The organism is Microvirga arvi, assembly GCF_016892765.1.
Lineage (GTDB): Bacteria > Pseudomonadota > Alphaproteobacteria > Rhizobiales > Beijerinckiaceae > Microvirga > Microvirga arvi.
In genome coordinates this window covers 1-56,828 of record NZ_JAFEMD010000029.1, presented here as the reverse complement: position 1 = coordinate 56,828, position 56,828 = coordinate 1, and the positions used below count along the sequence as shown (strand labels likewise).

General features: G+C 64.5%; 55 protein-coding genes and 1 tRNA gene (1 of these 56 running past the window's edge). 21 read left to right on the top strand and 35 right to left on the bottom strand.

Annotated features, from left to right (window positions below):
- The 14 genes from nuoF to ILT44_RS18040 all read right to left on the bottom strand — a co-directional run.
- On the bottom strand, positions 1-422 hold the beginning of the coding sequence (gene nuoF / locus ILT44_RS18105) for an NADH-quinone oxidoreductase subunit NuoF (RefSeq protein ID WP_204241010.1). Its footprint begins 880 nt before the window's first position; only the first 422 of its 1,302 coding nucleotides appear in the window; its start codon is at positions 420-422; its stop codon lies off the left edge, out of view.
- 14 nt (positions 423-436) lie between these two features.
- On the bottom strand, positions 437-1,492 hold the full coding sequence (gene nuoE / locus ILT44_RS18100; protein WP_204241009.1) for an NADH-quinone oxidoreductase subunit NuoE: 1,056 nt from the start codon (positions 1,490-1,492) through the stop codon (positions 437-439).
- Between the two features lie 113 nt (positions 1,493-1,605).
- Positions 1,606-2,796, bottom strand: coding sequence for an NADH-quinone oxidoreductase subunit D (locus ILT44_RS18095; protein ID WP_204241008.1), 1,191 nt, complete (start codon positions 2,794-2,796; stop codon positions 1,606-1,608).
- 20 nt (positions 2,797-2,816) lie between these two features.
- Positions 2,817-3,419 (bottom strand): NADH-quinone oxidoreductase subunit C, encoded by a 603-nt coding sequence (locus ILT44_RS18090; protein WP_204241007.1) that lies wholly within the window; start codon positions 3,417-3,419, stop codon positions 2,817-2,819.
- Positions 3,420-3,433: 14 nt separating this feature from the next.
- Positions 3,434-4,018 (bottom strand): NuoB/complex I 20 kDa subunit family protein, encoded by a 585-nt coding sequence (locus tag ILT44_RS18085; RefSeq protein ID WP_204241006.1) that lies wholly within the window; start codon positions 4,016-4,018, stop codon positions 3,434-3,436.
- The gene (locus ILT44_RS18080; RefSeq protein WP_199049922.1) at positions 4,009-4,374 is read right to left on the bottom strand and encodes an NADH-quinone oxidoreductase subunit A; all 366 of its coding nucleotides are present in this window, start codon (positions 4,372-4,374) and stop codon (positions 4,009-4,011) included. The genes ILT44_RS18085 and ILT44_RS18080 overlap by 10 nt, the downstream gene beginning before the upstream one ends.
- 173 nt (positions 4,375-4,547) lie before the next feature.
- Positions 4,548-4,934 (bottom strand): low affinity iron permease family protein, encoded by a 387-nt coding sequence (locus tag ILT44_RS18075; protein WP_372441178.1) that lies wholly within the window; start codon positions 4,932-4,934, stop codon positions 4,548-4,550.
- A gap of 94 nt (positions 4,935-5,028) precedes the next feature.
- Positions 5,029-5,105 (bottom strand) — tRNA-Asp (locus tag ILT44_RS18070).
- Positions 5,106-5,258: 153 nt separating this feature from the next.
- A complete protein-coding gene (locus ILT44_RS18065) occupies positions 5,259-5,762 on the bottom strand; it encodes a MerR family transcriptional regulator (RefSeq protein ID WP_204241025.1) in 504 nt (167 codons plus the stop codon).
- Between the two features lie 22 nt (positions 5,763-5,784).
- Positions 5,785-6,096 (bottom strand): integration host factor subunit alpha, encoded by a 312-nt coding sequence (locus ILT44_RS18060; RefSeq protein ID WP_009491113.1) that lies wholly within the window; start codon positions 6,094-6,096, stop codon positions 5,785-5,787.
- Positions 6,097-6,221: 125 nt separating this feature from the next.
- The gene (locus ILT44_RS18055; RefSeq protein WP_204241004.1) at positions 6,222-7,199 is read right to left on the bottom strand and encodes a beta-ketoacyl-ACP synthase III; all 978 of its coding nucleotides are present in this window, start codon (positions 7,197-7,199) and stop codon (positions 6,222-6,224) included.
- Positions 7,200-7,291: 92 nt separating this feature from the next.
- The gene (gene plsX, locus ILT44_RS18050; RefSeq protein WP_204241003.1) at positions 7,292-8,326 is read right to left on the bottom strand and encodes a phosphate acyltransferase PlsX; all 1,035 of its coding nucleotides are present in this window, start codon (positions 8,324-8,326) and stop codon (positions 7,292-7,294) included.
- Between the two features lie 141 nt (positions 8,327-8,467).
- Positions 8,468-8,983: a YceD family protein gene (locus tag ILT44_RS18045; protein ID WP_204241002.1), complete on the bottom strand. Its 516-nt coding sequence runs from the start codon at positions 8,981-8,983 to the stop codon at positions 8,468-8,470.
- Positions 8,973-9,527 (bottom strand): ubiquinol-cytochrome C chaperone family protein, encoded by a 555-nt coding sequence (locus ILT44_RS18040; RefSeq protein ID WP_307826558.1) that lies wholly within the window; start codon positions 9,525-9,527, stop codon positions 8,973-8,975. The genes ILT44_RS18045 and ILT44_RS18040 overlap by 11 nt, the downstream gene beginning before the upstream one ends.
- 102 nt (positions 9,528-9,629) lie before the next feature.
- On the opposite strand from ILT44_RS18040, the gene ILT44_RS18035 reads away from it, so the two are divergent.
- Positions 9,630-10,082 (top strand): outer membrane protein assembly factor BamE, encoded by a 453-nt coding sequence (locus ILT44_RS18035; protein WP_204241000.1) that lies wholly within the window; start codon positions 9,630-9,632, stop codon positions 10,080-10,082.
- 127 nt (positions 10,083-10,209) lie between these two features.
- Here ILT44_RS18035 and ILT44_RS18030 read toward each other — a convergent pair whose 3' ends face one another.
- The 12 genes from ILT44_RS18030 to ILT44_RS17975 form a co-directional block, all read right to left on the bottom strand.
- Positions 10,210-12,336 (bottom strand): sodium-translocating pyrophosphatase, encoded by a 2,127-nt coding sequence (locus tag ILT44_RS18030; protein ID WP_239468347.1) that lies wholly within the window; start codon positions 12,334-12,336, stop codon positions 10,210-10,212.
- Between the two features lie 157 nt (positions 12,337-12,493).
- Positions 12,494-13,729: an MFS transporter gene (locus ILT44_RS18025; protein ID WP_204240998.1), complete on the bottom strand. Its 1,236-nt coding sequence runs from the start codon at positions 13,727-13,729 to the stop codon at positions 12,494-12,496.
- On the bottom strand, positions 13,704-14,690 hold the full coding sequence (gene thiL, locus ILT44_RS18020) for a thiamine-phosphate kinase (protein WP_204240997.1): 987 nt from the start codon (positions 14,688-14,690) through the stop codon (positions 13,704-13,706). The genes ILT44_RS18025 and thiL overlap by 26 nt, the downstream gene beginning before the upstream one ends.
- 138 nt (positions 14,691-14,828) lie before the next feature.
- Complete coding sequence (nusB, locus tag ILT44_RS18015) at positions 14,829-15,311, bottom strand: transcription antitermination factor NusB (RefSeq protein ID WP_204240996.1); 483 nt, start codon at positions 15,309-15,311, stop codon at positions 14,829-14,831.
- A gap of 2 nt (positions 15,312-15,313) precedes the next feature.
- Positions 15,314-15,802: a 6,7-dimethyl-8-ribityllumazine synthase gene (gene ribH, locus ILT44_RS18010; RefSeq protein WP_204240995.1), complete on the bottom strand. Its 489-nt coding sequence runs from the start codon at positions 15,800-15,802 to the stop codon at positions 15,314-15,316.
- A 172-nt stretch (positions 15,803-15,974) separates the two neighbouring features.
- Positions 15,975-16,610 (bottom strand): riboflavin synthase, encoded by a 636-nt coding sequence (locus ILT44_RS18005; protein ID WP_204240994.1) that lies wholly within the window; start codon positions 16,608-16,610, stop codon positions 15,975-15,977.
- Positions 16,610-17,758, bottom strand: coding sequence for a bifunctional diaminohydroxyphosphoribosylaminopyrimidine deaminase/5-amino-6-(5-phosphoribosylamino)uracil reductase RibD (gene ribD, locus ILT44_RS18000; protein ID WP_204240993.1), 1,149 nt, complete (start codon positions 17,756-17,758; stop codon positions 16,610-16,612). The genes ILT44_RS18005 and ribD overlap by 1 nt, the downstream gene beginning before the upstream one ends.
- Positions 17,755-18,264: a transcriptional regulator NrdR gene (gene nrdR, locus ILT44_RS17995; protein ID WP_204240992.1), complete on the bottom strand. Its 510-nt coding sequence runs from the start codon at positions 18,262-18,264 to the stop codon at positions 17,755-17,757. The genes ribD and nrdR overlap by 4 nt, the downstream gene beginning before the upstream one ends.
- A gap of 489 nt (positions 18,265-18,753) precedes the next feature.
- A complete protein-coding gene (gene glyA, locus ILT44_RS17990; RefSeq protein WP_204240991.1) occupies positions 18,754-20,058 on the bottom strand; it encodes a serine hydroxymethyltransferase in 1,305 nt (434 codons plus the stop codon).
- 441 nt (positions 20,059-20,499) lie between these two features.
- A complete protein-coding gene (locus tag ILT44_RS17985) occupies positions 20,500-21,768 on the bottom strand; it encodes a L,D-transpeptidase family protein (RefSeq protein ID WP_204240990.1) in 1,269 nt (422 codons plus the stop codon).
- 275 nt (positions 21,769-22,043) lie between these two features.
- Positions 22,044-22,505, bottom strand: a complete 462-nt coding sequence (locus tag ILT44_RS17980) for a DUF6163 family protein (RefSeq protein ID WP_204240989.1) — start codon at positions 22,503-22,505, stop codon at positions 22,044-22,046.
- Positions 22,505-23,557: an enoyl-CoA hydratase/isomerase family protein gene (locus ILT44_RS17975; RefSeq protein WP_204240988.1), complete on the bottom strand. Its 1,053-nt coding sequence runs from the start codon at positions 23,555-23,557 to the stop codon at positions 22,505-22,507. Before ILT44_RS17975 ends, ILT44_RS17980 begins: the two co-directional genes overlap by 1 nt.
- A gap of 188 nt (positions 23,558-23,745) precedes the next feature.
- On the opposite strand from ILT44_RS17975, the gene hemB reads away from it, so the two are divergent.
- From hemB to ILT44_RS17950, 5 genes are all read left to right on the top strand, one after another.
- Positions 23,746-24,789, top strand: a complete 1,044-nt coding sequence (gene hemB / locus ILT44_RS17970) for a porphobilinogen synthase (protein ID WP_204240987.1) — start codon at positions 23,746-23,748, stop codon at positions 24,787-24,789.
- Positions 24,790-25,114: 325 nt separating this feature from the next.
- The gene (locus ILT44_RS17965) at positions 25,115-26,473 is read left to right on the top strand and encodes a branched-chain amino acid ABC transporter permease (protein ID WP_204240986.1); all 1,359 of its coding nucleotides are present in this window, start codon (positions 25,115-25,117) and stop codon (positions 26,471-26,473) included.
- Between the two features lie 16 nt (positions 26,474-26,489).
- Positions 26,490-27,746 carry a threonine ammonia-lyase gene (locus ILT44_RS17960; RefSeq protein ID WP_239468344.1) on the top strand — a complete coding sequence of 419 codons (1,257 nt, stop codon included), beginning with the start codon at positions 26,490-26,492 and terminating at the stop codon, positions 27,744-27,746.
- A gap of 10 nt (positions 27,747-27,756) precedes the next feature.
- Complete coding sequence (locus tag ILT44_RS17955; protein WP_204240984.1) at positions 27,757-28,236, top strand: RDD family protein; 480 nt, start codon at positions 27,757-27,759, stop codon at positions 28,234-28,236.
- A gap of 432 nt (positions 28,237-28,668) precedes the next feature.
- Positions 28,669-29,415, top strand: a complete 747-nt coding sequence (locus tag ILT44_RS17950) for an arginyltransferase (RefSeq protein ID WP_204240983.1) — start codon at positions 28,669-28,671, stop codon at positions 29,413-29,415.
- A 177-nt stretch (positions 29,416-29,592) separates the two neighbouring features.
- Here ILT44_RS17950 and parC read toward each other — a convergent pair whose 3' ends face one another.
- Positions 29,593-31,839 (bottom strand): DNA topoisomerase IV subunit A, encoded by a 2,247-nt coding sequence (gene parC / locus ILT44_RS17945; RefSeq protein WP_204240982.1) that lies wholly within the window; start codon positions 31,837-31,839, stop codon positions 29,593-29,595.
- Positions 31,840-31,905: 66 nt separating this feature from the next.
- Positions 31,906-32,637 carry a DNA repair protein RecO gene (gene recO / locus ILT44_RS17940; RefSeq protein ID WP_204240981.1) on the bottom strand — a complete coding sequence of 244 codons (732 nt, stop codon included), beginning with the start codon at positions 32,635-32,637 and terminating at the stop codon, positions 31,906-31,908.
- A gap of 197 nt (positions 32,638-32,834) precedes the next feature.
- Here recO and ILT44_RS17935 point away from each other — a divergent pair, with 197 nt between their 5' ends.
- Positions 32,835-34,721 (top strand): OmpA family protein, encoded by a 1,887-nt coding sequence (locus ILT44_RS17935; RefSeq protein WP_204240980.1) that lies wholly within the window; start codon positions 32,835-32,837, stop codon positions 34,719-34,721.
- A 52-nt stretch (positions 34,722-34,773) separates the two neighbouring features.
- Here the strand turns inward: ILT44_RS17935 and ILT44_RS17930 are convergent, their stop codons facing one another.
- Complete coding sequence (locus ILT44_RS17930; RefSeq protein ID WP_204240979.1) at positions 34,774-36,549, bottom strand: adenylate/guanylate cyclase domain-containing protein; 1,776 nt, start codon at positions 36,547-36,549, stop codon at positions 34,774-34,776.
- Between the two features lie 295 nt (positions 36,550-36,844).
- Here ILT44_RS17930 and ILT44_RS17925 point away from each other — a divergent pair, with 295 nt between their 5' ends.
- A complete protein-coding gene (locus ILT44_RS17925) occupies positions 36,845-38,590 on the top strand; it encodes a methyl-accepting chemotaxis protein (protein WP_204240978.1) in 1,746 nt (581 codons plus the stop codon).
- On the opposite strand, the gene era is transcribed toward ILT44_RS17925, so the two are convergent.
- The 5 genes from era to ILT44_RS17900 form a co-directional block, all read right to left on the bottom strand.
- Entirely contained in the window at positions 38,587-39,501 is a 915-nt protein-coding gene (gene era / locus ILT44_RS17920) for a GTPase Era (protein ID WP_204240977.1), read from the bottom strand. The two genes, ILT44_RS17925 and era, sit on opposite strands and share 4 nt — an antisense overlap.
- Positions 39,488-40,198, bottom strand: coding sequence for a ribonuclease III (gene rnc / locus ILT44_RS17915; RefSeq protein WP_204240976.1), 711 nt, complete (start codon positions 40,196-40,198; stop codon positions 39,488-39,490). The genes era and rnc overlap by 14 nt, the downstream gene beginning before the upstream one ends.
- A 3-nt stretch (positions 40,199-40,201) precedes the next feature.
- Positions 40,202-40,978, bottom strand: a complete 777-nt coding sequence (gene lepB, locus ILT44_RS17910) for a signal peptidase I (protein ID WP_372441176.1) — start codon at positions 40,976-40,978, stop codon at positions 40,202-40,204.
- 198 nt (positions 40,979-41,176) lie between these two features.
- Positions 41,177-41,575, bottom strand: coding sequence for a holo-ACP synthase (gene acpS, locus ILT44_RS17905; protein ID WP_204240974.1), 399 nt, complete (start codon positions 41,573-41,575; stop codon positions 41,177-41,179).
- Complete coding sequence (locus ILT44_RS17900; RefSeq protein WP_204240973.1) at positions 41,572-42,330, bottom strand: pyridoxine 5'-phosphate synthase; 759 nt, start codon at positions 42,328-42,330, stop codon at positions 41,572-41,574. The genes acpS and ILT44_RS17900 overlap by 4 nt, the downstream gene beginning before the upstream one ends.
- Before the next feature lie 548 nt (positions 42,331-42,878).
- Between ILT44_RS17900 and rpsF the strand changes: the two genes are divergently transcribed.
- The 13 genes from rpsF (at position 42,879) to ILT44_RS17835 (ending at position 56,277) form a co-directional block, all read left to right on the top strand.
- The gene (gene rpsF, locus ILT44_RS17895; RefSeq protein ID WP_203271717.1) at positions 42,879-43,283 is read left to right on the top strand and encodes a 30S ribosomal protein S6; all 405 of its coding nucleotides are present in this window, start codon (positions 42,879-42,881) and stop codon (positions 43,281-43,283) included.
- A gap of 2 nt (positions 43,284-43,285) precedes the next feature.
- Complete coding sequence (rpsR, locus tag ILT44_RS17890; RefSeq protein ID WP_036353512.1) at positions 43,286-43,546, top strand: 30S ribosomal protein S18; 261 nt, start codon at positions 43,286-43,288, stop codon at positions 43,544-43,546.
- Between the two features lie 127 nt (positions 43,547-43,673).
- Positions 43,674-44,636, top strand: coding sequence for a DUF2232 domain-containing protein (locus ILT44_RS17885; RefSeq protein WP_204240972.1), 963 nt, complete (start codon positions 43,674-43,676; stop codon positions 44,634-44,636).
- A 23-nt stretch (positions 44,637-44,659) separates the two neighbouring features.
- A complete protein-coding gene (rplI, locus tag ILT44_RS17880) occupies positions 44,660-45,226 on the top strand; it encodes a 50S ribosomal protein L9 (RefSeq protein WP_204240971.1) in 567 nt (188 codons plus the stop codon).
- Between the two features lie 410 nt (positions 45,227-45,636).
- A complete protein-coding gene (locus ILT44_RS17875; RefSeq protein WP_204240970.1) occupies positions 45,637-47,130 on the top strand; it encodes a replicative DNA helicase in 1,494 nt (497 codons plus the stop codon).
- On the top strand, positions 47,127-48,293 hold the full coding sequence (alr, locus tag ILT44_RS17870; protein ID WP_204240969.1) for an alanine racemase: 1,167 nt from the start codon (positions 47,127-47,129) through the stop codon (positions 48,291-48,293). Before ILT44_RS17875 ends, alr begins: the two co-directional genes overlap by 4 nt.
- Positions 48,293-49,705, top strand: a complete 1,413-nt coding sequence (gene radA, locus ILT44_RS17865) for a DNA repair protein RadA (protein WP_204240968.1) — start codon at positions 48,293-48,295, stop codon at positions 49,703-49,705. The genes alr and radA overlap by 1 nt, the downstream gene beginning before the upstream one ends.
- A gap of 142 nt (positions 49,706-49,847) precedes the next feature.
- A complete protein-coding gene (locus tag ILT44_RS17860; protein WP_204240967.1) occupies positions 49,848-51,077 on the top strand; it encodes a cadherin domain-containing protein in 1,230 nt (409 codons plus the stop codon).
- A gap of 180 nt (positions 51,078-51,257) precedes the next feature.
- On the top strand, positions 51,258-52,274 hold the full coding sequence (gene curA / locus ILT44_RS17855; RefSeq protein ID WP_204240966.1) for an NADPH-dependent curcumin/dihydrocurcumin reductase: 1,017 nt from the start codon (positions 51,258-51,260) through the stop codon (positions 52,272-52,274).
- A gap of 255 nt (positions 52,275-52,529) precedes the next feature.
- On the top strand, positions 52,530-53,135 hold the full coding sequence (locus ILT44_RS17850) for a CvpA family protein (RefSeq protein WP_204240965.1): 606 nt from the start codon (positions 52,530-52,532) through the stop codon (positions 53,133-53,135).
- A gap of 113 nt (positions 53,136-53,248) precedes the next feature.
- Positions 53,249-54,736, top strand: coding sequence for an amidophosphoribosyltransferase (purF, locus tag ILT44_RS17845; protein ID WP_204240964.1), 1,488 nt, complete (start codon positions 53,249-53,251; stop codon positions 54,734-54,736).
- 6 nt (positions 54,737-54,742) lie between these two features.
- Complete coding sequence (locus tag ILT44_RS17840; protein WP_204240963.1) at positions 54,743-55,486, top strand: SDR family NAD(P)-dependent oxidoreductase; 744 nt, start codon at positions 54,743-54,745, stop codon at positions 55,484-55,486.
- A 17-nt stretch (positions 55,487-55,503) separates the two neighbouring features.
- Positions 55,504-56,277: an SDR family oxidoreductase gene (locus tag ILT44_RS17835; RefSeq protein WP_204240962.1), complete on the top strand. Its 774-nt coding sequence runs from the start codon at positions 55,504-55,506 to the stop codon at positions 56,275-56,277.
- 20 nt (positions 56,278-56,297) lie between these two features.
- Here ILT44_RS17835 and ILT44_RS17830 read toward each other — a convergent pair.
- A partial coding sequence (locus tag ILT44_RS17830) for an SAF domain-containing protein (RefSeq protein ID WP_239468343.1) occupies positions 56,298-56,828 on the bottom strand: 531 nt, incomplete at its 5' end.

Below are 56,828 nucleotides of genomic sequence, written 5' to 3'. Positions count from 1 at the left end.
TCCACCGCCCGCTGGAGTGCATGACGCTCGGCCACGTACTCCCCGCGAATATAGATGTAGGCCGCATGCGCCCCCATGGCGAAGGAGGCGATGAGGCAACCCTCAACGAGAAGATGCGGATCGTTCCGCATGATCTCGCGGTCCTTACAGGTGCCCGGCTCCGACTCGTCGGCGTTCACGACCAGATAGTGAGGACGGCCGTCCGACTGTTTAGGCATGAACGACCATTTCAGGCCCGTGGGGAAGCCTGCACCGCCGCGGCCACGCAGGCCGGATGCCTTCATCTCGTTGACGATCCAGTCTCGCCCCTGTTCCAGGAGGAACTTGGTTCCGTCCCAGGCGCCACGCATCTTCGCGGCCTGCAGGTCAGGCGAGTGGAAGCCGTAGAGGTTGGTGAAGATACGATCTCTGTCCTGAAGCATTCCCGATCACTCCATCAGGACGTCTTGTTGTCTTTGGTCACGACCACGTCCGGCTTGCTCTCGCTGCCGTCGCGGCGTGTCTCGGCTTGGGCCGGCGGCGTACCGGCGACCGGAGTCGTCGGGCTATTGGGCACGGCCTCGCCACCCTTCGTGGGCGATGCCACGTAGGATTTGCCGCTCTGGGGAGCGGGCTGCGTACCCTTTTCCTTAGGCTCAACTTTGGTCGCCTTCGATGGATCGGCAGCTTCCTTCCGATCAGTCGGATTGATCGGCTTTTCGCCTTCCTTGGCGCGCTTGGCCGGCGTGTCGGCGGCATCGCTCTCGATAGCACGGCCGGCGGCAGGTTTAGCAGCCTTGGCGTCCTGCGGAACGCTGGCCGTGGCAGCCGCAGCCTCGCCAGTCTCGGCGGCCTTCGCCTGCTCATCGAAGCGCTTGCGCCAGGCGCCAACGAGCGAGCCGTCGTAGAGCACCGGGTCCTGCAGGGTGTTGACGGCCTCGAAAGGCTCGGAGCGGTTGCGGCCGATCTGGGATCCCTTCTTCACCGGCCGACCAGAGGCGAGATCATCGAGAAGCTTCTCGAAGTTCTCGGTGGTCAGATCCTCGTAATAGTCGTCGTTGATCTGCACCATGGGCGCGTTGGAACAGGCGCCCAGGCACTCGACCTCGAGCCAAGAGAAAGTGCCGTCAGTGGTGACGTGGTTCTGATCGCCGATGCGGCGTTCCAGGACTTTTCTGATGTCCCCGGCCCCGCGCAGAACGCAGGGCGTCGTGCCGCAGAACTGGATGAAATATTTTCCAACCGGCTCGAGGTTGAACATTGTGTAGAAGGTCGCCACCTCCATCACGCGGATGACCGCCATGTCGAGCTTGGCCGCCACGGCCTCGATGGCCTTGCGCGGCAACCAGCCGCCCGCCTGCTCCTGAGCCTTGCCCAGGAGAGCGATCACCGCCGAGGCTTGGCGGCCCGGCGGATACTTGGCGATTTCCTTGTCCGCAAAAGCCTCGGTCTCTGGGGAGAGAACGAAACTCTCGGGCTGCATGTCTTCAGGCGCGAGCTTACGAACGGCCATACACTCTTCTCCTCATCGTCATGGCCGGGCGTTCGCCCGGCCATACGACTTGAACCATTTCAGCACGCTTCAAAGAGCGTGGCTTCCTGCTCCCGAACCGGAGCAGGTATTCCTTAGCGGTCGACCTCACCGAACACGATATCGATCGATCCCAGAACGCCTGCCACGTCGGCCAGCATGTGGCCGCGGCACATGAAATCCATACCCTGAAGATGGGCGAAGCCCGGAGCCCGGATCCTGCAGCGATAGGCCTTGTTGGTACCGTCCGACACGAGATAGACGCCGAACTCGCCCTTCGGAGCCTCCACGGCGGCATAGACCTCGCCCGCGGGGACGTGGAAGCCTTCCGTGTAGAGCTTGAAATGGTGGATCAGCGCTTCCATGGAACGCTTCATGTCCTTGCGAGATGGCGGAGCCACCTTGCCGTCGAGGGTCGTCACAGGTCCCTGTCCGTCCGGTGCCCGCAGCTTGTCGATGCACTGGCGCATGATCCGGACGCTCTGGCGCATCTCCTCCATGCGAATGACCTGGCGGTCGTAGTTGTCGCCGTTCTTTCCTACGGGGATGTCGAATTCCATCTCCTCGTAGCACTCGTAGGGCTGCGACTTGCGCAGGTCCCAGGCGACGCCGCAGCTGCGGACGATCGGACCCGAGAAGCCCCAGCGGAAGCAGTCGTCCAGGGTGATGGTGCCGATATCGACGTTGCGCTGCTTGAAGATGCGGTTGCCGATCACGAGAGTGTCGAGGTCGTCGAGCACCTGCAGGAACGGGTCACAGAACGCTTCGATGTCGTCGATCAGCTCCGGCTGAATGTCCATGTTGACGCCGCCGGGACGGAAGTAGTTGGCATGCATCCGGGAGCCAGAGACGCGCTCATAGAAGATCATCAGCTTCTCACGCTCCTCGAATCCCCAGAGGGGCGGCGTGAGTGCGCCGACGTCCATGGCCTGCGTGGTCACGTTGAGGAGGTGGGAGAGTAGGCGCCCAATCTCAGAAAAGAGCACGCGGATCAGCTGAGCGCGCCGGGGCACCTGGATGCCGAGGAGCTTCTCGATGGCAAGGCAGTAGGCGTGTTCCTGATTCATCGGCGCGACGTAGTCGAGCCGGTCGAAATAGGGGTTGGCCTGGACGTAGGTCTTGTACTCGATCAGCTTCTCCGTGCCGCGATGGAGCAGGCCGATATGCGGATCGACGCGCTCGACCACCTCGCCGTCCAGCTCAAGCACCAGACGCAGCACGCCGTGCGCCGCCGGGTGCTGCGGCCCGAAGTTGATCGTGAAGTTGCGGATATTATGCTCGCCCATGGGTTGCCCTTTCCGCTCCTTTAAGCCTTAGCCTTCTCATCGCCCGGCAGCACGTAATCGGTGCCTTCCCAGGGAGAGAGGAAGTCGAAGTTGCGGAATTCCTGGCTGAGTTTCACCGGCTCATAGACCACGCGGCCCTGGCCGTCGTCGTAGCGGACCTCGACATAGCCGGTCATCGGGAAATCCTTGCGCAGTGGATGCCCTTCGAACCCGTAATCGGTGAGAATCCGGCGCAGATCCGGATGGCCCGAGAACAGGATGCCGTAGAGATCATAAGCCTCGCGCTCATACCAGTTCGCAGCCGGGAAGAGGCTGACCAGCGAAGGAACCGGGGTCACCTCGTCGGTCTGCACCTTAACGCGAATGCGGCGGTTATGGTGCGGCGCCAGGAAATGATAGACCACGTCGAACCGACGCTCGCGGGCCGGATAATCCGCGCCGCAGATATCGATGAAGCAGACGAACCGGCACTGCGGATCGTCCCGCAGGAAGGTCACCACCCGCACGATGTCCTCGCGGCGGGCGACGATCGTCAGCTCGTCGAAGGCAATGGCGCGGTCCTCGATCACCTCGCCAAGGGACGAAGCGATATGATCGCTCAGGGCTTGGAGCTCAGCACTCATGCAATGACCTTTGCTCAGCGCTCGATGGTACCGGTGCGGCGGATCTTCTTCTGGAGAAGGAGCACACCATAGAGGAGCGCCTCAGCCGTCGGAGGGCAGCCCGGCACATAGATGTCGACCGGCACGATGCGGTCGCAGCCACGAACCACGGAGTAGGAGAAGTGATAATAGCCGCCGCCATTGGCGCACGAGCCCATGGAGATGACGTAGCGGGGTTCCGGCATCTGGTCATAGACCTTGCGGAGCGCAGGAGCCATCTTGTTGGTGAGCGTGCCGGCCACGATCATGACATCCGACTGGCGCGGTGAGGCTCGAGGTGCGAAGCCGAACCGCTCCGCGTCGTAGCGCGGCATGGACATCTGCATCATCTCGACGGCGCAGCAGGCCAGGCCGAAGGTCATCCACATGAGCGAGCCGGTGCGGGCCCATGTGATGAGATCCTCGGTCGAGGTGACGAGGAAGCCCTTGTCGGACAGTTCCTCGTTGATGGAGACGAAATAAGGATCCGTCGATCCAACCGGCTTGCCGGTGTTCGGGTCGATAAGGCCGCGCGGGGCAGGAGCGACCAGGGTCGACTGGTTATCGGAGATCAATCCCATTCGAGGGCTCCCTTCTTCCACTCGTAGATGAAGCCGACCGTCAGGACCCCAAGGAAGATCATCATGGAGATGAAGCCGAACCAGCCGAGATTCCCGAACGTAATGGCCCAAGGGAACAAGAACGCCACCTCGAGGTCGAAAATAATGAAAAGAATGGCCACGAGGTAGAACCGCACGTCGAACTTCATGCGGGCGTCGTCGAAGGCGTTGAAGCCGCACTCGTAGGCCGACAGCTTTTCCTGGTCCGGACGGCTGTAGGCGACGATGAACGGTGCCACGAGCAGTGCCACCCCGATCAGGAGCGAGACGCCGATGAAGATTACGAGAGGCAGGTAGTCGGCGAGGAGATTCGTCATACGACACCTAGAAGGACAAGCATCCGGCCCGGGGCCGGCGATCTGCAACGCATTTAAGCCTCAGAAAGGCCTAAAACACCCCCCTGCGACATCGCGATGATTGCGCCGGAGCCTTAGCCGAGTTCCCCTTCCATGACAAGTGTTTGCACTGCCGCAAAAAGAACCATTCCAAACTAGGATATGGCCTCTTCCGCTGCTTTGGCTGCTTTGCGGTTAGCGGCAGCCTCGGCCCGGCTTGCGGCCGTCTCCGCCTTGGCTTCGCACTTGGCCCGAATCTCGTCGAGTTCCTCCTGAGTCAGATGCTCGATGCCGATGAACACATTCTGGGCGGTGCTGACCCGGATCAGCTCGTCAAGCTTGGCTTGGATCTCGGCACCGTCCCGATTCTGGGTGTTCTGGATCGGGAACACCATCAGAAAGGTGATGATGGTTGTCCCGGTGTTCACGATCAGCTGCCAGGTATCCGAGAAGCCGAAAGGGCAGACCTCGTATTTTCCCCCTGATAACGTCCAGCTTCCCCAAATCATTCCAAAATTAGGATACAAATGTACTTTGAGGATAAAAGTGCTGCCTTCAGTCAGCGGTACAGCCGCCAACCGGCCTCGCGCCAGATGCTGGCACTTGGCGCATTATCAAATCGGTTTTTGGGGAAAGTGGCGCGGGCGACGGGGCTCGAACCCGCGACCTCCGGCGTGACAGGCCGGCACTCTAACCGACTGAGCTACGCCCGCGCATTGACCGCCGAAGCGGTGTGGCTGCGGTTTAAGAGCCCCCCAGCCCCCTGTCAAGGGTGCAAAGCGTTCATTTTCGAACGCCTTCCCGAAACCTGCCTGATCGAGATAAAATCTGTATAGAACCGGAGTGCAGGGCTGTCAGGGCAGTGGTCATTCGACTCCTGAAGCTTCGCCGGCGCTTCTTAACGAGACAAGCACCCGGTCGCATTCATAGAGTTCCTCGAGAGCAGCCTTCAGACCACGAACGGCCTCCCGAGACAGTTCCTGCCGGATCGGGCCAACCGGAAGATCATCTCCTTCGAGCGATGAAACCTCGGGAGCCGCGGCGTCCTCTTCAAGGTGGTCGTCATCCCGTTCGGGATGGAGCGTGGCGAGAGTCTGCTCACCGCGGCCAACCGCTTGGACGAACCGGACTCCCTCCCCTTTCAGGATCCGCTGGACGCCTTTGATCGTATAGCCCTCTCCGTAGAGGAGATGGCGAATGCCCTTGAGAAGATCGATGTCGTCAGGACGATAGTAGCGGCGTCCGCCCCCACGCTTGAGGGGTTTGATATGGTTGAAGCGCGTTTCCCAGAAGCGCAGCACATGCTGGGGCACATCGAGATCGTCCGCGACCTCGCTGATCGTGCGGAATGCGTCGGGGCTCTTGTCCATGACGCCGCTCGCCATGTCGGGATCAATCCTCGCCTTCGAAGGTCTCACCGTTGATATGAGCCTTCAAGACATTTGAAGGCTTGAACACCATGACCCTGCGCGGATCGATCGGCACCTCGACCCCGGTTTTGGGGTTGCGGCCGACGCGCTCGCCCTTGCTGCGTACGATGAAGGAGCCGAAGGACGAGAGTTTGACGGTTTCTCCGGCGGCAAGGCTGTCGCAGATCTCCGCAAGGACCCGCTCCACGAGTTCAGCCGATTCGGTTCGGGAGAGGCCAACTTTCTGGTAAACCGCCTCGCTCAGATCCGCTCTTGTTATCGTCTTGCCAGCCATTGAACTCCCCAGCGCACTTGAATTCGTTGGTCTTATCGTCCCTGACGACGCTATGCAGATGGCTCCCTACGGTCAACTGCCAAGGTGCAACTGCCGGGTACCACCAGAGTTCAATTGCCTTGAACCTACCAGCGGATCAAGGCACTTCCCCAGGTAAAGCCGCCGCCGATGGCCTCGATCATGACAAGGTCGCCATCCTTGATCCGGCCATCCTTGCGGGCCGTATCCAAAGCGAGCGGGATCGATGCGGCCGAGGTGTTGCCGTGCTTGTTGACGGTGATGACGACCTTCTCTTGCGCGATGCCCAGCTTTTCGGCGCTCGCCGTGATGATACGCCTGTTCGCCTGGTGCGGAACGAACCATTTCAGCTCCTCGGCGCTCGTGCCGGTGGCCTTGAAGGCATCCTGCACCACGTCGGCCACCATGCCGACGGCGAACTTGAAGACCTCGCGACCTTCCATCTTCAAGACGCCGGTGGTCTTCGTGGAACCTGGGCCGCCATCGACATAGAGCTTGTCCCGGTAGCGCCCGTCGGATCTGAGGTGGGACGTCAGAACCCCGCGATCGGCGGAGGTGCCCTCCCCCTCCTGGGCCTCGAGCACGATGGCGCCTGCGCCATCTCCAAAGAGCACGCAGGTGGTGCGGTCGTTCCAGTCGAGAATCCGGGAGAAAGTCTCGGCTCCCACCACAAGCGCGCGCCTGTGCGAACCGGACTGGAGGAACTTGTCGGCAGTCGCCACGGCATAGACGAACCCCGTGCAGACCGCCTGCAGATCGAAGGCGGCTCCATGAGTCATGCCGAGGCCGGTCTGGATCATGGTCGCCGTCGACGGGAACGTATAGTCAGGCGTCGAGGTCGCACAGATGACGAGATCGATGTCATTGGCCGTCAGCCCGGCATCCGCCAAAGCCGCCTCCGCCGCCTTGATGCCGAGAACCGAGGTGGTTTCGTCATCCTCGGCGATGTGCCGCTGTTCAATGCCGGTTCGCTGCACGATCCAGTCGTGCGAGGTATCCACGAGCTTCTCAAGATCCTGGTTCGTCAGCTTGCGCCTCGGCAGATAGGAGCCGACGCCGCGTACGATGGAACGGGTGCGTTTCAAGATGCGCCTTCCTACAACATGATCCGGACAAGTGGGAACCGGGAGCCCGAAAAGATCATGCTATTCCAAAAAGTTAAGAGCATGTACATGCTCTAAGCAGTCTGCCCGACCGGATCATGCTCCAGCATGCTCCGGATCGTGTTCATCAATTCAAAGTGCGCCATGTCATAGGCGACATCGATGGCGCTGGCGAAGCCGAGATCGTCGGTGCCGCCGTGGCTTTTCACCACAACCCCCTCCAGGCCCAGGAAGACGCCGCCGTTGACCTTGCGGGGGTCCATCTTGTCCCGGAGAGCGTTAAAAGCCTGTTTCGCGAAGAGGTAGCCGATCTTCGCCATCAGGGTCCGGCTCATGGCGGAGCGGAGGTACTCGCCGATCTGCTTGGCGGTGCCTTCGGCGGTCTTCAGGGCGATGTTGCCCGTAAACCCTTCGGTCACGACCACGTCGACGGTGCCCTTGCCGATGTCGTCGCCCTCGACAAAGCCGCGATAGTCGAGGTTCGGGAGGTTCGATTCCCGGAGGATCCGGCTGGCTTCCTTGACCGCCTCGATGCCCTTGATCTCTTCCGTTCCGACATTCAGGAGCCCGACCGTCGGGCGTTCCAGGTCGAACACGATCCGGGCCATGGCTGCCCCCATGATCGCCATGTCGACCAGATGCCCTGCATCGGCTCCGATCGTTGCGCCGACGTCGAGCACGATGCTCTCACCGCGCATGGTCGGCCACATGGCGGCGATGGCCGGGCGCTCGATATGAGCCATGGTCTTCAAGCAGACCTTGGCTGTGGCCATGAGGGCGCCGGTGTTGCCGGCCGAAACCGTCGCATCCGCCTCCCCGTCGCGGACCGCCTGTACGGCACGCCACATGGAGGATTTGCCCCGCCCCACACGGATGGCCTGGCTGGGCTTCTCGTCCATGGCGATGGCCATCTCCGTGTGACGCAGCTCGGTGGCTGCCTTCAGCTTGGGATGGGCATTCAGAAGAGGCGCTACCATCGTCTCATTGCCGAACATCAGGAAGCGCAGGTCAGGGTGGCGCTCCAAGGCCAAAGCTGCGCCCGGGACTACGACGGACGGACCATGATCGCCCCCCATCGCATCAAGCGATATACGCACCGGCTTCGGCATGAACGATTATTCTTTCTTTTCAGTCATTCGACAGGGGGCGGAAAATAGCGGTTTGCGAAGGCTCCGCAACTGAATTCTGAAGGGCTCAGAAGCCGTCGATGGGGTGTGATCGGGGGTGACGTAGGGACCTCGGAAGTTCCTTTATCCGCCTTCCTTCAGCTTGTTCAGCGCCGCAAAGGGTGAATCCTTTTCATCCGAAGGATCCCGATAGTTGAAGTCGACACCCGGCTTGCGAGGGTAAGGGTCAAGCCCAAGCGCCAGAAACTCTGACGTGAGGGCTCCCAAGTCGATCTGGCCGTTCACGATCTCGTCCGGCGGCTCGTATTCATGGATGTCGGTGGGGGGCTCGGCCGGCATACCCGACGGCTCCGCGAAATCGACCTCGACCTCTTCCTCGATCATGGAATCGAAGGGATCGAGGGTCGTGACGCAGATCTGAGTGATCGATGCCTTGACCGTTCCCGTGACGTGAATGCCCTTGGCCGAGGTCTTCAGGTGGTAGTCGCCCGCGAGCGCTTGAATTGCCGGAAGTCCAAAATCCTTGGCAAGGGCGGCACATTCCTCGGCCGTGGCCTCAACATGCACATCCTGCCCCCGTGGAGGGATCTTCATGACGTCGACGAGCCGGGACAAGGGGCCCACGGTTTCAGGTGTCATCAGGTTCACTCCTTAATGCGAACTCTTCAGGCTTGGGAAAGGCCGGCCCTGTCTCCAGAAGGGCATCGAGCTTGACGGACTTCAACCCTCGATCGGCAGCAAGTGCATAACGCGCAAGGGGGGTGGCGGGTGCCTCGCTGCCATAGGCGTTGCGGCCAAGCGCCAGTGCGAACCCCGCCTCATCGCCCTCATTGAGCGGCCCGTCATAGGCATGCGCCCGTCCATAGAAGGATTCGGCGATCTTTTTCATCCGCTTCGGAACGACGGTGTCGCCTACCCCCATCTCCCTGAGGGACGCGTCCATGTCCTGAAAAAAGGCGTCGGTCAGGTCCTTGGCGACCTCATCGGCAGGCGGCGGCAGCTCGCGCAACGCACGGAGCAGCATGATCATGTGAAGTGACAGGGCCTCGAACCGCCCCTCGAGGGTGTCCGGGATGCCAAGTGACGCATAGAGCCCCGGCTCGCGCGAGGCCGTCGCCACCCTCTTGTAGAGGGAGGCTATGGTCATGCGCCGGGGGTCCTTGCGGAAGAGACTGAAGATCACGGCCTTGCCCTTCCAAGCTTGTCAAAATCGTAGCCTCGGGTTACGCCATCACCGTCCATAGGCGCAAGCTTATCCGCGCCGCATTTCTGGAAGAACCGTACGATGCGTCGATATCATCCTGTTTTGGTGCGCCTGGCTACAGTTACCTTTCTCGCCTCGTCCATGGCCGCCTGCACGGTAGGCGAGGAATTTCAACGTGGCTACGTCGTGGATGAGCGTGCTATTTCGCAGGTCAGGAAGGGCATGAGTGCCGAGCAGGTTCTCCAGACGCTCGGAACTCCCTCCACCGTCTCCACCGTCGGTAACCGGAACTGGTACTACATCAGCCAAAAGTCCCGTCGCACTCTCCGGTTCATGGGCGAGCAGGTGGTGGACCAGCAAGTGACGGCGGTCTATTTCGACAACAACCTGCGCGTCGAGCGCATTGCCCTCTACGGCCTGCAGGATGGCAGGGTCTTCGATTTCATCAGCCGCACCACACCCGCCGGCGGCGAGGAGTCGAGCTTCCTCGGCCAGATCTTCCGCGGCATGACCAGTTTCAACCCCTTCGGTTAAGCGATCTATCTCTCGGGTTCTACGATGGCCGGGCTCGCCCCGGCCATTTTCGTGTCGGAAGCCTTGGGCAGCAAAGAAAAACCCGCGGACATGCCGCGGGTTTGACTGTTTCTGAGGCCGTCGCTTCTTACGAATGCGCCAGGATGGCGAGGAGAAGCAGGGCGATGATGTTGGTGATCTTGATCGCCGGGTTCACGGCAGGGCCTGCCGTATCCTTGTAGGGATCGCCGACGGTATCGCCGGTGACGGAAGCCTTATGGGCCTCAGAGCCCTTGTGGTGGGTCGTGCCGGACGCATCCGTGAACCCATCCTCGAAGGACTTCTTGGCATTGTCCCATGCGCCGCCGCCCGAGGTCATGGAGATGGCGACGAACAGGCCCGTCACGATCACACCCAGCAGCATGGCGCCCACGGCTGAGAAAGCCTCGGACTTGCCCGCCACCCAGTAGACCACGAAATAGGTCACGATCGGCGCCAGCACCGGCAGGAGCGAGGGCACGATCATTTCCTTGATCGCCGCCCGGGTCAGCATATCGACGGCGCGTCCGTAATCCGGACGGTCCGTGCCGGCCATGATGCCCGGCTTCTCGCGGAACTGACGCCGCACTTCCTCGACCACGGCGCCGGCTGCCCGGCCCACTGCCGTCATGGCGATGCCGCCGAACAGGAAGGGAATGAGACCGCCGAACAGAAGCCCCACCACCACGTAAGGGTTGGTGAGGGAGAAGTTCGGAGCCACCCCCTGGAAGTACGGGTAGCGTGCCGCATTCTGGGTGAAGAAGTTCAGGTCCGAGGTATACGCCGCGAAGAGAACTAGGGCACCGAGGCCAGCAGAGCCGATGGCATAGCCCTTCGTCACGGCCTTCGTGGTGTTGCCGACCGCGTCCAGAGCATCCGTCGACTTGCGGACCTCCTTCGGCAGGCCTGCCATCTCGGCAATGCCGCCTGCGTTGTCGGTCACGGGACCGAAGGCGTCGAGAGCCACGATCATGCCTGCAACGCCCAGCATGGCCGTCACGGCGATGGCGATGCCGAAGAGGCCGGCCAGCTTGAAGGCCACGATGATGCCCGCAATGATGACGATGGTCGGCAGCGCGGTGGATTCCAGCGAGACCGCAAGGCCCTGGATCACGTTCGTGCCATGGCCGGTCACCGAGGACTGTGCGATGGACCGCACGGGGCGGAAACCGACGCCAGTATAGTACTCGGTGATGACGACGATGAGAGCCGTCACGGCGAGGCCGATGACGGCGCACCAGAACAGGCTCTGCCCCGTGAACTCCGCTCCCGCGATGGGTCCCAAGCCGATCATCTGCCAGGTCACAAGGCCAATGGCGATCGCCGAGAGAATGCCCGTCACGATCAGCCCCTTGTAGAGCGCGCCCATGATGGACTCGTTCTGCCCGAGCTTCACGAAGAAGGTGCCGATGATCGAGGTTACGATGCAAGCCGCGCCAATGCCGAGCGGGTACATCAGCATGGTGTCGAGGTTCGCCTGACCGGCAAAGAAGATCGCCGCGAGAACCATGGTGGCGACCACGGTCACCGCATAGGTCTCGAACAGGTCGGCCGCCATGCCCGCGCAATCCCCGACATTGTCGCCCACGTTGTCGGCGATGGTGGCCGGGTTGCGCGGATCGTCTTCCGGAATTCCGGCTTCGACCTTGCCGACCAGGTCGCCGCCCACGTCGGCGCCTTTGGTGAAGATGCCGCCGCCGAGACGGGCGAAGATCGAGATGAGCGATGCGCCGAAGCCGAGGGCGACGAGGCTGTCGATGACGACGCGATCAGCCGGGTTCAGGCCGGCGATGCGGGTGAGATAGCCGTAGTAAAGAGCCACACCGAGCAGCGCGAGACCGGCCACGAGCATTCCCGTAACGGCACCTGCCTTGAAGGCCACATCAAGACCGCCCCCGAGGGACTGGGTCGCAGCCTGGGCTGTGCGCACGTTGGCGCGGACGGAGACGTTCATGCCGATGAAGCCGGCCATGCCCGAGAGAATGGCGCCGATGGCGAAACCGATGGCAACCCGAATGCCCAGGAAATACGCAATCACTGCAAACAGGACCACGCCTACGATTGCGATCGTGAGGTATTGCCTGCGGAGATAGGCCTTTGCGCCCTCGGCAATCGCCCCGGCGATTTCCTGCATACGCTGAGAACCGGCGTCCCGCTTCATCACATCGCTGATGGCCCAGAAGCCATACGCGATCGAAAGAAGCCCGCCCAAGATAATTAGGGTCAGTGCCATCATGCCATCCTTGTTATGGGAAAGCGGAAAACCGCTCATCAAGGCTTGTTTTCTAGCCTTGACCGGTCCCTACCCCCAGCGAACTTTATACTTGGTGGCAAAAAACTAGGCGGTTCGCAATAATCCCCTCGGCGCAACCCACAGGGAAGCCCTTCATACTTTAAGCGGGTAATGTAGCCCTGGTCTTCTGCTGCCAAGCCAGCAGAACTAGCGCGATGACGACGGGCGGGAAGACCAGCCAGTTCACGCTCTCCCAGCCGCCGGCACTCAGGAGCTTTCCAGAGGAGAAGGAAGCCAGGGCGACCGAGCCGAAGATCAGGAAGTCGTTGGCCGCCTGCACCTTCGCCCGCTCCTCGGGGCGGTAGCAGTCGGTCACGAGGGCCGTCGCTCCGATGAACCCGAAGTTCCAGCCGAGGCCGAGGAGGATCAGCGTTGTCCAGAAATGAGCGATGGTGATGCCGGACAGGCCGATCACGGCGGAGAGGGCAATCAGCACGAGCCCGGCCCCCGTCACCCGGCCCTTGCCAAAGCGGGTGATCAGGCGGCCGGTGAAGAAGCTCGGGCCGAACATGGCCAGGATATGCCATTGGATGCCGAGCGCCGCCGCTCCGACCGAATGGCCGCAGCCGATCATCGCAAGAGGCGCGGCCGTCATCATGAAGGTCATGAGGCTATAGGAGACCAGGCCGGTGACCGCGGCCACGATAAAGCGCGGCTGCCGAACGATTTCCAGCAAGGGCCTGCCGCCGCCGGCATTGGTGGAGGCGATGCTCACGGGTGCCGGCCGCAGGAAGGACACGGCGATCATCGAAAGAAAGGCCAGAGTCGCTTGCCCCAGGAAGGCTCCGGCAAAGGGAGCGGCTTGAACGACATCTCGCGTCCAGATCACTGTTTGAGGACCAACGACGCCGGCGATCAGGCCTCCCGTCATCACCCAGGAGATCGCCCGCGGCTTGAAGGATTCAGAAGCAGCATCGGTCGCGGCGAACCGGTAGCTCTGGTTGAAGGACCCGTAGCTGCCGATGATCAGAGTGCCGAGGCAGAAGAGCACAAAGCTGTATGAGGCGATGCCGAAGGCCGCTATGCCGCCGCCGAACAGGCCGATCCCGGCGCCGACGATGTAGCCGATGCGTCGGCCCGATTTGCGCATGAACATCGCGGCCGGGATGGTGCCGAGCGCGAGGCCGAGGTTCAGAAGGCTGACCGGGAGCGTCGCCAGTTCCTTGTTCGTGGCGAGTGCTTGCCCCACGAGGCCGCCGAGTGACACCACGATAGAAGGACTCGACCCGCCCAGCGCCATGGCGACCGCCAGCACCACGGCATTGTGCTTGGCGATGGCGTCGCTGCTGGCAGGCGTCTGGAAGGAGGTATCAGAAATGCTGGTAGGAGCCGACATCGTAGCGTCTTTCGAGTCCGTTCATCCGAAAGACCGGCCGATCATGTCCTGAGACGACTCGGCCAATGACGGACAGGGCGACCCCTACCCTATCGGCATCTTTGCTGAAGCTGTCGAGATTCTTTTCCGGAACGGTGCAGAGAATCTCGTAGTCGTCCCCGCCGGTCAGGGCGAGGTCCAGGAGGTCAGGCGAGGCCTGCACGGCCTTGGCCGCTGCAACCGAGAGCGGCACCTGGTTCGCCTCGACCACGGCCGCGACGCCACTCGCCCGCATCATCTTGGCGAGGTCGCCGGCGAGGCCGTCCGAAACGTCCATGGCGGCACTGGCATGGCTGCGCAGGGCGGCAGCAAGCCGGTGGCGGGGCTGCGGGTGGAGATAGCGGTCGGCGAGATGCGCTCTTTCGTCCGACGACAGGTTCTCGGCCCAGCCCGGCTTGGAGCGCAGCTTCAGGCCGAAGGCTGCATCCCCGATGGTGCCGGTGAGGCAGAGGACGTCGCCCGCCCGGGCCGTGGTGCGCAGAACCATCCGGCCGGTGGGAACCTGTCCGACGGCCGTGACGGAGAGGGTCAGCGGCCCCCTCGCCCTCACCGTATCGCCGCCGAGGAGCGGGCAGGCGAAGTCGCGAGAGGCCTCTCCCAGGCCAGCAGCGAAACCGGAAAGCCAGTTCTCAGACCAGTCATCAGGCAATGCGAGGCTCAGGAGGAATCCCGAGGGCTCGGCACCCTTGGCCGCCAAATCCGAAACGTTCACGCCGAGCGCCTTGCGGGCGATGGAGCCGGGAGGATCCTCGGGCAGGAAGTGCACGCGCTCCACCAGCGCATCCATGGTGAGGACAAGGTCGTGGCCGGGCTCCGGCGTCAGGCACGCTGCATCGTCCTTGAGGTTCAAGGCTCCCTCGCCGGCAATGGGGGCGAAGAAGCGGGCGATCAGGCTGTCTTCCGAAGGTCGTTGCACACTCATGGGCAGACGCGGCTCCTTCCCTCCCCCTTGTGGGAAGGGCCAGGGTGGAGGTGTGAGTGATAACCTATTTGGCTATGGCGCCAACACCCCCACCTCCATCTCCTCCCCACAAGGGGGGAGGAGAGTTCCCAGCACGCCTTATCGTTTTCCCTGCCCCGCAGCCTTCTTTTCCAACTCGCCGGGGCGAGCCTCGCGGGCCACCTTGTCGAGAACCGCATTGACGAGACCGGGCTCGTCCTCGCCGTAGAAGCTGTGGGTGACGTCCACGTACTCGGTGATGACGACGCGGGCCGGCACATCCTTGCGGAACATCAGCTCGTAGCCGCCGCCGCGCAGGATGGCGCGGATAACCGCCTCGACGCGCTTCAGCGGCCAGTCCGTCGCCAGCGCGCCATCGATCTTCAGGTCGATCTCGCGCTGGTTCTTGACCACGCCCGAGAGGATGTCGCGGAAGAAGGCGTTGTCCGATGGCTGGAACGTGATGCCCTCGACCTCCCGGCCGATCCAGAAGGCCTCGAACTCGGCCAGGGCATCGATGACGGACTTGCCCGACACGTCCATCTGGTAGAGGGCCTGGACGGCAGCGAGGCGAGCGGCCGAGCGCTCTGCTGGCTTCGTCATGATCAGGCCTCCAGTTTCTGTTTGATGCGCAGGACGGCGAGCGCCGCTTCCACCGCGCCCCCGCCCTTATTCAATTCATTCACGCTCGCGCGGGTCCAGGCCTGCTGCTCATTCTCGACGGTCAGGATGCCGTTGGCCAGCGGAATGCGGCGCGCGACGGAGAGATCCATCAGCGCGCGGGCGCTCTCGCCGGCGACGATGTCGTAATGGCCCGTCTCGCCGCGGATCACGCAGCCCAAAGCCACGACCGCATCGTAAGGCCTGCCGGCCTTCTCTGCCGCATCGAGCGCGATGGCGATGGCGGCCGGGATCTCGAGCGCACCGTCCAGCGTCAGGACGTCCATGCCGGCCTGCGCCGCCTCGACGGCTCCTTGCGCACCGCGCAGAAGCTCATCGGCGATCTCGTCATAGAAGCGGGCTTCGACGACCAGGATGCGAGCGCCGGGAACCGGCGGGCGGGAACTTTTCGGCTTTTCGGAAGGGGCGACCATGAGTGACGACTTTCAAGACCTTCGTGAGCTTCCGTCCTCATCCTGAGGAAGGCGCGAAGCGCCGTCTCGAAGGAGGATCCAGAGAGCGCTGGAATCTCCTTCGAGACGGGCCTGCGGCCCTCCTCAGGATGAGGAAAGAGCCCTGACAAAGAGGGAAATGCTGGGCGTTCCACTACTCCCCCCGGCGCGCGTCCGCAAGCCGCGCCGCGTAGCGCGCCATGAGATCGACCTCGAGATTGAGCCTGTCGCCCACCTGCCGGTCGCCCCAGGTGGTGACGGCGAGGGTGTGGGGAATGATCAGCACGGAGAACATGTCGTCGTTGACCGAGTTCACGGTGAGCGACGTGCCGTCGAGGCAGACGGAGCCCTTCTCGGCGATGAACGGAGCCAGCGCGTGCGGCGCCTTGATCGTGAAGCGGGCGGTCGGCCCCCAGGGATCGTCGCCCGACGTGATCGCCTCCTTGGCGACGATGGCGGCGACGCTGTCTACATGACCGGTGACCATGTGCCCGCCGAGCTCGTCGCCGATCTTGAGCGAGCGCTCCAGATTGACCTTCGTGCCCGCCTGCCATTCACCGACCGTGGTGCGCTCGAGGGTCTCGGCCGCGGCATCCACATCGAACCAGCAGCCGCCATCGCGCGGACCGAAGCCCACCACCGTCAGGCATGGACCGCCGCAGGCGATGGAGGCGCCGAGCGTGATCGTGGCGGGATCGAAGGCTGAATGGATGCGCAGGCGCTTCAGGGTACCTTGAGACCCTTCCACCGTTGCGACTTCACCGACATCGGTGACGATACCCGTAAACATCAGGGTCTCTCCCAAGACATGAAAAGATCGGGGCCGATCTGTTCCTCGGCCCATAAGCTAAGATGATCCATGCGGTCCTGCAGCGCCGGGCCGAGGGCCGGAACATCGCCGAGACCCCTCGCGGAGCGGCCCGTGATCAGGACGAGATCGTCGATGAGATCGGCCTCTGCCAGGGCATCCGCCAGTTCCGGGCCGCCCTCGCAGAAGATCCGAGTCAGGCCGCGGGTGCCGAGAAGCTGCATGGCCTCCGGCAGCGAGACGCGACCGGAACCGTCCGCCGAGACCCGCAGAACCTCGACGCCGAGCGCCGAGAGAGCCCTCTCAGCGTCGACAGAAGCATCCGCCGTGGTCACGATCCAAGTCGGGATCTCCCGCGCCCCGGCCGCGACCCGCGAGGCTGGGGACGTCCTCAGCTGAGAATCGATGACGATGCGAACGGGCGAACGATTCTCCAGGCCGGCCAAGCGCACGTTCAGGAGCGGATCGTCCGCCAGCACGGTGCCAGCCCCGACCATGATGGCGTCGGCATGGGCCCGCATCAGATGGACCTTGGCGTTCGCGATTTCTCCGGTGAGCATCAGGCGCGGCCCCTGCCGGGATCCGGCAAAGCCTTCCGTGCTCCGGGCGAGCTTCACCGTCACGGCGGGCCGCCCCTTCGCGACGCGGGTGATGTGGCCCCGGTGGAGCCTCGCACCCTCTTCCGCCAAGCAGCCGACGGAGATCGGGATCCCGGCGCGACTGAATCGCTCCGGCCCCTGGCCGGCGGCGAAAGGGCTGGGATCGGGCACGCTGACCACGAGCCGGCCGATTCCGGCAGAGACGATGAGATCAGTGCAGGACGGGCCATGGTTCCGGCTGCTGCGGGCAGCGCAGGGCTCCAGGGTCACGTAAAGAGTGGCTCCACGGGCACGCTCGCCCGCCGCTTCCAGCGCCACACGCTCGGCATGGGGCCTGCCGCCCGCCTGGGTAATGCCCTGGGCGATGATGACCGGCACGTCTCCGCTCTCATCGACCAGCACGGTCCCGACCGAAGGGTTCGGCCATGTCAGCCCGAGATGGCGAGACCCGAGCGCGATCGCGAGGTGCATGAAGCGCTCGTCGTGGCTGGTTCTCTCAGGCGGCTGCCCCCCCGCGCCGGCGGCATTCATGGCTCGCTCGAAGCGCGCTTCTTCTTGGGCGGAGGCGGCAGATCCTCCTCGCCCTCGCCTTCAGCCAGCTTGCCAAGAATCTCCTCGAAATCCTTGGCCTCGCGAAAGTTCTTGTAGACGGAGGCGAAACGCACATAGGCCACGTCGTCGAGGCCCTTGAGCCCCTCCATCACGAGTTCGCCTACCTGCTCGCTCGCCACCTCGCCGTCGCTCATGCTCTCGAGCTGGCGCACGATGCCGTTGATCATGCGTTCGACCCGATCGGGCTCCACCGGGCGCTTGCGCAGGGCGACTTCGACGGATTGCTGGAGCTTGTCGCGATCGAAGGGCACGCGCCTCCCCGAGCGCTTCACCACCGTCAGCTCGCGCAGCTGCACGCGCTCGAAGGTCGTAAAGCGGCCGCCGCAATCCGGGCAGATGCGGCGGCGGCGGATGGACGAGGAATCGTCCGTGGGGCGGGAATCCTTCACCTGGGTGTCCAGGCTCCCGCAATAGGGGCAACGCATTATGAACTTACCGGTCTTGAGAAATTCGGGTCTCGCCAGACGGCACACACCCAGAAGACTGCTCCGCCAATCAGGCCGGAAGCCGCAGTCAGGCTGAAGGTTCGGAATTGCGCAATCATTATCCCAGGTGGCAGCTGTTCCCAGTTTTCGTAAATTCCGATCCACATTCCGGGACTTGGAAAAATCACATTTGACGCCAAACCCAGGAGGCTACCTGTCAGCGCGATGCGAGGCAGCGTCGGACGGACACGCCGACGGAGAATCAGATACACGGGGATCCCGAAAAGAATGGTACACGCGGCCGCTATGGTCAGGGCGAAGAGAAGGCTTATCAGCGCCAAGGAAGGAGGAAAGGAATTAGGAGGGGAGTCAACACGGGACAACAGCCCCAACGCCAGCGTCGCGCACAAGGGCGCCATCACAAAACCGAGGATAAGCCGACCAATTCCCGGCTGAGGAAAATGTTCCGGCCTCGCCACGACGCCCCTCTTACCCGTAGATCGGGAAGCGGCGGGTCAGCTCGTGAACGCGCTGCTTCACCGACTCTTCGACCGACGTATTGGTCTCGTCACCGTTATGCGCCAGGCCGTCCAGGGCCTCGACGATCAGCTCGCCCACCTTCTTGAACTCGGCCACGCCGAAGCCGCGCGAGGTGGCCGCCGGGGTGCCGAGGCGGATGCCGGAGGTGACCATCGGCTTTTCGGGATCGAAGGGCACGCCGTTCTTGTTGCAGGTGATGTGCGCGCGGCCGAGCGCCGCCTCGGCGGCCTTGCCGGTGAGCTTCTTCGGGCGCAGGTCCACCAGCATCAGGTGGTTGTCCGTGCCGCCGGCCACGATGGCGTAGCCGCCCGCCAGCATGGTGTCGGCCAGCACCTTGGCGTTCTCGACCACGGAGCGGGCATAGAGCTTGAACTCGGGACGGAGGGCCTCGCTGAAGGCCACGGCCTTTGCGGCGATCACGTGCATGAGCGGACCGCCCTGAAGACCGGGGAAGATGGCCGAGTTGATCTTCTTGGCGAGATCTTCCTCGTTGGTGAGGATCATGCCGCCGCGCGGGCCGCGCAGGGTCTTGTGGGTCGTCGTGGTGACCACGTGGGCGTGCGGGAACGGGGACGGATGGGCGCCGCCGGCGACAAGCCCGGCGAAATGCGCGATGTCGACCATGAAGAAGGCGCCGACCTCGTCCGCGATCTCGCGGAAACGGGCGAAGTCCCAGAACCGCGAATAGGCCGAGCCGCCGGCGACGATCACCTTCGGCTTGTGCTCGCGGGCGAGCTGCGCGACCTCGTCCATGTCGATGATCTGGTCGCTCTCGCGGACCTTGTAGCTCACCACGTTGAACCACTTGCCCGACATATTGACCGGCGAGCCATGGGTCAGGTGGCCGCCGCAGGCGAGGTCGAGGCCCATGAAGGTGTCGCCGGGCTTCATCAGCGCCATGAACACGGCCTGGTTGGCCTGGGAGCCGGAGTTCGGCTGGACATTGGCGAAGCGGCAGTCGAACAGGCGCTTGGCGCGCTCGATGGCAAGCTCCTCGGCCATGTCGACGAACTGGCAGCCGCCATAGTAGCGGCGGCCCGGGTAGCCCTCCGCATACTTGTTGGTCATCACCGAGCCTTGCGCTTCCAGGACGGCGCGGGAGACGATGTTCTCGGAAGCGATCAGCTCGATCTCGTCGCGCTGGCGACCGAGCTCCAGGCCGATGGCGCGGGCGATCTCGGGATCGCTGTCGGCGAGGCTCGCCGAGAAGAAGCTGTTGGAGAGATGGGTGTGTGCCGCTTCACTCGCGCTCATGGGTACCCTCGCCTTCCTGTGAGCCCGGCTGGACACGGGCTGCTCGATCCTGGTTGCCCAGGCCTTTATCATGGCAGGCTTCGCCGCGCCAACCCGCTCACAGGACATTCCCACGCTGCTTTGGAAATGCAACAGCCCGCCGGAGGGCGGGCGGGGACCTATTCCAGCGTCATTCCGGGGCGCCAAAGGCGAGCCCGGAATCCATAAACACCACAGCTCAGAAAGAAGCTCTTGGCGTCACACGCCTTTCTGCACCGTTAGCGATTATGGATTCCGGGCTCCGCTGCGCGGCCCCGGAATGACAATGTGCGGAACACTCCTCGTGTCATGGCCGGGCCAGTCCCGGCCATCCCGATCGGAAAAGCGCCGCGCCTCTCAGAAGCGAGATCACCGGCACAAGGCCGGTGATGACGTGGAGTTTGAGACAGGTTTGAAGAAACCTCAGTTCTGCAGGAACATCTCCTGGTCCGGCTCGGTCGGGGTGCGGCTTGCCACCGGGATGGCGTTGCCGAGGCCGTCCTTGTTGTAGATGTCGTCGCGGAACTGCACGAGGCCGTCCGGGGTCGCCCAGGCGGTAACGTAGACCCAGTGGATCGGAACGGCTTGAGCCAGGCGGGCGTCGATACGCTCGCCGGACTTGAAGGTCGCGTCGATCTGCTCGCGGGTCCAGCCGGGGGTGTCCTTCAGGAGCCACTCGATGTAGTCGCGCACGTTCTGAATGCGGATGCAGCCCGAGGAGACGAAGCGGAAATCGTCGCCGAAAATGCCCTTGGACGGCGTGTCGTGCATGTAGACGCCGTGCGGGTTCGGGATGTTGATGCGGACAAACCCCATGGAGTTCAGGTCGCCGCCCGGATCCTGACGGAAACGGTAGCGGGTCGCCTCGTCCGAGAACCAGTTGATCTGGCTGGAAGGAACCTCCTGGCCGGCCGCATTGAAGATGCGGATCTTGTTCTCGCTCAGGTAGTTCGGCTCCTTCTGCATCTTCGGGATCAGGTCTTTTTTGACCACCGAGGCCGGAGCCGTCCAGAACGGGTTGAAGTTGACCTCGACCACCTTCGAGTTCAGCAGGGGCGACTGACGGTCGATCTTGCCGACGCCGGCGGCGTGGCGGGTATGCACCGTGCCGCCTTCCACCGTCTCCACGAGAGCGGCCGGGATGTTGGCGACGATGTACTTGTTGGTCAGGCCGCTGGCGAGCGTACGCAGGCGGCCCACGTTGATCTCGAGCTGCCGGATGCGCATCTCGACTGGCACGTTCATGGCAGCCACCGTGGGTGCCGTCACAGTGCCGGTGGAGCTGATGCCGTGGCGCGCCTGGAAGCGGCGCACGCCGGCCTCAACGTAGGAATCGTAGATCGGCGATTCGCCGGCGGCCGGGTCGAGGTCGCCCGTGATGATGAGGCGCTGGCGCAAGGTGACCACGGCCGGGCTCTTCGAGCCGACGCGCAGGCCCTGGACGCCCTGGACGGGCTGCCAGCCGCCGCGGGCGGCGATGTTGCGGTAGTACTCGATCATCTGCTCGGTGGCGGCGAGTGACTCGGCGGAGACCATCGGGGTCGAGGTCCGCTGCACGCGGGTGCGGGACACCGCCTCATAGTTCTGCGACCACTCGGCCTGGCTCTGAGCGAACTGTTGGGCCAGAGCTCCGGTGGCAGGCGTGAAGATCAGGGCGAGCGATCCAGTCAGGAGGTTACGGCGAGACAACATGAGCGCAGGCTCTTCCCGGTTAGAAGTGGTCGTGGCAGGAGCGGCGGACGGACGCCCGGCTCACTCCCTCTCCCAGCGATAAGTGCCGGGATAGGATTAAAGAACGGTATCGAAAGCGAGGAACATCGGGGCCGTTTTATGGCAAAGCGGCCGACCGGCCGCCCCTCGGGCTTCAGAACCGCTCCTGAGGGCCGATGTAGCCTTGATCTGTTGTGCTGAGGATACACTTCTGCGTGAGGAGCTTGGCCGTTCGCATGGCCGCCCGTGCCGCCTGGTTAGTGGGTTTCGCGGACGGCCAGCCAGGACATGGCGAGATAGATGGTCATGAGCGTGAGGAAGAACGCCAAGGTCAAAAGGCCGCTGGAGACGATTCCTGGGAAAAAGGCCGCCAGGATCAGGTGGCTCATGATGGCGAGAAGCCACATGACCCCACCCCAGGTGCTGGCCATCCAGAGGCCGACGGCGGCGATCAGGTCGATCAGGGCGAAGTAGATGATCGTGGCCTGATAACCCATGGAGCGCGCCTCGAACTGGCCGATGGGGGTCCAGATGCCGAGGATCACGGCCCAGGCGCTCAAGCCCTTCATGATCCATACGATCGCCAGGATGCGCATGAACCCCGTGAGAACGAAGCTCCAGCGCAGGGAGCCGTGAGCGGCGGGACGCTCCTCGATCCGGTCGGACAGGTATTCGCGCGCCGCGTGGGTGGACGGCCCCTGGCTGCCGTTACGGGGCATTACGCGGTCTCCAGTTCACGGGCGCCCAGTCCGGCGAAGTGGCGCTCGATGACGGCCGGGTCCAAGGCCTCCAGGGTGTCGGGCTGCCAGCGGGGCCGGTTGTCCTTGTCGATGATGACGGCCCGCACGCCCTCGTAGAAGTCGTGACCGTCGCCGATCCGGGAGACGATTCGGAACTCGACCTTCATGGCCTCCTCGAAATCGAGGGAGGCGCCCCGGCGCACCTGCTCGAAGGCGAGGTTCATGCTGGTCGGCGACTTGGTGCGCATGCCCGCGGCGGTTTTGGCCGCGAATTCAGAGCCTTGTCCGGCAGCGCTCTCAAGGCGCTGCAGGATGGCGGCGACGCTCTCAGCCGAAAAGCAGGAATCGATCACCGCCCGATGGGCCTCCAGCGGCGCGGGCCCTGGATCGACTGCGGCCCGGCTCAGGGCCTCCTCCACCGGCTCGCCGGCGATCAGCGCCTCGCGCAAGCCCGGAATGCTCCCGCTCGCCACCGCGTGGGTCGCGAGGCCCAGCATGACCGCGTCGGCCCGCTTCACCCGCTCGCCGGTGAGGGCCAGATACATGCCGGTCTCGCCGGGCAGGCGCGGCAGGGCATAGGTCGCGCCCACGTCGGGGAAGAAGCCGATGCCGACCTCCGGCATGGCGAAGAGGTAGCGCTCGCCCGCCACCCGGTGCGAGCCGTGCAGGGACACACCGACCCCGCCGCCCATGACGATCCCGTCGATGAGGGAGATATAGGGCTTGGGGTAGCGCTTGATGCGGATGTTGAGCTGGTATTCCTCGCGCCAGAAGGCGAGCGCCTCCTCGCGCCTGCCGGCCTTCAGGTCCTCGGTGAGCTGCCGGATGTCGCCGCCGGCGCAGAAGGCCTTCTCGCCGGCGCCCTGGACGACGATCCGCGTCACGGCCGGATCGTTTTCCCAGGAATCGAGCGCCCGGCGCATCTCGCGGACCATGGCGAGGTTGAGGGCATTGAGCGCCCTGGGGCGATCGAGCGTGATGAGACCGGCCTCCCCCCGCTTCTCGCAGACGATGTCGACGCTCTCGTCCATGGCACACTCCTTCGCTTCACGGCGGCTTAACACGAGGCGGGGGCCTGCCGTCAATGCAGGGCAGGGTTGAGGCAATCTTCCACGGATCCGGCCGAACTGCGACCGCGAACCCTTTTTTAGAGCTATTTAAATGTGCTAACCCTCTGAGGATCCGCCGGCGCATCGAAGCCGGCACTGGGAAGAGGATCATGTCAAAGCTGTCGCCGTTCCGCCGCCCCGCTTCAGAGGAAGCCGTTTCTTCCTCCTTGAGCCTGTCCCACCGCCCGCGCCGCAACCGCAAGGCCGAGTGGGCGCGGCGGCTGGTGCGCGAGAACGTGCTGACGGCAAACGACCTGATCTGGCCGATCTTCATCGTCGAGGGCGCGAGCGGCCGCACGCCGGTGACGTCGATGCCTGGCGTGGAGAGGCTGACGATCGCCGAGGCCGTGCGCGAGGCCGAGCGGGCCGCCGCCCTCAACATCCCGGCCATCGCGCTCTTTCCCTATACGGACCCATCCTTGCGCGATCCGACAGGATCCGAGTCGCTGAACAGCCGCAATCTCGTCTGCCGCGCGGTGCGCGAGATCAAGCAGGCGGTGCCGGACATCGGCATCATCTGCGACGTCGCCCTCGATCCCTATACCAGCCACGGCCATGACGGCGTGATGGACGGCGAGCGCATCCTCAACGACGAGACCGTGGCCCTGCTGGTGCGCCAGGCCGTGCTGCAGGCCGAGGCCGGGACCGACATCATCGCGCCGTCCGACATGATGGACGGGCGCGTCGCCGCGATCCGCGCAGGCCTCGACGAGGCCGGGTTCCAGGACGTGCAGATCATGGCCTATGCGGCCAAATACGCTTCCGCCTTCTACGGTCCGTTCCGCGACGCCATCGGCACCAGCGCCTGCCTCGTCGGCGACAAGCGCACCTACCAGATGGACCCGGCGAATTCCGACGAGGCCATGCGCGAGGTCGCCCTCGACCTTGAGGAAGGCGCGGACATGATCATGGTCAAGCCCGGCCTGCCCTATCTCGACATCGTGCGCCGGGCGAAGGACACCTTCGCGGTCCCGACCTTCGCCTACCAAGTCTCCGGCGAGTATGCCATGATCCAGGCCGCGGCCGCGAACGGCTGGATCGACGGAGAACGGGCGATGATGGAGAGCCTCCTGGCCTTCAAGCGTGCTGGCGCGGACGGCATCCTCACCTATTTCGCCCCCCGGGTCGCCGAGAAGCTGAAAAGCCAGGGCTGATTGCCGGCAAAAACAGCCAAGGCTCCGCTGCGTGTCAGGTTCAAGGCTCTCTAGAGGCTGGCTCACAAAGGGAGCCGCACGTGTTTCCCTCCCCCTTGCGGGGAGGGATGAAGGGTGGGGGTCGCAAAGTCGGAGCGTTGTGCCTGATGAGCCCCGGCAATGCTCCCTACCCCGTCATCACCGGCCCCGTGCCGGTGATCTCGATTCTAAGAGCGCAACGCTTCACATGATCGGGATGGCCGGGACAAGCCCGGCCATGACGGAAGGTCTCACCCGGTCGAACCACCCCTGCCCCTCCCCGCAAGGGGGAGGGGAAAAACAGCGCATGTCTTTCACGGGCCGGTGTCTGAGTGTCGCCCGGTTCGCATCTCTCGTGCTGGGCCTCGGTCTATTGGCCGCCTGCGGCATTTCCATCGATGCGGAGCAGGCGCGGGTCTGCCGCCTGGCCCTGCCCGCTCTCAACCCCGGCGCGGTCATCACCGTCGAGCGGGTGCGGGAGGGTCCCGTCGCGCGAAGCCTGCGCATCGATTACGTCGCGCAGTATCCGGATCGACCCGTGCTCCAGCGGTTCGCCGTCTGCCAGTTCGCGGCGGAGGGTCTCTCCCCCAACAAGGCGGAGCTGACGGGCCTCGGCACCGAGGAGGGTCCGCTCTCCGGCGCCAGCCTCTTTATGCTCAAGCGCTACTATCTCGATACGCCGGAGGGAGCGGCCGGCGATCCCGGCAGCCGGGCCGATGCCGATGTGGCGGAGATCCCGATGGCAGCGGCCTACTGGCTGCAGCAGGTCCTGGTGAGTATGCCGAGGACCGCCATTTACGCACTCCTCTCGGTGGCCTTCGCCCTGGTCTTCGGCCTCAGCGGGAGAATCAATCTGGCTTTCGGGGAGCTTGCGGCCATCGGCTCGGCGGCAACGATTGCCGGAGCCTCGATCGTCCTGGCCTCCGGCATCAGCGCGCCCGTGCTCGGCCTCGCGGCCGGCCTGGCCGCCTCTCTTTTTGCAGGTGCCATTCACAGCGCGGTCGGCGGCTATTTCACCATAGGCCGTATCACGGCGGAGAGCCCGCAGCCCAGCCTCATCGCGACGGTGGGGCTCTCCCTGTTCCTGATGGAATACCTGCGTCTCGTGCAGAGTCCCGTGACCGTCTGGCTGCCGCCGATCTGGTCGGAGGCCTGGCCTCTTCTTCGTGCACAGGATTTTCTCGTCAGCCTGACGCCGATCACTGCGATCACGGCTGGAATCGGCCTGATTGCAGCCCTGAGCCTTCTGTGGCTCGTGCAGGCAACCGGCTTCGGGCGGGCCTGGCGGGCCTATTCCGATGACCCCAGGGCGGCAGCGCTCATGGGCGTCGATGGCCATCGCCTGCTCATCCAGACCCTTGCGCTGGCCGGCGCCATGGCCGGCCTCTCGGGGATGCTGATCGTCGCGCAATATGGGGGCCTCGGGTTTGCCGGAGGCTTTCAGTATGGTCTCAAGGCGCTGATCGCCGCCATCATCGGCGGGATTGGCTCCATCCCCGGCGCAATGCTAGGAGGCTTTGCCGTAGGATTGTTCGAGACCCTGTGGTCGGCGTATCTCCCCATCGAGGTGCGCGACATGGCGCTCTACGCAGCCCTCGTCATATTCCTGATCTTCCGGCCCGGCGGCCTGCTGGGCTTCCAAGATCCAACGCCAAGACCCGTTTAAGGGCGTATAATTAAGAATGCCGGAGGACACAGTGGCCGATTACGCCATCACCATCGACGACGTGAAGCGCGCCGCGGAGACGATTCGCGGCCAGGTCCTGCGAACCCCGCTCGTTCCGGCCCCGCGCCTGTCGCAGCTCACCGGAGCCACCGTCTGCGTCAAGCACGAGAACATGCAGCCCACGGGCTCGTTCAAGGAGCGCGGCGCTGTGACGAAGCTGGAGAGCCTGAAGCCTGACGAGCGCTCGCGCGGCGTCATCGCCATGTCGGCCGGCAACCATGCCCAGGCGGTCGCCTACCACGCGCGGCGGCTGAACATCCCAGCGACCATCGTCATGCCCGAGGGAACGCCCCTGGTGAAGGCGGAGAACACCCGCTCCTACGGCGCTAAGGTCATCCTCTTCGGCGAGACGCTCTATGAAGCCGCCGCCCGCGCCCGCGAGATCGCCGAGGCCGAAAGCCTTGTGTTCGTTCACCCTTATGACGACCCGAAGGTCATGGCCGGCCAGGGCACCATCGGAATCGAGATGCTCGCCGACGCGCCCGATCTCGACCAGATCGTCGTGCCCATCGGCGGCGGCGGGCTGATTTCCGGCATCACGGTCGCCGCAAAGGCGCTGAAGCCCTCCATCGAGATCATCGGCGTGGAGGCCGCGCTCTACCCGTCCTTTACTAACGCCATCCGGGGCGAGGACCGGCCGATCGGCGGCGCGACCCTCGCCGAGGGCATCGCGGTCAAGACGGTCGGGCAGCTGCCCCTGCCCATCGTGCGCGATCTCGTCTCCGACATCATCGCCGTCGAGGAGCCTCTGATCGAGCGTGCCGTCAATGCCTATGCCACCCTGCAGCGGACCATGGCCGAAGGCGCGGGCGCCGCGGGCCTGGCGGCCATGATGGCGCAGCCCGAGCGCTTCCAAGGCAAGCGGGTCGGCCTCGTGCTCTGCGGCGGCAACATCGACGCACGCATTCTCGCCTCCGTCATGGTGCGCGAGCTTGAGCGGGACGACCGCATCACCTCGTTCCGCATCACCTCCAACGACAGGCCGGGCCTGCTCGGGCGCGTGGCGAGCCTGCTGGGCCAGCTCGGCGCCAACATCCTCGAGGTCTCGCACGGCCGGCTGTTCCTGGACGTGCCCGCCAAGGGCGTTTCCATCGACATCACTATCGAAACGCGCGACAGACAACATACATTGGAGGTGTTCGAGGCCCTGGCGGCCGAGGGGCTCGCTCCGAAGCGGATCGTGTCCCGCAGCCTGCCCGAGACCACCTTCTGAGGAGACAACGATGGTCAACCGACCCTACCCGCCGACCCTGAGCTATCCGTCCTATGAGGTCGACAGGGTGACGGAGGGCGTCATCTCCCGGCGCTTCTGGGCCTACCTGATCGATCTGGTCGTGATCGCGCTCTGGGTCGTGCTGATCTCCATCGGCATCTTCTTCCTGGGCATCATCACGCTCGGCCTGGGCTGGGGGCTGTTCTTTGCGCTTCCGCTCACGGCGCTGATCTTCATCGTCTACAATGCGGTGACCATCGGCGGCGCCTCCCAGGCGACGGTGGGCATGCGATACATGGGCCTGCGCGTGATCGATCCGAAGACCGGCCGCGGACCATCCCCGCTGTCGGCGGCCGTGCATGCGCTGTTCTTCTACGTCGCGATCTCGACCTTCCTGCTCTGGGCCTGCGACGTGTTCGTCGGCTTTGTCCGCGACGACCGGCGCTTCATCCGCGACCTGCTCACGGGCATGATGGTCGTGCGGGCTTAGGCTGTCACGACGAGCATGGCGCTGTTTCCCTCCCCCTTGCGGGGAGGGATTAAGGGTGGGGGTCGCGAAGTCAGAGCGCTGCTCATGATGAGCACAGGCAATGCTCTCTACCTCGTCATCACCGGCCTTGTGCCGGTGATCCCGATTGTCTTGAGCACCGCACTCTTCCTGTCGGGATGGCCGGGACAAGCCCGGCCATGACGGAGAGGTCTCACCCGGTCACACCACCCCCACCCCTGCCCCTCCCCGCAAGGGGGAGGGAAGAAGCGCTTACGTCTCACATGGAAGCGAACGTCAGCTTGCGAGCCGGCCTCTCAGAATGGAGGACACACCCCTGTGACATTCGCTCTCTTTTGCTGGACGTTGCGGACACCAATGTTATCCTTCAAGCGTTGACGAAGCGCTCAAGGTTTCTGCACAAGGCTTTCCCGATTGACGAGCCAGCCCCGCGACGCACCGCAGTTCTACCTCACCTCCCCGTCCACATGCCCCTATCTGCCGGGCAAGGAGGAGCGCAAGGTCTTCACGCATATCGTCGGACGACGGGGACGGGAGCTGAACGAGATCCTGACGCAGGGCGGTTTCCGCCGGTCGCAGACCATCGCCTACCGGCCCGCCTGCGATACCTGCCGGGCCTGCGTGTCGGTGCGGGTTCTCGTGGACGAGTTCGAGCCCTCCGACAATCTCAGGCGCGTCCTGAAGGACAATGCCGACCTGATCGGCACCGCGCTGCCCAACCGTCCGTCCTCCGAGCAGTATTCCCTCTTCCGCCGCTACGTGGACACGCGCCACGCGGATGGCGGCATGGCCGACATGACGGTGCTCGATTATTCCATGATGGTTGAGGACAGCCATGTGGATACGAAAATCATCGAATACCGCCGGCGCGGGATCGACAGCGGCATCACCGGCAAGGGATCGGGCGATCTCATCGCCGTCTGCCTCACCGACGAGATGAACGACGGCCTCTCCATGGTCTACTCGTTCTACGATCCGGAGATGCAGCACCGCAGCCTCGGCACCTTCATCATCCTCGACCACATCCGCCGCGCGAAGGCGATGGGGCTGCCCTATCTCTATCTCGGCTACTGGGTCGAGGGCTCGAAGAAGATGGGCTACAAGGCCCGCTTCAAGCCGCAGGAGCGGCTGCTTGCGCAGGGTTGGACACGGGCGGAGTAAGCCCGCGCACGTCATCTGACTCTCAACACGTCATCACCGGCCTTGTGCCGGTGATCTCGATATCGAGAAATAGCACCCTTCCAATCGGGATGGCCGGGACAAGCCCGGCCATGACGTAGGGATTAAAGGAAGCAATCCCGGATCGGCTTACGCCGTCCGGGATGACATTGGTCGTTCTTACTCCCCGAACTTGTTCGACTTCGGGAAGCCCTTCGGAGGCAATCTGCCGGCCTCGGTGCGGTCGCCGAGCCAGTCGCGCAGGTCCTCCTTGGCCACCGTCCAGGTGCGGCCCGAGGTGTCCTTCCAGGTCAGGCCTTCCTTCAGCTTGAAGATCTTGGCGTCGGAGACGCCGCCGTCCTTGTAGCGCTGGAGGCGCACGCCCTTGCCGCGGGTCATCTCCGGCACCTGCTTCGCCGGGAAGATCAGGAGCTTGCGGTTCTCGCCGATGATCGCGACGTGGTCGCCCTCGGCCTCGGCGCAGACCACCATCTTGGAGGGCGCGTCGAGATTGAGGATCTGCTTGCCCTTGCGGGTGTTCGCCGTGATCTCGTCGGTGGGCACCACGAAACCGCGCCCGTCCGTGCCGACGACGAGGAGCTTCCCGCCCGCCCTGTAGGGGAAGACGGCGATGAAGTCGGCACCCTCTTCCAGGTCGACCATGAGGCGGATCGGATCGCCGAAGCCGCGGCCGCCGGGGAGCTTGGAGGCCTCGAGCGTGAAGAAGCGCCCGTTATCCGCCGCCACGACGATCTTGGACGTGGTCTCGGCGAAGAAAGCCGTCTTCAAGGCGTCGTCGCCCTTGAACTGCACGCCCGAAAGATCGGCCTGGTGGCCCTTCATGGCGCGGATCCAGCCCTTCTCGGACACGATGACCGTGACCGGCTCGCGTTCGATCATGGCCTCCGCGAAATCGATGTCGGAGGTGTCCGGCGCCTCGGCGAAGGTGGTGCGGCGGCGGCCCAGAGGCGTGTCGGGGCCGAAGGTCTTGCGGACCTCCTTGATCTCGGCCGAGATCGTCTTCCACTGCACCTTCTCGGAGCCGAGCAGCTCCTCGATCTTGGCCTTCTCGTCCTGCAGATTCTTCTGCTCGCGCTTGAGCTCCATCTCTTCGAGCTTGCGCAACGAGCGCAGGCGCGTGTCGAGGATGGCGTTGGCCTGCATCTCGGTGAGCTTGAAGACGCGCATCAGCTCCTGCTTCGGCTCATCCTCCTCGCGGATGATTTTGATCACCCGGTCGAGGTCGAGATAGACGATGAGCAGGCCGCCCAGGATCTCCAGGCGCCTGTCGATGGCGGCGAGCCGGAACTTCGACCGGCGGATCAGCACCTCGCGGCGATGGTCGAGCCATTCGCGCAGGCATTCGGCCAGGCTCAGCACCTTCGGCACCTTGCCGCCGGCGAGCACGTTCACGTTCATCGGAACGCGGCTTTCGAGCTCGGTGAGCTTGAACAGCGATTCCATCAGGATGATCGGGTCGACCGTCTTGGCGCGGGGCTCGAGCACCACCCGGATGTCCTCGGCCGATTCGTCGCGCACGTCGGCGAGCAGCGGGAGCTTCTTCTCCTGCAGCAGCTCCGCAATCTTCTCGATCAGGCGCGACTTCGGGACCGCATAGGGAATTTCGGTGACGACGATCTGCCAGTTGCCGCGGCCGAGATCCTCCTTGGCCCAGCGGGCGCGCACGCGGAACGAGCCGCGGCCCGTCCGATACGTCTCGGCCATGGAGGAAGCCGTGTCGACGATGATGCCGCCGGTGGGCAGGTCCGGCCCCGGCACGAACTGCATCAGCTGCTCGGACGTGGCGTTCGGCTTTCCGATCAGGTGCAGGGCGGCGTCACAGAGTTCGGCGGCGTTGTGCGGCGGGATCGAGGTCGCCATGCCGACCGCGATGCCCTGCGAGCCGTTCGCCAGCAGGTTCGGGAAGGCGGCCGGCAGCACCACCGGCTCCTCGTTGGCCTGGTCGTAGGTCTCGCGGAAATCGACCGAGTCCTCGTCGATCCCCTCCAGCAGGAGCCGGGCCACCTCCGTCAGGCGCGCCTCGGTGTAGCGCATGGCGGCCGCGCCATCGCCGTCGATGTTGCCGAAATTGCCCTGACCGTCCGCCATCGGATATCGCTGGGCGAAATCCTGCGCCATGCGCACCAGGGCATCGTAGATCGATTGGTCGCCATGCGGGTGGTACTGGCCCATCACGTCGCCGACGATGCGGGCGCATTTCTTGGGCGCCGACTTCGGGTCGAGCTTCAGGAGCCGCATGGCGTGCAGGATGCGGCGGTGGACGGGCTTCAACCCGTCGCGCGCGTCCGGCAGCGCCCGGTGCATGATCGTGGAGAGCGCATAAGCGAGATAGCGCTCCTCCAGGGCGTCCTTGAGATTGATGTTCTCGATCTCGCCCCCTGACGGCGGATTGACCGGTTTACCCATAACTCGAAATCCTCAACTGCGAATCGCTTCTTATCATCTGAAATGAGAACATAACAGAAACAAACCTCATTCGTCTCCGGCCGTGGCCAGTGCGACGAAACGCGCCCGCTCTTCCGGCGCCCGCTGCCCCTGGGGGCCGAAGACGTTCTGATGCAGGAAGAAGTCCGTGAGCGCAAATCCGGCCTGGATATCCTCCTCCCGTGGTCGGTTTTCCCTTGTCTGGCCGATCAGGAAGCCCGGAAGCTTGAGCAGCCGGTCCTTGTAGGGCTCGCCTGCAGCAGCGGAGACCGCCCGCCCGCTCCGGGGCGAGACATAGGTCAGGTCCCGTTCCGTACCGGTGGCGGCGCAGCTCGTGAGGTCCAGCCCGAACCCGAGCTCGGTGAGCATGGCAAGTTCGAAGCGCACGAACAGCGCCGGTGCGAGATCGGGGTCGTCCAGGTGGTCCACCAGGACGATAAGCGTCTCGAAGAGGGCGAAGTGGGGGTCGCGCTCGGGGAAATAGCGCAGGAGATGAGCAAGCGTCGCCAGTCCGTAGAGCGCCATGGAGGAACCCATGAGGCGTGCGGCCCTCAAGTTGATGCCTTCGACCTGATAGGTGCCCAGATGCTCGTCGAGCCGCGCCCGCCAGGTTGCCTGCACCGTGTTGCCGGGCTGAAGGACCGCCTGGAGAGTCTTGGAGCGGCCGCCATGGACGAGGCCGAGATGCCGGCCGTGCTCGCGCGTCATCAGCTCGAGGATGATGCTCGATTCCCCATGCTTGCGGACGCCGATAACGACGCCTTCGTCAGTCCAGTGCATCAGTTCCAGCGGCCTTCGGCGAGAGAGTTGATCGGGATCCTGATGTAAGCATTCAGCGGCCATTCAGCCATGTTTTCCAAGGATATCATGCAAGTTCTAAAATTCTGTTTCAAAAGCGGAATTTGGCCTGCGTCGGAACCAAACCGGCGCCTTCACATTGTCGATGACTTTAGTGTGCGAGGATGAGTTTGAGGATCATGAAGCTTTCCAGTCTGTTTCTTGCGAGCACCGCCCTTCCCCTGATGCTGCTGCCGGCGAGCGTGTCGGCCCTCCAGCCGGAAGCCGCGACGCCCCTTGTCGTCGCGCAGGCTGGACCGGCCGCTCCGGAGGAACTGCCACCCGGCGCCCGTCCGCGGCGACAGGGCCAGCAGGACGGGGATTCGCCCCGCGGCGGACGCCAGGGGCAAGAACGCAGACAAGGCGGCCAGGATGCAGGCGGCCCCGGCGCCTCCGAGGAGCGCGGTCAGCGCCCGCCGCGCGGCGCAGGCCCGGCGGAGCGCGGCGGTCCCGATGGACCGCGAGGCCCCCGTCCAACCGCTCAGGAGGAGGCGCCCGAATCTCCTCGCCCACGCCGTGACCAAGCTCAGCCCACCGAACGCCCCGCGCCTCCCATCGGCGCGACGCCTGCAACGCCGGCTCGTCCGGCACAGCAGGCCCCTGTGGAACGGCCTCGTCCTTCAGCCGAGACGCCTGAGCGACCAGCTCGCCCGGCCGCTCAGGAGCGCGAGCGTCCCCGGCAGCAATCGCCTGCCGCCGAAACTCCTCCGAGCCCGCCCGCTCCGGCGGCTCAGCCCGCAACGCCCCCGGCCCCGGCCCAGCAGCGGCCGGCCGCAGGAGCCCCTCGCCCGACCGATGCGGAACGCCCCGCCCGATCGGGTGACACCGAGCGACCGGACCGTCAGCGCGGCCAGCGTCCCGGTCAGGACGCGCCCACCACGACCACAGCCCCGGCGGCTCCCGCGCCTGCCGCTCCAACGGCGGCACCTGCCGCTCCGGCTCCTGCGCCCGCAACTCCGGCGACGCGGACCCAGCCGGCTCCGGCAATTCCCGCTGCTCCTGCCCCGGCAACGCGTGCCCAACCCACGGCCCCATCCCCGGCCGCACCGGGCCAGATTGCGCCTCAGCAGGCGGCCCCTGCCACGACCCAGCCGCTGGATGCGTCCCGCGTCCGCATCGAAGACCTGCGCCGCGACCGCCGGGAGCGTCGTGAAGGCGGACGGGTGATCATCGAGGAGCCGGGCAACCGCACGATCATCCGCCAGGGCAACGAAGTCATCATCCGCAGCGACGAGACGGAGCGCTTCCGACGGAACTATCGCGACGCTGACATTCGCGTCGAGCGGCGCGGCGGGAACGAGGAGGTCACGATCGTGCGCCGCCCCGACGGCTCCGAGATCCTCACCGTGCGCGACGAGGATGGAAACCTCATCCGCCGCGTGAGGCGCGAGCCCGCCGGACGGGAGGTCGTGCTGATCGAGAATCGGCGCAGCGGCATCGAGCGCCGTCCGGGCTACGGCTATATGGAGGAGGAGGTCGTCCGCCTGCCGCCCCCAACCGTGCGCATCCCTCGCGAGCGCTACATCGTCGAGACGGAGCGGGCCTCGCGCGCCGATATCGTCGAAGCCTTCACGGCGCCGCCGGTGGAGCGTGTCGAGCGGGCCTACACCCTCGACGAGATCCGCCGCAGCCAGCCGCTGCGCCAGCGCATGCCACGCGTCGACCTCGACACGATCACGTTCGAATTCGGCTCCTGGGAGCTGCCCCCGGATCAGATCGATCAGTTGAGAGTGATCGCAGAGGGCCTGCGCGAGGCGATCTCCCGCAACCCGAACGAGATCTTCCTGGTCGAAGGTCACACCGATGCCGTCGGTGCCGACGAGGACAACCTCACCCTCTCGGACCGCCGCGCGGAGACTATCGCGACGACCCTGACGGAGCGCTTCCAGATCCCGGCCGAAAACCTGACGACCCAGGGCTACGGCGAGCAGTATCTGAAGGTGGCCACGGAAGCCCCCGAGCAGCAAAACCGTCGCGTGACCCTGCGCCGGATCACCCCGCTGCTGCAGGGGCAGAACCAGCAGTAACACCAAAGACCGGGAGAGCTCCTGCCCTCCCGGTCCGTTCCATAGACAGCCTTCATTCCGGCAGGCCTGCCTGCCGCAGCCCCTCCGCGAACCGGCTCATCACTTCCGGGCTGAAGGCCATCGCCTGGAGAATGTCGATGATCCTGATCCCGGGATAACCCTTCATGAGCTCACCGACGCTTTCCCGGGCCTTATCGGGTTCTCCCGCCAGGGCATAGGCGGGCGCGAGCGTGCGATGGATCCAAGTGGTATTGGGCTTGCTCATGAGCGCCTTCGCCTGCCATTGCGCAGCGAGATCGTAGCGTTTTGCGATGAAGTGGGCGCAGCCGATGCCCATCTCGCAGTTGAAGGCCATCGGATCGAACGGGCTCAGCCGCAGGGACCGCTCGAAGTGCTGAATCGCGACCTCGGGATCGTCCTGGTAGTTGTGCAGCCAGCCGCTGCGGTTCCAGGCCCAGGCCGAGTTCGGATCCTGCGACAACGCCCGCTCCAGCATCGACGCGGCGCGCTGGAATTCCCGCGTGATCGTCAGGGCCGCGCCGAGCACCGTGAGGATGAAGGGATCGTCATGGGCTAAGCCCGCTGCCATCTGAGCCTGCCGAAGGGTTTCGCGCCTGTCCTCCTGAAGGTTCTTCGACCAGTTGTAGACGATCCGCTGGCCGCGGCACCAAGCGGCCAAGGCTATGGCGAGCGGATAGCCCGGTTCGAGGAGAAGCGCCTTGTCCAGGAGCCGTGCCGCCTCCTTGTTGGCCTCGAATTCCAATGCCCAGACGTAAGGAAGCGCTCGCATCACGAGGTCATAGGCGTCGAGATTCTCAGGCCGCTTGCGCCTGGCCCGCTCGATCTCGGCCGTCCTGATCGATGGCTGGATCGATCCCACGACGCTGGCCGTGATCTGATCCTGGAGATCGAACACATCCTCGGCGAGGCCGTCGTAATGCTCGGCCCAGAGATGCACCCCGGTGCTCGCATCGACAAGCTGCGCCGTGATCCGAATTCTCGGACCGGAGCGCCTGACGCTGCCCTCCAGCACATAACGGACGCCGAGCTCCCGACCGATCTGTTGCACGCTGACGGCACGGCCCTTGTAAGCAAAGGTCGAGTTCCGGGCGATGACGAAGAAGGACTTGAAGCGCGACAAGGCCGCAATAATGTCCTCGACGATGCCATCGGCGAAGTATTCCTGTTCAGGATCCTTGCTGATGTTGACGAAGGGCAGGACCGCGATGGAGGGTCCTTCAGTATGGGAACCGGAAGGCCGACGCTCACCCGGTCTCTGTGCCGTGTCCATGCCTTCCAGAAGGCAGAAGACCCTGATCGGCTGGCCGATGTTCTTGAAACGATGCTCTCCCAGATCGTCGAAGTCGTAGGACAGCTTGCCCCTGACCTCATCATAGACTTTTCCGGAGAGGCAGATGCCGCCGGGCAGCGCGAGTTTCTGCAGTCGGGCGGCGACGTTCACGCCGTCGCCGAAAATGTCGCCATCCTCCTCGACCATGATGTCGCCGAGATTGATCCCGACCCGAAGCTGAAGGGGCTTAGCATCCGCCTTCCCATAGCGGGCTCCAACAGCTTCCTGAAGTTCGACCGCACAGCGCACTGCATCGACGGGGCTCGCAAACTCGATCAGGAATCCGTCCCCAATCGTTTTCACCAATCGCCCATGATGAGAATGAATTCGCGGCTCGATGACCTGACGTCGGAGATCCCGAAGGCGGCTGAGCGTCCCCTCCTCGTCTCTGGACATAAGACCGGAATAGCCCACCACGTCAGCGGCAAGGACAGCAGCAAGACGTCTTTGCGCCGTGTGATCAGAAGGGCTGCTCATGGCCTCTCCAGGACGTCGACGCTGAAACGGCTGTAACGCAACGTCAGGAAGGCTTCGACCTGAGACGAAGCACCTTTCCATCAACTCTCATAATAAAGCCGCACGGCTCATCTGGTTGCGTCGAAAAACTGCATGAAATCATGCAAATTAAAGGTTTTCCGCATGTGACGACCCTACCGGAGGCTTGTATGCACAAGTCGTCACAACCATGGAAGAAACATCGTTCTTTATTTGCGCTTCATTAACCTTTCGAGGTGACGCTGGGTTAAGCACAAAAAAGAATGGAAGCCCGGCGATGTTTGGTATTTTGCGGCGCGCTCCACAGCCAGATGCGCTGGAGGATACGGCTCAGATCGCACCGGAGGAAAAAACGCCCCCTGTCGTCCAGAGCCGCCTGGAGACCGAGGTGGTGGACTCGCTCGAGGCCGACGTTCTGAAAGCCATCGAGGGTGTCACGCGGGCCATCGCGGTCGCGGCGTCCGATGTGGCGGCGGTGGAGAAGGATCTGGCCGAGATCCGCACTCATGCCGGGGAGCTGGCCTCGTCAGGCAAATCCACATCCGCGGAGTCGCTCTCGCTCGCCTCCTCGACCGAGGAACTCGCCGTCACGTCGGCCGAGATCGGCCGCTCGATGGAGCAAGCGAGCACGCGGATCGACAATGCCATCCAGGCCGCCCAGAAGGCGAGCGACCTGATCATGCAGCTTTCGGCGGCGACGGCGGAGATCGTCGGCATCGTCGATACGATCTCCGCCGTCGCGCGCCAGACGAACCTGTTGGCCCTCAACGCCACCATCGAGGCGGCCCGGGCCGGGGTGGCGGGACGGGGCTTTGCGGTCGTGGCAAGCGAGGTGAAGGTGCTGTCCACCCAGACCGGCCAGGCCGCCGACGACATCCGCCAGCGCATCGACCGCCTGCGCGAGACGGCCCAGGCCTCCACGGGCGCCGTGACGGAAGTGGTGGACGCCGTTCAGGGCGTTCGCCCCGTCTTCGATACGGTTCGCAACGCCGTCGGCGAGCAGAATGCCGCCATCAGCGAGGTGTCCCGCCTGGCGAGCGTGACGTCCTCCAGCGTCGGCAAGGTGAGTGAGCGTGCGGGCGCGGTGAATGCCATCTCTCTCGGCGCGAGCGACCGGGCCCACGAGGCCGATCAGGCGACCAGCCGGGCGGACGGGCTTGCCAAGGCTCTCGGCCAGCGCTTCGTCACGGTCATCCGCCAGAGCGAGATCGGCGACAGGCGCCGCTCGGACCGCTTCCCTGTCGACCGGCCGGCAACGCTCTGGATCTCCCAGCGCAGCGTTTCCTCCCGGCTGATCGATGTCAGCGCGGGCGGCCTGCTCATGACGGCTGTCCCGGGCTTCCATGGGACGCCGGGACTGGCGATCGAGATCGACATCCAGAATCTGGGCCGCATCGGCGCGCGGATCGTCGCCCTGAGTTCCATGGGCATCCATTGCCGCTTCGACGGACTGAACGAGGAGGCGCAGGCCCGCGTCGACGGCTTCGTGGCTCGTGTGGAGGCTACCTACCGTCCCCGGATCCTGCTCGCCCAGGAGACGGCCCGTCAGGTGGAGATGCTGATCGAGCAGGCCGTGGCCGACGGCCGGGTCTCGCGCGACGATGTCTTCGACACGGATTACCGGCCATTGTCCGGCACGGACCCGGTCCAGTACGGCACGGCCTATCTGCCCGTTTTCGAGAGGCTTCTGCCGTCCATTCTCGAGAGTGCTCTTGCCTCGGATCCGACGATGGCCTTCTGCCTCGCGATCGACCGCAACGGCTACATCCCGGTCCATAACCGGATCTATTCTCAAGCCCAGCGGGAGGGCGATCCGGTGTGGAACGCCGCCAATGCGCGCAACAAGCGGATTTTCGACGATCGCGCCGGCATTACGGCTGCGCGCTCCACCCGGCCGTTCATCGTGCAGGCCTATGCCCGCGACATGGGCGGCGGCAAGATCGTGATGATGCAGGAGGTGGATGCTCCCATCCGAGTCCTCGGCCGCCGCTGGGGTGGCCTCAGAACCGCATACAAAGCTTAACCTCGGGGGAACTCCAGGCCCATCTCGCGATAGCGCTCGGGATCGTCGCTCCAGTTCTCGCGCACCTTCACGAAGAGGAAGAGGTGGACCGGGGACTCGGCAATCTCGGCGATCTCCTTGCGGGCCGCCTGGCCGATGGACTTGATGGTCTGGCCGCCCTTGCCGAGCACGATCTTGCGCTGGCTGTCGCGCTCCACGAACACGGTCTGCTCGATGCGCACCGAACCGTCGGGCCGCACCTGCCACTGATCCGTCTCGACGGTCGACTCGTAGGGCAGCTCCTCGTGCAGGCGCTCGTAGATCTTCTCGCGGGTGATCTCGGCCGCCAGCATGCGCAGGGGCGCGTCGGAAATCTGGTCTTCCGGATAGAGCCAGGGCCCCTCCGGCATCATCTGGGCGAGCTGGCGCTTCAAGGTCTCGATGCCGTCGCCCTTGAGGGCCGAGATCATGAAGGTATGCGCGAACGGCACCTTCTCGTTGAGCTTCGAGGCCATTTCCAGAAGCCTGGAGCGCTCGATCAGGTCGATCTTGTTGAGAATCAGGACCTTCGGGCGCTTCAGCTCGGGCAGCTTCTCAAGGATCGCCTCGGCCTCCTCGTCGATGCCTTTGCGCACATCGAGGAGGAGCGCGATCACGTCCGCATCGCCTGCTCCGCCCCAGGCCGACGTGACCATGGCCCTGTCGAGGCGGCGCTTGGGCTTGAAGATGCCGGGCGTGTCCACGAACACGATCTGCGCCTCGCCCTCGATGGCGATGCCGCGCACCAGGGCGCGTGTCGTCTGCACCTTGCGGGAGACGATGGAAACCTTGGAGCCGACGAGCGAGTTCAGCAGCGTCGACTTGCCTGCATTCGGAGCGCCGATGAGAGCGACGAAACCGGCCTTTGTGTTGGTCTGCTCAGGCTGTTCCATGCTCTTCCTCCGTCCACACGCCCTCTCTCAAGAGAAGGCTTCGCGCGGCAGCCTGTTCCGCAATGCGCTTCGATGTGCCGAGGCCGAACGCGGTATCCGCTCCCTTGACCTTGACCATCACCCGGAACTTGGGTGCATGATCCGGTCCGGTCTGCTCGGCGATGGTGTAGGTCGGCGGCGGCAGGCCGCGCCCCTGGGCCCATTCCTGCAAGGCGCTCTTGGGATCGCGCAGCGGGCGGCGCGGCGCCTCCAGCAACGGCTGGAACGCGCGCTCGACGACGCCGCTTGCGGCCTCGTAGCCGCCATCCATGAAGACCGCGCCGATGATCGCCTCGCAGACATCCGCCAGGATGGTCTGGTTGCGCCGCTCGCCCGAATGCGCCTCGCCGGCGCCGAGCTTAAGGTAGGGACCGACATCCCAGGCGATGGCGATCTCTGCGCAGCTTTCGCGCCGCACGAGCTCCGCCAGCCGCCGGGAGAGCTCGCCTTCCGGCGCGCCGGGAAAAGTCTTGAAGAGCAGTTCCGCGATGGCAAGGCCGAGCACCCGGTCACCGAGGAACTCGAGCCTCTGGTAGCTCTGCCCGTCCGCCTTCGGAGCGCTGACATGGGTCAGGGCCTCATCCAGGAGTTCAGGCTTTTCAAAGCGGTAGCCGAGCCTCTTCAGAAGCTCGTCGAGTTGAGGCTTGCGGCGCGCCACGGGTCAGTGGATCCGCTCGAAGAGGCGGTTCCAGCGGATCTTCTGCGGCCATTCCCACGGGCGCCAAAGGGAGGCGCTCTCGTCGATCGAGAAGAAGATGATCTCCGCGCGGCCCACCAGATTCTCGAACGGCACCTGCCCGACGCTTGCCTCATCACGCGAGTCGGTCGAGTTGTCCCGGTTGTCGCCCATCATGAGGAAATGGCCGGGCTGCACCGTGTAGACATTGGTGTTGTCCCAGTATCCGCGGTCGCCGTCGCGCTCGATGACGAAGTGGGAGACGCCGCCGGGCAGCGTCTCCTTGTATTGCGGGACCGAAATCGTGCGGCCGTAGAGGTCGGTGGTCTTGTAGTCCTCGACGCGCTCGCGCTGGACCGGCTGACCGTTGATGTGCAGCACGCCGCTGATCACCTGGATCTTGTCTCCGGGAAGCCCGATCACGCGCTTGATGTAATCGGTGGAATTATCCTTCGGCAGCTTGAACACGGCGATCTCGCCACGCTTGGGCTCCGAGCCGAAGATGCGGCCGGAGAAGATACCCGGGCTGAAGGGGATCGAGTGCTTGGAATAGCCGTAGGAATATTTCGAGACGAACAGGTAGTCGCCGATCAGCAGGGTCGGGATGAGAGAGCCCGAAGGGATGTTGAAGGGCTGGAAGAGCACGGTGCGGACGACCACCGCGATCAGGAGCGCCTGGATGATGACCTTGATCGTTTCCCAGAGGCCGCCTTCTTCGTTCTTCACGGTGCTACCCACATATTTGCTGGTTTTGTCGCTCACGTCACTCGACCTATTGCTTTGGAACGGCACGGCTCTTGCCGCCCACCTATGTGTGATCGTCGAGAGAGGTTTGCACTCAGCCCCGGGTGCAAACCTCTCTCGATGTCGTTTTTGCGGCCCCTGTTTGCGACCAGGTAGGCCGCTTTGCCGCGCCATGCTCTAGCCTAAGCTGCGTCCTGCCGCAACGCAGCCCCTCTTTCAGGCCGGCAGCGCCTCGATGATCACGAAGGCCTGGGCCATGGGCGGATCGTCCGTCAGGGATACGTGGACAAGCGCCTTGTGACCCTCGGGGGTCATATCCTGCAGACGCTTCAGGGCGCCCCCCGTCAATCGCATCGTCGGCCGGCCGCTGGGAAGGTTGACCACCTCCATGTCGCGCCAGAAGACACCGTGGCTCAAGCCCGTTCCCAGGGCCTTGGCGCAGGCCTCCTTGGCGGCGAAGCGGCGGGCATAGGACGGCGCGCGGGCCGCGCGACGGTCGCTCCTCGCCCGCTCGCCCTCGGTGTAGATGCGATGGGTGAAACGGTCGCCGAAGCGCTCGATGGATTTCTCGATCCGGCGGATGTCGCAGAGATCGGACCCGATGCCCAGAATCATGCCCGCACCTGCGCCCGGCCCTCGTCCATGGCGGCGCGCATGGCCCGTACGGCCTCGTCGAGCCCATAGAAGATGGCCTCGCCGATCAGGGAATGGCCGATGTTGAGCTCCACGATCTGCGGAATGGCTGCGACCGGACGCACGGAGCTGAGATCGAGCCCGTGGCCGGCATGGATTTCGAGGCCGATCCTGGCTCCGTGCTCGGCGGCCCGGCGCAGGCGCTCCAGCTCATGGGCAACCCGTGCCTCGTCGCCTTCGACCACGGCCTCGCAATAGGTGCCGGTATGGAGTTCGACCACGGGAGCCTGCAGGTCGCAGGCGGCGTCCATGACCTCGATTTCGGGCTCGACGAAAAGGGACACGCGGATACCCACACCTTTCAGTTCCTTGATCGCCGGACGCAGATGGGCATGGGCACCGATGATGTCGAGCCCCCCTTCCGTGGTGCGCTCCTCGCGCTTTTCCGGCACGAGGCAGGCCGCATGAGGATGAAGCCGGGTGGCGAGGCCGACCATCTCCGAGGTCGCGGCCATCTCGAAATTGAGCGGCACGAAGAGCTGGCGCTTGAGCCGCTCCATGTCCTCGTCCCGGATATGGCGCCGGTCTTCGCGCAGATGGGCCGTGATCCCGTCGGCCCCGGCGAGAACCGCCAGATGAGCGGCCCGGATCGGGTCGGGATGGGTGCCGCCGCGGGCGTTCCGGACGGTCGCGACGTGGTCGATGTTGACGCCGAGGCGTAGAGGAAGAGCGTTCATAAGGGTGTTTTAGCCTAGTATGGGCCGCTGACCAGAGCCCCATTACGGCTCAGCTAGGCTATCAACGGCAAATCGCCGCGCCGTGTCATTCCCGGCCGGAGCGGCAGCGGAGGGGAAGGGAATCCACTGACACCTGCTGCATTATGGATCCCCTTCCCGGCCCTTTGGGCCGCCGGGGATGACACCCTCTACGTCATGGCCGGACTTGTTCCGGCCATCCACGTCCTCGGAACCATGGCGGCGTAAAGACGTGGATCCCCGGGACAAGCCCGGGATGACGAGGGAATGGGTGGACATGGCGACCCTTGCCTTCCAATCCCAAATCGACTATAGCCGCCGCTTCGCGTTCGCTCCGGCCGGGGGCTGAACGGACGGCATGGCTTGGCCATGCAGGGGTTTTAAGCTCCGTCGTCCCGTGTCTCCGCCTTCGACAATCGCTCGGGCCTTGCAGGCTCGAAGGGCTTGGCGCCGATCGGATGCGCGAAACGGCCGAAACACTCCTCAAAGCAGTGCAAGGCTTGACCCTCAAACCCTGAGAAAGGCCCATTATGCCTCTCTACGAGCATATCTTCATGGCTCGCCAGGATGTCACCCCGCAGCAGGTCGAGGCTATGGTCGACCAGTACAAGGGCGTCATCGAGCAGAATGGCGGCAGCGTCGACAAGACCGAGATGTGGGGCGTGAAGTCCCTAGCCTACCGCATCAAGAAGAACCGCAAGGCGCATTTCACGATGTTCAACCTCAACGCTCCGGCTCCGGCCGTGGCCGAGATGGAGCGTCAGATGCGCATCAACGAAGACATCCTTCGTTTCATGACCATCAAGGTCGAAGAGCTCGAGACCGAGCCGTCCGTGATGATGCAGAAGCGCGACCGTGACGAGCGCAAGGACCGCGAGCGCCGCGAGCGCGATGGCGGCGGCTTTGACGGCGCCGGCGAAGGCGAGGAGGCTTAATCATGGCATTTGGTGCAACCGGTGGCGCCGCTGGCGGCGGCCGTCGTCCCTTCTTCCGCCGTCGCAAGACCTGCCCGTTCTCAGGTCCCAACGCGCCGAAGATCGACTACAAGGACACGAAGCTCCTGTCCCGCTACATCTCCGAGCGCGGCAAGATCGTTCCGTCCCGCATCACGGCCGTGTCGGCCAAGAAGCAGCGTGAGCTCGCCCAGGCGATCAAGCGCGCCCGCTTCCTGGGCCTCCTGCCCTACGTGATCCGCTAATCAAGCTTCAGGCGGGCCGCTCCATGCGGCCCGTCTCCTTCTCATGATCGCCCAGCGGTGAGAACCCGCCGGGTCAGTTGAGGCAGATGCCTCTAACCCTGCCGGTGAGCAGCGGGACAGCGAGACGATGAATTTTATTGCAACAGGCATAGGCGCGGGCCTCGTATCGGCCCTCCTGACCGCGGTGATCGTCAAGGCGACGCCGCTGGCGGCCATGCTGTATCTGCTTGCCCCCATTCCCGTCCTGATCGTGTCCCTCGGCTGGGACCACCGCTCCGGCCTCGTGGCGGCTGTCGTGGGCGGCCTCGCCATCGCGTTCATCCTGTCCCCCTTGAGCGGACTAGGCTTTGCCGTCATCACCGCCCTGCCCGCCTGGTGGCTGTCCTACCTCGCCCTGCTCGGACGTCCCGGGGCGGACGGCACCATGGAATGGTATCCGCTCGGACGGCTCCTGGCCTGGGCCGCGGCGACGGCTGCGCTCACCATCATCGCCGCCGGCGTAATCTCGACGGGGGGCGATTACGGCGCCTTCGAGCGGAACACCCGCGATGTGGCCGAAGCCTTCGTGAACGCCCAATTCGCCGCAACCGGGACCGATGCTCTCGATGCCGAGACCCGCGAGCAGCTGATCGCCATCTTCGCCCGCCTGACCTCCTTCCTCTCGGCCCAGGGCTTCGTCACCGTGCTGGCGATCTATCTCTGGGCCGCCGCACGGATCGTCCGGGTCTCCAAGCGGCTGCCGCGTCCCTGGCCGTCGGTGCCCGAATTGGTGATGCCCCGCTCCGCCGGGCTGATCCTGATCGTCGCGCTCATCGCCGCGAATTTCGACGGCTTCATCGGCGCGCTCGGCATGGCGCTGTCGGGGGCCTTCCTCATGGCCTTCGCCTTCCAGGGACTGGCCGCCATCCATGACCGCACCCGGGGCAAGTCGGGCCGCTCGTTCCTGCTGACGGCCCTGTACGTCCTCATCTTCATTACCCAGGGCATCCTGATGGTTGCCCTGGCCCTCTTCGGCATCGCCGATTCCACCTTCGGCCTGCGCCGCCGCTTCGGCACGCGGCCGAACCCACCGCCAACCCTTTCCACCTGATCACGAACCTAAAGGAGACAACCATGGAAGTGATCCTTCTCGAGCGCGTCGCAAAGCTCGGCCAGATGGGCGAGACCGTGAAGGTCCGTTCCGGCTACGCCCGCAACTTCCTCCTGCCGCGCGGCAAAGCTCTGCGCGCCACCGAGGGCAACAAGAAGCATTTCGAGACCCAGCGCGCCCAGCTCGAGGCCCGCAACCTCGAGCGCCGCAAGGAAGCGGAGACCGTCGGCGAGAAGCTGAACGGCCAGAGCTTCATCATCCTACGCCAGTCCGGCGAGACCGGCGTGCTCTACGGCTCGGTCTCCACCCGCGACCTCGCCGAGATCATGACCGAGAACGGCTTCACGGTTGACCGCAACCAGATCGCCATCAACCAGCCGATCAAGACCATCGGCCTGCACAATGTGCCGGTCGCCCTCCATCCGGAGGTCGAGGTGAAGGTGACCATCAACGTCGCCCGCAGCCCCGAGGAAGCCGAGCGTCAGGCGCGCGGCGAACAGGTCACGACCCGCGAAGAGACCAACCTCGACGATCTCGGCCTCGAGGTCGGCGCGGCCCTGGCCGAAGCTGGCGGCGACGAGGAGCTCTGAGACCTTATGTCATTCCCGGCTTCGGGAATGGCATTGATCCTCTCCAATGTCATGGCCGGGCTTGTCCCGGCCATCCCGATACGGTGAAGCTCCGCGCTTCTCGGATCGGGATCACCGGCATGAAGCCGGTGATGACGCGAGGGCGGGCCTCAAGCTAGAGCAATTGCTCTAGTTCCTGTTTTGTTCTAAAATCGCGCTCTCCGTCGATTCGACGGGGAGCGTTTTTTGTTCGGGTTTCGGGCTTGCGGTGAGAGTCAAGCCAGGACGCCGGCGAAAAGATGAGCGGTGTGAGAATCGAGGACAGCGAGGACAGATTGGGAAGAGTCCCGGCTTCGTGTCCGCCTGGCAACCATTAGAACACGAATTGCGGTCTAAGAGACTCTAACCCTTCCCTGTTTCCGGAGCGCCAGATGGCCACCGCCAACGCCCTGATCGCCCGTCTCGAAGCCGCCGAGCCGCAGTTTCGGACGCCTCCCAGCAACATCGAGGCCGAACAGGCCCTGCTGGGCGCGATCCTGGTCAATAACGATGCCTATTATCGCGTCTCCGACTTCCTCGAGGCCGGGCATTTCATCGAGGACCTGCACCGGCGCATCTATGAGGTGGCGACGAGCCTCATCAAGGCCGGCAAGGTCGCGACCCCGATCACCATGAAGACCTTCCTGGGGGATCAGGACCTCGGCGGCATCACCGTCTCGCAGTACCTCGCGCGCCTCGCGGCCGAGGCCACGACCGTCATCAATGCCGAGGATTACGGCCGCACGATCTACGATCTCGCCGTGCGCCGGAACCTGATCAACATCGGCGAGGAGATGGTCAACGCCGCCTTCGACGCGCCCGTCGATTCCGCGCCCCGTGACCAGATCGAGGAGGCGGAGCGCCGGCTCTATGCGCTCGCCGAAACCGGCCGCTACGACGGCGGCTTCCAGCGCTTTTCCGATGCGCTCACCGCCGCTATCGACATGGCGGCGGCCGCCTACAAACGCGAAGGCGCGCTCTCAGGCATCTCCACCGGCCTCGTCGATCTCGACAAGTCCCTCGGCGGCCTGCAACCGTCGGATCTCGTGATCCTCGCCGGCCGGCCCGCGATGGGTAAGACCTCGCTGGTCACGAACATCGCATTCAACATCGCCAAAGCCTATCAGGCCGAGAAGCAGCAGGACGGCAACCTGAAGACCGTGAACGGCGGCATCGTCGGGTTCTTCTCCCTCGAAATGTCCGCCGAGCAGCTGGCGACCCGTATCATCGCCGAGCAGTCGGGCGTACCCTCCTACAAGATCCGCCGCGGCGACATGCGCGAGGACGACTTCTACAAGATCACCGAAGCCGCCCGCGAGATGCAGTCGATCCCCTTCTACATCGACCAGACCGGCGGCATCTCCATCGCCCAGCTCGCCGCCCGCGCCCGCCGCCTGAAGCGCCAGCGCGGCCTTGACGTTCTCATTGTCGACTACCTGCAGCTTCTCTCCGGCTCGTCCAAGAAGGGTGAGAACCGCGTGCAGGAGCTGACCGAGATCACCACCGGCCTCAAGGCGCTCGCCAAGGAGCTGTCGGTTCCGCTGATCGCCCTGTCACAGCTCTCCCGTCAGGTGGAATCCCGCGACGACAAGAGGCCGCAGCTCTCCGACCTTCGTGAATCGGGCTCGATCGAGCAGGACGCCGACGTGGTCATGTTCGTTTACCGCGAGGAGTACTATCTGAAGAACAAGGAGCCGAAACCCGGCACCGAGGAATACTTCAAGTGGCAGTCGGAAATGGATCAGGTCCACGGCAAGGCCGAGGTCATCATCGGCAAGCAGCGTCACGGACCGACCGGCACCGTGCAGCTGGCCTTCCAGGCCGACATCACCCGCTTCACCAACCTTGCGGACGAAGACAAACTCCCTGATCGGATTGGCGATTGACCAAGATTACCTCCCAGGCCGACCCGGCCGGCGACATCCCTGAGAGCGCCGCCGGCGGTGTCCTTCATATCGATCTCGATGCCCTGGCCGCGAACTGGCGCATTCTGCGCGACAATGCGGGTGACGCCGAAACCGCTGCGGTGGTCAAGGCGAATGCCTATGGCACAGGCATCGAGAAGGCCGTGCCGGCTCTCGGCAAGGCCGGCTGCCGCACGTTCTTCGTGGCGCATCTTGGCGAGGCGGTGCGTGCCCGTGCGGTCGCGCCCGATGCGGCGATCTACGTGCTGAACGGGCTCTTCTCCGACACCTGCGCCACCTACGCGGCGTTCGACCTGCGCCCCGTTCTCGGCTCCTTCGAGGAGATCGAGGAATGGGCCGGGTTCTGCCGGGCTCAATCGCAGAAACTCAAGGCCGCGATCCATGTGGATACCGGCATGAACCGGCTCGGCCTCACCGTGCCGCAGGGCCTGACCCTGAAGGATCTGGCGGGCTTGAACGATTTCGAGACGGCTCTCCTCATGAGCCACTTCGTCAGTGCCGAGGAGAGTGACAACCCGCTCAACGGTGAGCAGATCGAGGCCTTCCAGGCCGTGCGGGCGACGCTCCCCGGCATTCCGGCCTCTCTTGCCAATTCCTCGGGCATCTTCCTGAAGGACAAGCCCCATTTCGATCTCGCCCGGCCGGGCTACGCGCTCTATGGCGGCAATCCGACGCCTGATCGCAGCAACCCCATGCGCCCGGTCGTCGGTCTCGAGGGCCGCATCGTCCAGTTGCGCTGGGTCGAGGCGGATCACACGGTCGGTTATAACGGCCGCTGGATCGCTTTGACCAAGCGCCGCATCGCGACGATCTCGATAGGCTATGCGGACGGCTATCCGCGCTCGTCGAGCGCAAGGGGCAAGAGCGGTGACGAGCTGCTCGCCGGCATGGCGCTGGTGGCCGGGCAACGCTGCTCCTTCGCGGGCAACGTCTCCATGGACCTGATCACCGTGGATGTCACGGATGTGCCGGAAGCCGAGGTAAAGCGCGGCGACACCGTCACGTTGATCGGCGGCGAGCTGACCATCGACGAGGTCGGCCGCCGCGCCGGCACCATCGGCTACGAGATCCTGACCGGTCTCGGAGCGCGCTACGCCCGCACCTATCGTGGGGGCAAAAGCTGATGGCCAAGCAGCGTCACCCCGCCTTCGTCTGCCAGGAATGCGGCGCCGTCTACAATCGCTGGAAGGGCAAGTGCGAGGCCTGCGGCGGCTGGAACACCATCGTCGAGGAAACCGGCTCCGCAAGCCCCATGGCGGGACCGGCCGCCACTCGCCCGTCCCGCGCCAAGGGCCGGATCTTTCCCCTCGAAGGCCTGCAGGGCGAGACCAAGGAAGCACCGCGCACGCCGTCCGGGATCGCAGAACTTGACCGCGTCACCGGCGGCGGCTTCGTGCACGGCTCGATCATCCTGCTCGGCGGCGATCCCGGCATCGGCAAATCCACCCTCCTGATGCAGGCCTCCGCGGCGCTGGCCATGCGCGGCCAGCGCGTGGCTTACATCTCAGGCGAGGAGGCGGTGGCCCAGGTGCGCCTGCGGGCCGAGCGCCTCGGCCTCGGACAGGCGCCGGTCGAACTCGCCTCGGAGACCAATGTCGAGGACATCATCGCGACCCTGAGCCAAGGACGCCCTCCGGCGCTCGCCATCATCGACTCGATCCAGACCATGTGGACCGAGACCGTGGAATCCGCCCCCGGCACGGTGACCCAAGTGCGCGGCTCGGCCCAGGCGCTCATCCGCTTCGCCAAGACCACGGGCACCGCCGTGATCCTGGTCGGCCACGTGACCAAGGACGGCCAGATCGCCGGTCCCCGCGTGGTCGAGCACATGGTTGATGCGGTGGTCTCCTTCGAGGGAGATACCGGCCACCATTTCCGCATCATGCGCGCCGTGAAGAACCGTTTCGGCCCCACCGACGAGATCGGCGTCTTCGAGATGTCGGATCAGGGCCTGCGCGAGGTGCCGAACCCCTCCGAGCTTTTTCTCGCCGGCCGCGACATGGCAACCGCCGGCACGGCGGTCTTCGCCGGAATGGAGGGCACCCGCCCGCTGCTGGTCGAGATCCAGGCTCTCGTCGCCCCCTCGTCCCTCGGCACGCCCCGCCGTGCGGTTGTCGGCTGGGACCAGAGCCGGTTGTCCATGGTGCTGGCGGTGCTGGAGGCTCATGGCGGGCTCAAGCTCGGCATGCACGACGTCTACCTCAACGTCGCCGGCGGGCTGCGCATCACCGAGCCGGCGGCGGATCTTGCGGCAGCGGCCGCCCTGGTGTCATCGCTCTCCGGCAATCCGTTGCCGCCGGATACGGTCTATTTCGGCGAGATGGGCCTCTCCGGCGCGATCCGACCGGTGGCTCAGGAGCAGGCCCGCCTGAAGGAGGCGGCGAAGCTCGGCTTTTCCAGCGCGGTCTCGCCGCAGCCGAGGCTCGACAAGGGCAAGGGCTCCAAGAGCGAGCGGCTCCCGCTCGCTACCTCGGCCATTGGGCATATCACCGACTTGGTTGCCAACATTGCAGCCCGCCGACGGAAGGCTTCTTAGCCAGGATCAATTAGCAAAGGTCTAGGCCATTCGGGTCATATTGACATCTTTTGTTATTCTATAACACATAGATATGATTACTATACTTGCGGTGTACCTCGAAAGAGGTATCCTCACGCCCAAGAAACTGGAAGGGGCCACTATGCCTATCGTGATCACGGCAAAGACAGTTCAGGAAAATTTGCTTCAGGATACAGTCGTCGGGGTCCTTGACGTCGATAATCCGCCTCAGGGCACAGGGGATTACACGTTCGCTCTTGAGGAAGATTTCGGTGGGCGCTTCAAGATTGAACAGAATGCGACCTCAGGTGATTGGGAGTTGATCGCCATTGCCGGAGCGAATTTCTTCAACTTCGAGGATGACGCTCTAAGCTCTTTCCCAGTCGCTATCACGGCAACGCGGGGAGACCATTCCACGTTGGATGCAACGATCACGGTTGAAGTGACCGACATCGATGAAGCCCCGACGGACATTGTCGTTACCGGTGGTACGGTCGCCGAGAGCACTGCCGTGGGTACCGTCGTGGCCTCGCTGAAGGCTACGGATCCTGATGCGGCCGACCAGAATGCCACCTTCACCTATACCCTCGTTGATGCCCAAGGTAACGCAACGACCAGCAACTTTTTCACGGTTGACGGCGCTGCCATCAAGCTGAAGGCCGGGCTCGACAACGCTCAGGTCGGCACACACACCCTTTACGTCAAAGTCGCCGATCCGCAGGACGCGAGCCTGTCCTATGTCGAGCAGGTGACGATCACTGTCACGAACTCTGCCGAAACCGCCACCGGCACGAACAAGAACGACCGCATCATCGGCACGGCGGATGACGACATCCTCAACGGTCTCGGCGGCAACGACAAGATCTATGGCCTTGGCGGCAACGACACGATCAACGGCGGCCTGGGCAAGGATATGCTCTATGGCGGCGATGGCCAGGACACCTTCGTGTTCGACACGGCCGTCAAGAAGGGCCATTTCGATCATATCGAGGACTTCAAGGCGTCCGACGACACGATCCAGATCAGCTTGGCTGCTCTCAAAGCCTTCAAGGTGAAGGGTCCAAAGACGAGCGATGTGCACTCGAAGAAAGGCGCGGACGACGACAAGGGAAAGCCGGATGACAAGGGCGGCACCAAATCCGTCGGCTTCGACAAGCTCTTCGTGAAGGGGCAGAAGCTCCAGAAGAAGTTCTTCAACGTCGGCACCAAGCTCAGCGACACCCCGGACGGATCGAACGATTACATCTTCTACAACAAGAAGAACGGCTTCGTTTATCTGGACTTGGACGGTTCCGGCAAAGGCAAGGGCATCGAGATCCTCAAGGTGAAGCCCGGCACGGCGCTCACCGCCGACGACTTCCTGTTCATCTGAACGGGAAGGTTCAGCCTCCTCTCAGGCCCCGGCGGAGTCGCCGGGGCTTTTTCTATTCAATGGGTCGTCTTTGCAGCATGCGAGGCTTGACGCCGTCGCACTCCGCACCCACCCGTTAAGGAACCGCGCTGCAAATCCTGCCGGATTGCGTGACACTCCAGGTTTCAGGGAGCCCCATCGGTGACAGAACAGAACCGCCAGATCGTCCTCGCCTCCCGTCCCGCCGCGCGTCCTTCCAAGGACAACTTCGACCTCGTGCGAACGCCCATTCCCACTCCCGGCGAAGGACAGGTGCTGCTTAAAGTTCGGTATCTCTCGCTCGATCCCTACATGCGGGGCCGCATGAGCGCCGCGAAATCCTATGCGGCGGCGGTGGCGATCGGCCAGGTGATGGAGGGCGGCACGGTGGCCGAGGTGCTGGAGAGCCGGCACCCGGACTACAAGCCCGGCGATGTTGTCCTCTCCTATTCCGGCTGGCAATCCCATGCCGTTGCGGACGCAAAGGCTCTTCGAAAGCTCGATCCGAACCAAGCTCCTGTGACGACCGCGCTCGGCGTTCTCGGGATGCCGGGCTTCACGGCCTATGCGGGATTGCTCACCATCGGACGACCCAAGGCCGGTGAAACCGTCGTGGTCGCGGCGGCCAGTGGGCCCGTCGGCGCGACGGTCGGGCAGATCGCGCGGATCATGGGTGCCCGGGCAGTGGGCATCGCCGGCGGGCCCGAGAAATGCGCCCTGGTGCGCGACAGGTTCGGCTTCGATGCCGCCATCGACCACCGCTCGTCGACCTTGGCCGAGGACCTGCGGGCAGCCTGCCCGGATGGCATCGATGTTTATTTCGAGAATGTGGGCGGCAGGGTTTGGGACGCCGTCTTCCCCCTGCTCAACACCTTCGCCCGCATCCCGGTCTGCGGCCTCATCGCGCAGTACAACGCCACGGGACCCTTCGAGGGACCGGACCGTCTGCCCATCCTCATGCGCGATGTCCTCACCAAGAGCCTGACCATCCGCGGCTTCATCCAGCGCGAGTTCGGCGACCAGCGCCCCGCCTTCTACCGGGACATGGCGCAGTGGATCGCGGAGGGACGCGTCAGGTACAAAGAAGACATTGTCCAGGGGCTCGAGAACGCACCCGAGGCCTTTTTCGGCCTGCTGGAGGGCAAGAACTTCGGCAAGCTGATCATCGAGGTCAGCTGACCGATCCCATCCCGTCGAGGGATGAGAAAGGGTTCATTCCGTGTCGTCCCCAGCGCACGCAATCCGGAAAGGGGATCCACGATCAGGCTCAGCGGCATGGAGTCCCTCCCTTTCGCCGCGCTCCGGTGGGGAATGACACCCCCCGGCATGACTGCTAGCGTTCCGGGGTGACGAAAGCCTTTCTTAACGCTATAGAGCCAGGCTTCGAACCCGCAAAGGCGGCTCCATTCCTGTTATTCTGCGTAGGCCCGGCCCATGCCCTTTTCCGTTCTGGACCTCGTCGTCATCGGTATCGTCCTGATCTCGGCTCTTCTGGCCGCCGTGCGCGGCTTCACCCGCGAGGTGCTCGCCATCGTGGCCTGGGTCGTCGCGGCTGCGGCGGCCTGGTATCTGCACCCGATGGCGCTGCCGATCGCCCAGCAATACATCAGCAGCAACACCGTTTCGCTGGTGGCCTCCATCGGCGCGATCTTCGTCGTTACCCTGATCATCGTCTCGATCATCACCGTGCAGATTTCCGACCTGATCCTCGATTCCCGGATCGGCGCCCTCGACCGGACGCTCGGGCTGTTTTTCGGTGCGGCCCGCGGTTTCCTGATCTGCGTGATCGGCTGGGCCTTCCTGGGCTGGCTGCTGCAGGGCAAGGAGCCTGAATGGGCCACCGCCTCCAAGACCCGCCCGGCCATGGAGAATACCCGCGACAACATCATCGCCATGCTGCCGGAGAACGCCGAGGCTCTCATCCAGCGACTGCGCAACAAGGACGCCACGCCGGAGGCCGAGCCGGCCGAACCCGATCCGCAGCGCCCGGCGACGCCCGCCCCTGCTGCACCGCCTCCGGCTCCCCAGCGGCGAAGCTGATAGATCGCTGGGAACACGTTCCCGGCAGCGGCAGAATAGCCATTGGCGTTTGCCCCAAGGACGACTACATAGGGGCGGCGCCGGTTGGGGCGCGAATCCCAAAGGTATGATCGATGTCTGCTTTGTCTGAGACGTGGCAGGTCACGCCGAAACAGGTGGACCTCGACCTCGACGGCGATACCCTGCGCGAAGAATGCGGCGTCTTCGGCATCTACGGACATCCTGATGCGGCCGCCATCACGGCGCTGGGGCTCCACGCCCTGCAGCACCGCGGCCAGGAAGCGGCGGGCATCGTCACCTTCAACGGCTCGGTCTTCCATTCCGAGCGCAAGCTGGGCCTCGTGGGAGACAGCTTCTCCGACCGGGCAACCATCGAGCGCCTCGAAGGACTCTCGGCCATCGGCCATGTGCGCTATTCGACCACGGGCGAGACGGTGCTGCGCAACGTGCAGCCGCTCTTCGCCGAACTCGACGGCGGCGGCTTCGCGGTCGCCCATAACGGCAACCTCACCAACGGCCTGACCCTGCGCCGCAACCTGATCCGCGACGGGGCCATCTGCCAGTCCACCACGGACACGGAGGTGATCGTCCACCTCGTCGCCCGCAGCCGCAAGGACCGTGTGGTGGAGCGCTTCGTGGAAGCGATCCAGAAGATCGAGGGCGCCTACGCGCTCGTGGCGCTGACCAACAAGAAGCTGATCGGCGCCCGCGACCCGATGGGCATCCGCCCGCTGGTGCTGGGCGAGCTCGACGGCCGCTATATCCTCGCCTCCGAGACCTGCGCGCTCGACATCATCGGCGCCCGCTTTGTCCGCGACGTGGAAAACGGCGAGTGCGTCGTCATCTCGGACGATGGCATCGAGTCATTCCGCTTTGCCCCCGAGCAGGCGCCCCGCCCCGACATCTTCGAATACATCTATTTCGCCCGCCCCGATTCCATCGTGAACGGCCGCAGCGTCTACGAGGTGCGCAAGGCGATGGGCCGCGAGCTGGCTCATGAATCAGCCACCGAGGCGGACGTGGTCATTCCCGTGCCGGATTCCGGCGTGCCGGCGGCCATCGGCTATGCCCAGTCCTGCGGCCTGCCCTACGAACTCGGGATCATCCGCAACCATTATGTCGGCCGAACCTTCATTCAGCCGACCCAGTCGGTGCGCGAACTCGGCGTGCGCATGAAGCATTCCGCCAATCGCGCGGCGATCGCAGGCAAGCGCATCGTGCTCGTGGACGACAGCCTCGTGCGCGGCACCACCTCGGTGAAGATCGTGCGCATGATGCGCGAGGCCGGGGCGAAGGAGGTTCACTTCCGCATCTCCAGCCCGCCGATCACCCATCCCGACTTCTACGGCATCGACACGCCGGAGAAGGAGAAGCTGCTCGCCGCCACCCACAACCTGGAGCAGATGCGCCAGTATATCGGGGCGGATTCGCTTGCCTTTCTCTCCATCGAGGGCGTCTACCGGGCCATGGGCGAGGAGCGCCGCAATCCGGCGCAGCCGCAATTCACCGACCATTGCTTCACGGGCGACTACCCGACGCCGCTGACGGACCTCGCCGTCGCCACCCCGCGTCGCCTCGCCGTTCTCGCCGAAGCCGACTGAGGAACCATGGACAAGCCCCTTCAGAACCGCGTCGCGGTCGTCACTGGCGCCTCGCGCGGCATCGGCCGCGCGGCGGCGCTCGCCCTTGCCGAAGCCGGCGCCCATGTGATCGCGCTCGCCCGCACCCAGGGCGCGCTGGAATCTCTCGACGACGAGATCCGAGCGAAGGGCGGCGCGGCTACTCTCGTGCCGGTGAACCTGAAAGACCTCGACGCTCTCGACCGCCTGGGCGCCGCCATCCACGAGCGCTGGGGCAAGCTCGACATCCTGCTCGGCAATGCCGGCCAGCTCGGCGAGCTGGCGCCGATCACCCATATCGACCAGCCGGTCTGGGACGAGGTGATGGCGGTCAACGTCACCGCCAATTACCGCCTGATCCGCTCTCTCGATCCGCTGCTGCGCGCCTCGGATGCCGGCCGGGCGATCTTCATCACCTCCGGCGCCGCCCACAAGCACAAGGCCTATTGGGGCGTCTATTCGGTTTCCAAGGCCGCCCTCGAAGCGCTGGTGCGCACCTATGCGGCCGAGACGGTGACGACGCCGGTCAAGGCGATGCTGCTCAATCCCGGCCCCCTGCGCACCGCCATGCGCCGCGCCGCCATGCCGGGCGAGGACCCGCTGACCCTGAAGACACCGGAAGACCTTGCCCCTCACATCGTGAAGCTCGCCCTGCCCTCATGGACCGAGACCGGCAGGATCTACGATTTCACGCAGGACGGCAAAGTCATCGAGCCGCAGCCGCCGGCCTGAGGCGGGAGCTCATATCGATGGCCGCACGCGACCTGTTCGATCTCTCAGGGAAGACGGCCCTGGTGACCGGTTCCTCGGGAGGGCTCGGCCTCGCCATGGCCCGGGGCCTCGCGGAGGCCGGCGCTGCCGTCATTCTCAACGGCCGTGACCAGTCCAAGCTTGCTGCTGCCGCGCATAAGCTGACGGCAGCCGGGCATCAGGTCACAGCCTGCGCGTTCGATGTCTCCGATGAGCAGGCGGTCATGGCTGCGTTCGCCGGGTTCGACCGCTCCGGTACGTCCATCGACATCCTCATCAACAATGCCGGCATCCAGCTGCGCAAGCCGATGGTGGATCTGGCGGCGGACGAATGGCGGAGGGTCCTGGAGACCAATCTCACGAGCGCCTTCCTCGTCGGCCGCGAGGCTGCCCGGCGCATGATCGCGCGGGGCCAGGGCGGCAAGATCATCAATATCGGCTCGCTCACCAGTGAAGTCGCCCGCGCAACCGTCGCGCCCTACACGGCGGCGAAGGGCGGGATCAAGCAGCTAACCCGCTCCATAGCGGCCGAGTGGGCCGTGCATGGCATCCAGGCGAACGCCATCGGCCCCGGCTACATCGTCACCGACATGAACAAGGCCCTCGTGGAGGATGCCAAGTTCGACGCCTGGGTGCGGGGCCGCACGCCGTCCGGACGCTGGGGCGTTCCGGACGACCTGATCGGTGTGACCGTCTTCCTGGCCTCCCCCGCATCGGCCTACGTGAACGGCCAGATCATCTATGTCGATGGCGGCATGCTGGCCGTCCTGTAGCCGCCAGCGCCCTCTCCTGCTCACCGCGTCCCGAAACGGCTGACCATCTCCCGGCGCACCCGGACCGCGAGCCGCTCGCTGTCGAGGCTTACATCGTCTTCGGTCACGACCTTTCCCGCGGCGACAGCGCGGGTGAGGCGGACTCCGTGCGCCAGCCCGATGGGCAGCATACGGGAGGCCTTGCTGGTTGAGGCCGGCGCGAGGCGGCCGTAGACCGTGTAGCCGCCCTCGCCGTCCAGCATCTCGCCGGCCTTGAGATCGCGCTTGGCCACCGCCACCGCATCGCCGCGCCAGGACAAGGACGAGCCAGTCGGCTCGCCGCGAAGCGCCGCGCTCAGCACCGAGATCGACAGCTCCAGCCCGATCAGGTGGAAGGGCTTGTACATGGCGGCATAGCGGCCGGTGGAATCCGTCGGCAGGCCGTATTGCCGGAAGCAGGCGGCCGCGTAATCGTTGGGGGCTTTCAGCACTACGTAGTCGGCCCTGAATAACCCACAACTTGTTGGGACAGAAGGATTCTTCGTCGTCACGAAGCATTGTAAAATGCCAGC

Excerpts from the sequence above, each read along its gene's own strand:
- plsX (WP_204241003.1), bottom strand. The coding sequence starts at position 8,326 with ATGCCGAAGCCGGTGCGTATATCGCTTGATGCGATGGGGGGCGATCAT.
- ILT44_RS17985 (WP_204240990.1), bottom strand. The coding sequence starts at position 21,768 with ATGTTGTCTCGCCGTAACCTCCTGACTGGATCGCTCGCCCTGATCTTC.
- ILT44_RS17960 (WP_239468344.1), top strand. The coding sequence starts at position 26,490 with ATGCCGGAGGACACAGTGGCCGATTACGCCATCACCATCGACGACGTG.
- rpsR (WP_036353512.1), top strand. The coding sequence starts at position 43,286 with ATGGCATTTGGTGCAACCGGTGGCGCCGCTGGCGGCGGCCGTCGTCCC.
- ILT44_RS17860 (WP_204240967.1), top strand. The coding sequence starts at position 49,848 with ATGCCTATCGTGATCACGGCAAAGACAGTTCAGGAAAATTTGCTTCAG.
- ILT44_RS18025 (WP_204240998.1), bottom strand. The coding sequence starts at position 13,729 with ATGTCGGCTCCTACCAGCATTTCTGATACCTCCTTCCAGACGCCTGCC.
- parC (WP_204240982.1), bottom strand. The coding sequence starts at position 31,839 with ATGGGTAAACCGGTCAATCCGCCGTCAGGGGGCGAGATCGAGAACATC.
- ILT44_RS18085 (WP_204241006.1), bottom strand. The coding sequence starts at position 4,018 with ATGGGATTGATCTCCGATAACCAGTCGACCCTGGTCGCTCCTGCCCCG.
- ILT44_RS17885 (WP_204240972.1), top strand. The coding sequence starts at position 43,674 with ATGAATTTTATTGCAACAGGCATAGGCGCGGGCCTCGTATCGGCCCTC.
- ribH (WP_204240995.1), bottom strand. The coding sequence starts at position 15,802 with ATGGTCGCCCCTTCCGAAAAGCCGAAAAGTTCCCGCCCGCCGGTTCCC.
- ILT44_RS17965 (WP_204240986.1), top strand. The coding sequence starts at position 25,115 with ATGTCTTTCACGGGCCGGTGTCTGAGTGTCGCCCGGTTCGCATCTCTC.
- ILT44_RS18045 (WP_204241002.1), bottom strand. The coding sequence starts at position 8,983 with ATGACACCTGAAACCGTGGGCCCCTTGTCCCGGCTCGTCGACGTCATG.
- nuoE (WP_204241009.1), bottom strand. The coding sequence starts at position 1,492 with ATGGCCGTTCGTAAGCTCGCGCCTGAAGACATGCAGCCCGAGAGTTTC.
- thiL (WP_204240997.1), bottom strand. The coding sequence starts at position 14,690 with ATGAGTGTGCAACGACCTTCGGAAGACAGCCTGATCGCCCGCTTCTTC.
- ILT44_RS17875 (WP_204240970.1), top strand. The coding sequence starts at position 45,637 with ATGGCCACCGCCAACGCCCTGATCGCCCGTCTCGAAGCCGCCGAGCCG.
- ILT44_RS17935 (WP_204240980.1), top strand. The coding sequence starts at position 32,835 with ATGAAGCTTTCCAGTCTGTTTCTTGCGAGCACCGCCCTTCCCCTGATG.
- nusB (WP_204240996.1), bottom strand. The coding sequence starts at position 15,311 with ATGACGAAGCCAGCAGAGCGCTCGGCCGCTCGCCTCGCTGCCGTCCAG.
- ILT44_RS18005 (WP_204240994.1), bottom strand. The coding sequence starts at position 16,610 with ATGTTTACGGGTATCGTCACCGATGTCGGTGAAGTCGCAACGGTGGAA.
- era (WP_204240977.1), bottom strand. The coding sequence starts at position 39,501 with ATGGAACAGCCTGAGCAGACCAACACAAAGGCCGGTTTCGTCGCTCTC.
- ILT44_RS18065 (WP_204241025.1), bottom strand. The coding sequence starts at position 5,762 with ATGGACAAGAGCCCCGACGCATTCCGCACGATCAGCGAGGTCGCGGAC.
- purF (WP_204240964.1), top strand. The coding sequence starts at position 53,249 with ATGTCTGCTTTGTCTGAGACGTGGCAGGTCACGCCGAAACAGGTGGAC.
- hemB (WP_204240987.1), top strand. The coding sequence starts at position 23,746 with ATGTCAAAGCTGTCGCCGTTCCGCCGCCCCGCTTCAGAGGAAGCCGTT.
- ILT44_RS18095 (WP_204241008.1), bottom strand. The coding sequence starts at position 2,796 with ATGGGCGAGCATAATATCCGCAACTTCACGATCAACTTCGGGCCGCAG.
- ILT44_RS17955 (WP_204240984.1), top strand. The coding sequence starts at position 27,757 with ATGGTCAACCGACCCTACCCGCCGACCCTGAGCTATCCGTCCTATGAG.
- ILT44_RS17900 (WP_204240973.1), bottom strand. The coding sequence starts at position 42,330 with ATGAACGCTCTTCCTCTACGCCTCGGCGTCAACATCGACCACGTCGCG.
- acpS (WP_204240974.1), bottom strand. The coding sequence starts at position 41,575 with ATGATTCTGGGCATCGGGTCCGATCTCTGCGACATCCGCCGGATCGAG.
- ILT44_RS18060 (WP_009491113.1), bottom strand. The coding sequence starts at position 6,096 with ATGGCTGGCAAGACGATAACAAGAGCGGATCTGAGCGAGGCGGTTTAC.
- ILT44_RS18030 (WP_239468347.1), bottom strand. The coding sequence starts at position 12,336 with ATGATGGCACTGACCCTAATTATCTTGGGCGGGCTTCTTTCGATCGCG.
- ILT44_RS17840 (WP_204240963.1), top strand. The coding sequence starts at position 54,743 with ATGGACAAGCCCCTTCAGAACCGCGTCGCGGTCGTCACTGGCGCCTCG.
- ILT44_RS18080 (WP_199049922.1), bottom strand. The coding sequence starts at position 4,374 with ATGACGAATCTCCTCGCCGACTACCTGCCTCTCGTAATCTTCATCGGC.
- ILT44_RS18090 (WP_204241007.1), bottom strand. The coding sequence starts at position 3,419 with ATGAGTGCTGAGCTCCAAGCCCTGAGCGATCATATCGCTTCGTCCCTT.
- rpsF (WP_203271717.1), top strand. The coding sequence starts at position 42,879 with ATGCCTCTCTACGAGCATATCTTCATGGCTCGCCAGGATGTCACCCCG.
- ILT44_RS17975 (WP_204240988.1), bottom strand. The coding sequence starts at position 23,557 with ATGGACGAGAGCGTCGACATCGTCTGCGAGAAGCGGGGGGAGGCCGGT.
- ILT44_RS17980 (WP_204240989.1), bottom strand. The coding sequence starts at position 22,505 with ATGCCCCGTAACGGCAGCCAGGGGCCGTCCACCCACGCGGCGCGCGAA.
- ILT44_RS17925 (WP_204240978.1), top strand. The coding sequence starts at position 36,845 with ATGTTTGGTATTTTGCGGCGCGCTCCACAGCCAGATGCGCTGGAGGAT.
- glyA (WP_204240991.1), bottom strand. The coding sequence starts at position 20,058 with ATGAGCGCGAGTGAAGCGGCACACACCCATCTCTCCAACAGCTTCTTC.
- rplI (WP_204240971.1), top strand. The coding sequence starts at position 44,660 with ATGGAAGTGATCCTTCTCGAGCGCGTCGCAAAGCTCGGCCAGATGGGC.
- ILT44_RS17835 (WP_204240962.1), top strand. The coding sequence starts at position 55,504 with ATGGCCGCACGCGACCTGTTCGATCTCTCAGGGAAGACGGCCCTGGTG.
- radA (WP_204240968.1), top strand. The coding sequence starts at position 48,293 with ATGGCCAAGCAGCGTCACCCCGCCTTCGTCTGCCAGGAATGCGGCGCC.
- ILT44_RS17850 (WP_204240965.1), top strand. The coding sequence starts at position 52,530 with ATGCCCTTTTCCGTTCTGGACCTCGTCGTCATCGGTATCGTCCTGATC.
- ILT44_RS17930 (WP_204240979.1), bottom strand. The coding sequence starts at position 36,549 with ATGAGCAGCCCTTCTGATCACACGGCGCAAAGACGTCTTGCTGCTGTC.
- nrdR (WP_204240992.1), bottom strand. The coding sequence starts at position 18,264 with ATGCGTTGCCCCTATTGCGGGAGCCTGGACACCCAGGTGAAGGATTCC.
- ribD (WP_204240993.1), bottom strand. The coding sequence starts at position 17,758 with ATGAATGCCGCCGGCGCGGGGGGGCAGCCGCCTGAGAGAACCAGCCAC.
- recO (WP_204240981.1), bottom strand. The coding sequence starts at position 32,637 with ATGCACTGGACTGACGAAGGCGTCGTTATCGGCGTCCGCAAGCATGGG.
- ILT44_RS18035 (WP_204241000.1), top strand. The coding sequence starts at position 9,630 with ATGCGTCGATATCATCCTGTTTTGGTGCGCCTGGCTACAGTTACCTTT.